This is a genomic window from Cupriavidus yeoncheonensis (assembly GCF_905397275.1).
GTDB classification, from domain to species: domain Bacteria; phylum Pseudomonadota; class Gammaproteobacteria; order Burkholderiales; family Burkholderiaceae; genus Cupriavidus; species Cupriavidus yeoncheonensis.
Window position 1 is genome coordinate 112,677 of sequence record NZ_CAJPUY010000003.1, and the last position, 57,671, is coordinate 170,347.

Below are 57,671 nucleotides of genomic sequence, written 5' to 3' on the forward strand. Positions count from 1 at the left end.
ACGGTGCCGGCTCGCGCGAACGTCTCCAGCCCGGTATAGGGGCCGGCGAAGCGGAAGTCCATGCTGCTGGCCACCACCGGCTCCGTCACGCGCACCACGCGCTGCGCGGCCGGCAATGGCTGCAGCCAGCCCGCCGGCGTGTCCTGCGCATCGATCACACCCGCATGGATCAGAAAGCGTGCGGCGCTGTCGCGCGCAACCGTGACGGCGGCGGCTTCCCAGTGCTGGCCGCATTCGATCAGCAGCGCATTGCGCGCGCTGGCCGGGTCGCCGAAGTCCGCGTAGTCGCGCATGCGGCGGCCTTCCGGATGGCCTTCGTCGACGATCACGTCCGCCGGCGCGCCAAGCTGGCGGGCCAGCGCGATGCCCTTGTCGAGCGGGCCGGAGACGATCAGCGGGTGGCTCTTCTCATGCATCGAGTGCAGATCGAGCAGCAGGTCCACGGTATCGATCACCGGCCGCATGGCGCGTGCGCGGCGCAGTTCGGACGAATCACGGCCGGCGTCATCCAGCACCGCAGCGGTCCAGACGCGGTTGAAGTCCTGGTCGACAAAGCGCGATGCATCCGGCCGCGCCGGATCAAAGCGCTGATAGGCGTCCACGTTGGCAAACGCCAGCGTCATGCGGCCACGCCGCGGCGTCACGCCGGCGTCGAGCAAGCCCTTGACGGTGATGGCACCGCACACCTCATTGCCGTGCGTGAGCGCATTGATCATCACGTGCGGGCCGGGTACGCCACTGTCGAACGTGAACACGTAAGGAATGCCGCAGTTGCCGTCGGCATACGGGCGGATATCCGGGAATTCGACCTCGACGGGGTAGGCGTCGAGGGTAAGGGGAGCTTGGGTCATGCTGAGATGTCCTGCTGGGTGCCGGCTTGTTCGCGGCTTGTTTGCGGCTTGTTCGCGGCTTATTCGTGGATGCCGGCGGTCTGAACGATGGTGCGGTAGCGGCCGGTCTCGCGCTTGATGAACGCGCCGAACTGGGCCGGGTTGGCCGGGGCCACTTCCACGCCGGCCTCGGCCAGCTTCTTCTTCACGTCAGGCATGGCGAGCACGGCCTGCATCTCGGTGTTGAGGCGGTCGATGACGGCGCGCGGCGTGCCGGCCGGGCCCATCAGGCCGAACCAGACGCCCATGTCCACGCCCTTGAGCGCCGGGGTTTCCGCCAGCGCCGGCACGTTCGGCGCCACGCCGGAACGCCTGGCCTCCGTCACGCCGTAGGCCTTCACGCGGCCGGCCTGGATATGCGGCAGCGCCGAGGACAGCACCATCACCGCCAGGTCGATCTGGCCGCCGAGCAGGTCGGTCGCCATGGCCGAGGCGCCCTTGTATGGTACGTGCGTGATGTTGACGTGGCCCTGCTGCTTGATCAGCTCGCCCGCCAGGTTCAGTGGCGTGCCCACGCCCGACGAGGCATACGACAGCTTGCCCGGCTGCTCTTTGGCCAGCGCCATCAGCTCCGCGGCGTTCTTCGCCGGCAGCGAAGTCTTGCCGACCAGCACCATCGGCTGCGTGCCGACGAAGGTGATCGGCGCCAGGTCCTTCTCGCCGTCGTAGCGCACGGCCGGATTGGTCAGGCGGGCAATGGACACTTCACTGCCCGAGCCCATCAGCAGCGTATAGCCGTCCGCCTCGGCCTTGACCACCTTGGACGCGCCGATGGTGCCGCCGGCGCCGCCCAGGTTCTCGATGACCACGCTCTGGCCCAGGCGCTTGCCCAGTTCGGGCGCGACCGTGCGCGCCACCAGGTCGACGCTGCCGCCGGCGGTGTAGCCGACCACCAGCGTGATCGGCTTGGCCGGCCAGCCGGACGCATGGGCGGCAAGCGCGGAGAAGGCGAGGGTGGCGGCGGCGGCCGCGCGCAGCAGGGTCTTCGTGGTCATGGCTCGGATCGGATAATTGGAATGGGGATGACGCTGGCCCGATGTTAGAGACGGTGCGCGGCGGCGGATTGCGGCTTTGGCAAGGGGGCTTGCCGTTTTGGCAATGCCTCAGCCCAATGCCTCAGCCCTGTGCGCCGCCAATGGCCGCATCCCAGAACGCCTCCGCCAGTGGCCGCATCGGCGCGCGCTGGCGGTACAGGCGGATCTCGAGTGCGAGGTCGGCCTCATCCGCGCCGCGGCCGGTGGTGGCGCGCACCAGGCGCCCGGCGTGGAGGTCGTCCGCAATCAGCCCCGCGGGCAGCCAGGCCAGGCCCATGCGCTGGCGCACCATCTCGTGCACGGACTCGGCGAAGTCGCTGACGGCGATCACGTCGAGGCGGCCGGCCAGCTTGCGGCGCGCGATCTCCTGGTTGACCATGCGGCCGAGCGTCAGGCTGTCGGCATAGGCGATCATCGGCGTGGGGGCCGTGCCGGCGCCGCTCTTGCCCGCATGGAGCCGAAACTGCGGCGCGCCGCGCGCGTCGGCGGCGCTCACGCATACCAGGCGCTCCACGCCCACCATGTGGAAGCGGTAGCGCGCATCGTCGAGCATGACGGGAATATCCGGCGGGCTGTAGCACAGCAGGAAATCGGCATCGCCCTCGGTGAACATCGCGAGCGCGTCGTGCATCGGGAAGGTGGACAGCCGTGTGCGGAAGCCGGCAGCGGCCTTGTCGTTGCGCAGCGTGTGGCGCAGGCCGGCGAGCCATGCCGGCACCATCGAGCGCGCGAGCGTCTTGCCCGTGGCAATGGTCAGCGTGCTGGCATCGGCACGATGCGCCGTGCGCAGCGCGAGGCGCGCGTCTTCCAGCGTCTGCAGGGCGCTTTGCGCGGCTTCCAGGAACTGGCGCCCCTCCGGGGTCAGCCGCACCGGGAACGCGCTGCGGTCGATCAGCGGCGCGCCGGCCCACACTTCCAGCGCCTGCATGCGCCGCCCGAACGCCGGCGGCGTCACGTTGCGCAGCTCGGCCGCGCGCGCGAGGCTGCCGGCCTGGGCGAGGCAGATGAAATCTTCGAGCCAGCGGATATGCATGGGGCTTGGGAGTTGGATCGGCGCCGACGGATGGGTGACACCACATTATCGGCACAATTGCGCCCCGACAAAAAAAACGGCGCACCGAAGTGCGCCGCTCATCAGCCAGCCGGGGCAAGCCTTACTGCGTGACGGTCCCCGCCGGTACGGCCGGGGCCGGTGCCTGCGCCACTTCGCCGGTCTCCTTCAGGCCCCCGCCAAGCGAGCGATACAGATCGATCGAGTTGTTCAGCCGCAGCTGCCGCGCCTGCACCAGCGCCTGCTCCGCGGTGAACAGCTGACGCTGTGCATCGAGCTCGTCCAGGTAGCTGGCCACGCCGCTGCGGAAACGCATGCGCGCCAGTTCATAGCGCGCCGCCTCGGCATTGCGTACCTGCTCCTGGCCCGATACCTGGTCTTCCAGCGTGCCACGCGCCACCAGCGCGTCGGCCACTTCCGCGAAGGCCGTCTGGATGGTCTTCTCGTAGTTGGCGACCTGGATGTTCTTGCGCACGTTGGCCAGGTCCAGGTTGGACTTGTTGCGGCCGTAGTCGAAGATCGGCAGCGTCAGCTGCGGCGCGAACGACCACGCCTTGGTGCCGGCATCGAACAGGTTCGAGAACGTCGGGCTGATGGTGCCGATGCTGGTGGTCAGCGTGATGCGCGGGAAGAACGCCGCGCGCGCCGCGCCGATGTTCGCGTTGGCGGACAGCAACTGCTGCTCGGCCTGGCGGATATCGGGACGCTGCTCCAGCATGTCCGAAGGCAGGCCTTCGGGGATGTCGCTGATGATGCGTTCATCCGACAGCCGCATCGGCTGCGGCAGGTTCTCGATGGCGCCAATGGGCTTGCCCACCAGCACTTCGAGCGCGTTCTGCGCCTGGGCGCGCTGGCGCGCCAGCTCCGCCGCCGCGACGCGTGCCTGTGCCACCAGCGACTCGTTGTCGCGCAGGTCCAGTGCCGATGTCGCGCCGACGTCGAAGCGCTGCTTGGCCAGCCCGTAGGTGCTCTCGCGTGCCTTGAGCGTATCGCGCGCAATCTCGTACTGCTCGGCGAAGGAGCGCTCGGACAGGTAGGCCTTGGCCACTTCCGACACCAGCGAGATATAGGCCGAACGGTGCGCCTCTTCGGTCGAGAAGTACTGTGCCAGCGCGGCGTTGGACAGGCTGCGCACGCGGCCGAAGAAGTCCAGTTCGTAGGCCGAGATGCCGAGGCTGGCCGAGTAGAGCTCCGATACCGCAGGCTGGCCCAGCACCGATACCCCCGTGGCGGCGTTGGTGCTGGCACGGGTATAGCCGGCGTTCGCATTCACCGTGGGCAGCAGGTCGGCACGCTGGATCTGGTACTGCGCGCGCGCTTCCTGGATGCGCAGCGCGGCCTGGCGCAGGTCGCGGTTGTTCTCCAGCGAGGTCGCGATCAGCACCTGCAGGCGCGGGTCGCGGAAGAACTCGCGCCAGCCGATGTCGGTGGCGCGGCGCGTCTCGCCGCTCTTCACTTCGGCGGTGGCATAGCCTTCCGGCGCGGCCGGGAAGCCGGCCGCCACCGGCGGCACCGGACGCTCATACTTCGGCGCCAGCGTGCAGCCCGTCAGAACGCCGGCCACCAGCAGCAGTGTGGTCAGTGTCTTGGTCATATCAGTTGTCCTCCTGCGCTGTGGTCAGGCGCGCACGTTCGAACTCGTGCTGGCGCTCGCTGCCCTTGAAGCGCTTGCGCACCACGACGAAGAAGACCGGCACCAGGAAGATCGCCAGCGCGGTGGCCGTGATCATCCCGCCCATCACGCCGGTACCGATGGCGCGCTGGCTGCCCGAGCCCGCGCCGGTGGCGATCGCCAGCGGCAGCACGCCCAGGATGAACGCCATCGACGTCATCAGGATCGGACGGAAACGCAGGTGCACCGCTTCCAGCGTGGCTTCGATCAGGCCCTTGCCCTGGGCCTGCAGGTCCTTGGCGAATTCCACGATCAGGATCGCGTTCTTCGCCGACAGGCCGATGGTGGCGATCAGGCCCACCTTGAAGTACACGTCGTTGGGCATGCCGCGCAGCGTCACGCCGAGCAGCGCGCCGAGCACGCCGAGCGGCACCACCAGCAGCACCGAGAACGGGATCGACCAGCTCTCGTACAGCGCGGCCAGGCACAGGAACACGATGATCAGCGACAGCGTGTAGAGCATCGGCTCCTGCGAGCCCGCAAGGCGCTCTTCGTACGACTGGCCCGACCACTCGTAGCCGAAGCCCGGCGGCAGCTTGGCGAAGGCATCCTCCATCGCACGCATGGCTTCACCGGTACTGTGGCCCGGCGCGGCCTGGCCCGCGATCTTCACCGCCGGCATGCCGTTGTAGCGCTCCAGGCGCGGCGAGCCCATGACCCACTTCGAGGTCGCGAACGCGGCAAACGCCACCATGTCGCCGTTGCTGTTGCGCACGCGCAGCTTGGTCAGGTCGTCGGGCAGGCGGCGGTCCGCGCCTTCTGCCTGCACGATCACCTTGCGCACGCGGCCTTCATAGATGAAGTCGTTGACGTAGTTGGAGCCGAACGCAATCGACAGCGTCGAGTTGATGTTCGCCACCGTCACGCCCAGCGCCTTGGCCTTCTCGCGGTCGATGTCGATCTGCAGCTGCGCCGCGTCTTCCTGGCCTTCGGGGCGCACGCCCACCAGCACCGGGTTCTTGGCCGCCATGCCGAGCATCATGTTGCGCGCTTCCATCAGCTTGGCGTGGCCCTGGCCCGAGCGGTCCTGCAGGCGGAAGTCGAAGCCCGAGGAGTTGCCCAGCTCGGAAATCGCCGGCGGGTTCAGCGGGAAGATGATGGCGTCCTTGATGAACGACAGTGCGCCGAATGCACGGCCCACCAGCGCCTGCGCGGTCTCGTTGGCGCCGGTGCGCTCCTTCCAGTCCTTCAGGCGCACGAACGCGATACCGCCGTTCTGGCCGCGGCCGAAGAACGAGAAGCCCGCCACCGTGATCATCTGGTCCACCACCTTGCTTTCCTTCTGCAGGTAGTAGTCCTCGATCTGCTTGAGCACGCCGATGGTACGGTCCTGCGTCGCGCCGTTGGGCAGCTGCACCACGGTGATCATGTAGCCCTGGTCTTCGTCAGGCAGGAACGACGAGGGCAGGCGCTTGAACAGCACCACCACGCCGACGATGATGACGGCATAGATGATCAGGTAGCGCCCGCTACGCGCGAGGATGCGGCCCACCACGCCCTGGTAGCTGGTGGAGGCACGCGCGAAGGTGCGGTTGAACCAGCCGAAGAAGCCCTTCTTCTCGTGGTGGTGGCCTGCCTCGACCGGCTTGAGCAGCGTTGCGCACAGGGCCGGCGTCAGCGTCAGCGCGAGCAGCGCCGAGAACGCCATCGACGCAATCAGCGACAGCGAGAACTGGCGGTAGATGTTGCCCACCGAACCCGAGAAGAACGCCATCGGGATGAACACGGCGGTCAGCACCAGCGTAATGCCGATGATGGCGCCCGTGATCTGGCCCATGGCCTTGCGCGTGGCCTGGCGTGGCGAGAGTCCTTCCTCGCTCATGATGCGCTCGACGTTTTCCACCACGACGATCGCATCGTCCACCAGGATGCCGATCGCCAGCACCATGCCGAACATGGTCAGCACGTTGATGGAGAAGCCGAACGCGAGCAGCGCGCCGAACGTACCCAGCAGCGCGATCGGCACCACCAGCGTGGGGATCAGCGTGGCGCGGAAGTTCTGCAGGAACAGGTACATCACCAGGAACACCAGCACCACGGCTTCGAGCAGGGTCTTGATCACTTCCTCGATCGAGATCTTGACGAAGGCCGACGTGTCGTAAGGCACGCTGTACTGGTAGTCCGCCGGGAAGTACTTGGACAGTTCTTCCATCTTGGCGCGCACCGCGGTGGCCGTGGCCAGCGCGTTGCCGGTCGGGGCCAGCTTGATGGCGATGGCCGCCGACGGCTTGCCGTTGGTGCGGGCGAGCGTCGAGTAATCGGCACCGCCCAGTTCCACGCGGCCCACGTCCTTGATGCGGACCGAGGAACCATCCGGGTTCGTGCGCAGCAGGATGTTGCCGAACTGCTCGGGCGTGGTCAGGCGGCTTTCGGTCGTGACGGTGGCGTTCAGCTCCGTGCCCTTGGGCGAGGGCGTGCCGCCGAGTTCGCCCACGGCGACCTGGATGTTCTGCTCCTGCACCGCGGCGGTGACGTCAAGCGGCGTCAGGTTGAAGCCGGTCAGCTTGGACGGGTCCAGCCACACGCGCATGGCGTATTCCGTGCCGAACAGGTCGGCCTGGCCCACGCCCGGCACGCGGCGGATCGAGTCGATCACCTGCGACGAGACGTAGTTGCCCAGCTGGATGGCATCGGCGGCGCCCGACTTGGACGACACCGTCAGGAACATCATGTAGTTGTTGCCCGCCTTGTCGACGCGCACGCCCTGCTGGCGCACTTCCGCCGGCAGGCGCGCCTCGACGCGCTTGAGGCGGTTCTGCACTTCGACCGAGTTCAGGTCGACGTTCGATCCCGGCGCGAACGCGATGGTGATCGATGCCAGGCCCGACGACTCGCTGGTCGACTGGTAGTACAGCAGGTTGGGCGCGCCGTTGAGCTCCTGCTCGATCACCGAGGTGACCGAATCCTCGAGCGTCCTGGCGGACGCGCCCGGGTAGGTGGCGGTGACCGAGATCGTCGGTGGTGCGATATTCGGGTACTGCGCGATCGGCAACTGCGCGATCGACAGCAGACCGCCCAGCACGATGATCAGCGCGAGCACCCACGCGAACACCGGCCGGTCGATGAAAAATTTGGCCATAAAACTGGCTCCCTCTGTCTGATGCGCTGGGTTTAGCCTTGCTTGGCGTCGGACTTGGCGTCAGCCTGGGCCTCTGCCTTGGCGCCGGCCTTGGTGTCCGCAGCCGGTTGCGGGTCCGAAGCCTGCGTGGACGCCGGCTTGGCTGCGCCATCCTGCTGGAACGGCACGGCCTTGGCCGGCGCGCCAACCTTGACCTTCTGCAGGCCTTCGACAATCACCTTCTCGCCGCCCTTGAGGCCTTCGGTCACGACCCAGCGGTCGCCGATCGCCTGCGGCGCCTTGACCGGCACCGCGGCCACCTTGCCGTCGTTGCCCACCACCAGCACGCTGGCGCCCTGGGCATTGCGGATCAGCGCGCGCTGCGGCACGGTCATGGCGTTCTCATCCACGCCCTGCTCGATCTTCACGCGCACGAAGGTGCCGGACAGCAGCTCGCGCTTCGGGTTGGCGAACTGCGCGCGCAGCGTGATGGCGCCGGTGGTCGGGTCCACGGTCATGTCCGAGAACAGCAGCTTGCCGGTCTGTTCGTACTCGCGGCCGTCCTCGACGTACAGGTGCACCTTGGCGCCGCCGTTCACGCCCTTGACCGCGCCGGACTCGATCGCGCGGCGCAGGCGCGTGACTTCGGCGGCCGGCTGGGTGAACGTCACCCAGATCGGGTCCACCTGCTCGACCACGGTCAGCTTGGTGGCTTCGCCCTTGCCGACCAGCGCGCCCTCGGTCACCAGGGCACGGCCGGCGCGCCCGCTGATCGGGGCGGTCACGGTGGTGTAGCCCAGGTTGATCTGCGCGGTGGTCAGCGCGGCCTTGGCCGAGGCGATATCGGCATTGGCCTGGCCCGCGGCGGCCACGGCGTCGTCATATTCCTGCTTGCTGACAGCGTTGGCGGCCACCAGCGGCTTGTAGCGCTCGGCCTTCTGGCGCGCCGACACGGCGTTGGCCTCGGCACGCTCCAGCGACGCCTTGGCCGAGGCCAGCTGGGCCTGGTACGGGGCGGGATCGATGCGGAACATGACCTGGCCCGCCTTCACTTCACCACCCTCGGTGTAGTTGCGCGACAGCACGATGCCTTCCACGCGCGCACGCACTTCCGCGGTGCGCACGCCTTCCAGGCGGCCCGGCAATTCATTGACGATGGCGACGGACGACGGCGTCACGGTGACTACGCCCACCTCCGGCGGGGGCATGGCGCCGCCTTCGGGCTTCTTCTCGCCACAAGCGGTCAGCGCCAGCGCCGACAACGCGGCAACGGCAACGCAATGGATACGTTGGGACTTCCTCATCGATAACCCCATGATGAAATTTTGAGATCTGCCGCGCCGGCCCGGCATGCCTGCCTGTCATCGGGGGCAACCGGGGCGCGATGCGGTCCGCTGCGTGCCCGGCAGCGGAGAAAGCGTGATGCTAGCCAAACGAAACGTCACGACAACGACGAAGCGACGAATGTGGCTTTTTGTTTGACGAATGGTATTGATGACCGACTGGTCAGTAAGAGGCGGCGGTGCGGCGTTACACACAAGCCAACGTGCTGGACCGGATGTCGGACAAGCGCGTATTATATATACATTCAAGCATGTATGTTAAGCCTGTGCAGCAAAGCGGGGTTTCAGGCGCTTCGCTTGCGCTTTTTGGCTGGATGTGTGCAACGAAACCGGAATTCGGGCGTTGAATCCATGCGCTGCGTTTCCGGACGCGTTAGGATGCGCGCCGGTCTTCGCTGCAGCTGAGTGCTTCAGGATTCCGGAAGTGATGATAACGACCCGCCGGTGGAGGACACCAGCACGCGCCGCTGCGCAAGCAGCAACGCCAGGGGGAGCAAAACGGACCGGCGCTGCATGCCGGCACCAGAGATAGAAATGGTCAGACGCACCAAGGAAGAGGCGCTTGAGACGCGCCACCGGATTCTCGACGCCGCCGAAGCCGTGTTCCACGCGCGCGGCGTGGCACGCCCGTCGCTGGCGGATATCGCCGAGGCTGCGGGCGTCACGCGCGGCGCGATCTACTGGCACTTCAAGAACAAGAGCGATGTGTTCGCCGCCATGTGCGACCGCGTCAACCTGCCGGTGGAAGCGCTGTGCGACCCCGAGCGCATCGCGCGCCAGGAGGATCCGCTCGGCGGCATCCGCGACATCTGCGCCTTTGTCATGCGCCAGACCGTGGTCAACCCGCGCTGGCGGCGCGTGTTCGAGATCATCTTCCACAAGTGCGAGATGGTGCAGGACAACGGCGCCATCTTCGAGCGCCAGCGCCAGTCGCACCAGGAAGGCATCGTCAAGATGCGCGAGCACCTGCGCCTGGCCCTGGAGCGCGGCCAGCTGCCGTCCGACCTGGACCTGGACCTGGCCGTGAATGCGTTCCATGCCGCGATCGGCGGCGTGCTCGCGCACTGGCTGTTCTCGCCGCAGGACTTCGACCTCGACGCCAACGCCGAGCGCCTGTCGGACGTCTTCATCGACACCCTCAGGTATTCGCCCGCGCTGCGCCAGGGCTATGTCCCGCGCCCGATGGCCGAACTGGACCGGGAACTGTCCACGCTGTGCGAAAAAGCCGGGCAGAACGGCGACTGCGCCCCCTGACCCCCTGCCCCCCTGAGCGGGATCAGCCGCGCATGGCCTCGCGCCAGCGCGCCAGGAAGGCGCGTTTGCGCAGCGTGTCCTGCGCCGCCAGCAGGCCCGGCCCCACGCTGATCGGCCTGAGCGCGTAGCCCAGCCGCTCCGACAGTGCCGCCGCCGTGTGCGGGCTGTCGGTATCGGTGCGCACCGTGTAGAGCTGCGAGGCGGACCTGCCGAGCACCGTCTGCCCTGCGCGCGAGAGCAGGAAATCCAGCCACAGCCGCGCCGCGTTCGGCCGCGGCGCGCGCCGGGCGATAAAGGCCACGCGCGACATCACCAGCGTGTAGTCGCGCGGCGCGATGACGTCGATGCCGGCGCCGCGCTCCATCAGCGACAGGGCGTACGAGCCAAGCAGGTTGTACCCGAGCACGTATTCGCCGCTGGCGATACGCTCGATCATGTCCGCCGTGGACATCGACAACCGTGCATGGGCTCGCCCGAGCGCCTGCGCCAGATACCAGAATTCGCTGCCCATGCGGGCATCCTGCTGCGCCAGCAGGTAGCCGACCCCGGACCGCTCCACATCGTAGGTGACGACCTTGCCGCGCCAGCGCGGCGCATGCTCCTGCAGCAGGCGCGCCAGGCCGCTGCGGCTGCCCGGCGGCTTCGTCCCGGCGAAGTGATTACGGTTGTAGACGATCACCGCGGGCTCGAACGTCGTGCCCCAGGCTTCGTCGCGCCACACCGCCCAGCCTGGCAGGCCGCTGCGTTCGGGCGACTGGTAGCGCTGCGCGTAGCCGTCATTGACCAGCTTGATCTGCAGGTCCATGGCGGTGCTCCACAGCACATCGGCATGAGCCGCGTCAGGTGCCGGCTGGGCCTGGCCGAGCGCCGCGCTCTCCGCCAGGAAGCGCTGGTGCAGGTCGATCGTGTTCAGGTCCGCGTAGCGCACGCGGATGCCCGGATAGCGCGCCTCGAACGCGCGGATCAGCGGCTGCGCCGCGTCGAGATCGGTCGAGGCATAGACATGGACCGCGCCCTCGCGCATGGCGCGCGCGACGGTGACCTCGTACTCGGACGGATAGCTTGCCGGTGGCGCGGGCATGGCGTCCTGCGCCAGCGTGCCGCCCGCGAGCGGGGCCAGCGCGGCACCGGCCAGCAGCTGGCGGCGCAGGGTCGAAGCCGGGCATTGCGCAACGGAAGATTCGGATGGCGGCGTCAGGCGCTGGGACAAGATGGTGCGGAGCGGCAAGAGGGGGCGACGGTGGACTGGCGGCGCTGCGCGCGCCAGTAACGGCAGGGCGGGGGTATTATAGGCGCCCGCGGCCTGTAGACCGCATGAACAGAACCTGCCGGAGGAGAACCAGCATGCGCATTCTGCTGGTGGAAGATGAAGTGGAGCTGGCGCGCTGGGTGGCCCGCGCGCTGGAGCAGGGCGGCTTCGTGATCGAGCACGTGGCCGACGGCCTGCAGGCCGAGGCACGGCTGGTGGCCGAGGAGTACGACGTCGTCGTGCTCGACCTGCGCCTGCCCGGCAAGGACGGCCTGGCCGTGCTCAAGGCCATGCGCGCGCGCGACGACCGCACCCCGGTGCTGATCCTCACCGCGCAGGACACGCTGGACGAACGCGTGCGCGGCCTGAACCTGGGCGCCGACGACTACCTGCCCAAGCCCTTCGCCATTGCCGAGCTGGAAGCCCGCATCCTGGCGCTGATCCGCCGCAGCCGCGGCCGCGCGCACCCGCGCCTGCAATGCGGCGCGCTGGTGTTCGACGGCGAGACCCGCGGCTTCACGCTCGGCGGCCAGCCGCTGGCGCTGACGCCGCGCGAATCGACGCTGCTCGGTGCGCTGCTCGCGCGCAGCGGCCAGCCGCTCACCAAGGCCCAGCTGCTCGACAAGGTGTTCTCGCTCGACGCCGACGTCAGCCCCGACGCCATCGAGGTGCTGGTCTACCGCCTGCGCAAGAAGCTGGCCGGGCACGGCGTCACCATCGTCACGCTGCGCGGCTTCGGCTATCTGCTCGAGCCCGAGACACCGGCCACCTGACATGTGGCCACGCATGCTGCGCCTGCGCGCGCGGCACCCGATCCTGCTGTGGCGGCGCGGCAGCCTGCGCCGCCAGCTGCTCCTGCTGCTGGTGCCGGCGCTGGCGGCCATGATGGCGATCGACACATGGCTCACCTACGGCACGCTGCGCGATGCCGCCAACACCGCCTACGACCGCTCGCTGTACGGCTCGATCCGCACCATCGACAACGCCATCGGCATGGCCGGCGAGAGCGTCCAGCTCACGCTGCCCGACGCCGCCATGGAGATGTTCGAATCCGCGGCGCAGACCCATGTGTACTACCGGGTCTCGCTCGAACGCGCGGGAACGATCGAAACCGTCACCGGCTACGACGACCTGCCGCTGCCCAAGGGCGCGCTCGCCAGCAACCAGCCGCGCTTCTACGACGATGACGACTACCGTGGCGAGCCCGTGCGCATCGCCGCCATGGCCCGCCCCGTGTACCGGCCAGACGCGCGCATGCGCGTCATCATCCAGGTCGCCGAGACCGCCGAGCCGCGCACCGCGCTGATCGGCAAGGTCTGGCGCAGCGCGCTCGCGCGCGACCTGCTGCTGATCGTGCTGAGCGCGGCGATCCTGGTCGGCGGCGTGACCTACGTGCTGCGCCCGCTGGGACGGGTACGCGACGACGTGGAAGCCCGCTCGCCCGATGACCTCACGCCGCTTGCGTTCAACCGCGTGCCGATCGAGGTGAGCCCGCTGGTCGATGCCGTGAACCTGCATGTGGCACGCTCCGAAGCGATGGCGCAGGCGCAGGCGCAGTTCATCGCCGACGCGGCGCACCAGTTGCGCACGCCGCTGGCCATCCTCAAGACGCAGGCGGAATTCGCGCAGCGGCAGCTCTGCGCGGGCGGCGACGACCCCGCGTCCCGGCAGGCCGCCGGCGAAGCGGTCGGCGGCATCGTCAAGCAACTGGAGCAGGCCGCGCGGCTGACCAATCAGCTGCTCGCGCTGGCGCGGGTACGGCAGCACCATGGCGAAGCCGCCGCGCAGGCGGTCGATTCCGTCGACGTTTTCGATGCCGTCGGCGTGGCCGAACAGGTCGCGCTGGACTACCTGCCGCTCGCGCGCGGCAAGCAGCAGGACTTCGGCTGGGAGCCGGCACCGGGCCTGAAACTGCCCGTGCGCGCCGATGCGGCGCTGCTGCGCGAGGCGCTGGCCAACCTGGTCCACAACGCGATCCAGTATTCGCCGCGCGGCAGCCGTATCACGCTGTCGGCGCAACGCATCGACCAGACCGCCTGCCTGATGGTCGAGGACGACGGCCCGGGCATTCCCGCCAACGAGCGCGAGAAGGTGTTCGCGCGCTTCTACCGGCGCGTGGGCAACACCGAACCGGGTTCCGGACTGGGGCTGGCGATCTCGCGGGAGATGGCGGCGCGGTTCGGCGGGACAGTGGAGCTGGCAGAGGGGTCGCAGGGGCAGGGCGTCAGGGCCCTGCTGAAGCTGCCCGTCAGCGAACAGGGCCAGTGACGGGCCCCTGTCCCCGGTCCGCGCCAGGCACGCCCCGTCAACCGAACAGCTCTTCGGCCACCGTGGGATGCAGCTGCAGCGTGGTCTCCAGGTGCGATTCGCGCACCCCGAGCCGCAGCGCCACCGCCATGGCCTGCGCGATCTCCGGTGCCGCGTTGTCCATCAGGTGTACGCCAAGCACGCGCCCGGTACGCGCGTTGAGCACGAGCTTGAACACCGACTGCAGCGAATTGCCGCCGAAGCGGTTTTCGAGCGAGACAAAGCGCTTGACCACGGTGCGGATGCGCTCGGGCTTGCCGGCCGCTTCGATGGCCTGGGCCTCGGTCAGCCCGACCGCGCCGATCGCCGGTTCGCAGAACACGGCGGTCGGCACGAAATCGAAGTCCGAGCGCTCGCCGCGGCGGCCGAACAGCCGGTCGGCGAGCCAGCGGCCCTGCGACGTTGCCACCGGCGTCAGGTGCAGGCCTTCGATCGCGTCGCCGATCGCGTAGATCGAACGCACCGAGCTGCGGAACTGCCGGTCCACCTTGATGCCGCCCTTGTCACCGAGCTTCACGCCGAGCGCATCGAGTCCGAGGCCGTCCACGTTGGACACGCGGCCGACTGCCACCAACGCCGCCTGCGCGCGCACGGATTCGGTCTGCCCCGGCTTGTTGCCGGGCCGATAGCAGATCTCCAGCGCGCCATTGGCCTGACTGATCAGGTTGACGCTGGCATTCAGGTGCAGCCGCACGCCCTTGGCTTCGAGCGCGCCCGCCAGTGCCTGGGCGATTTCCGCATCGAAATGCGGCAGCAGCCTGTCGCCGGCAACGATCAGTTCCACCTTGACCCCGTAGCGCGACAGGATCGAGGCCTGCTCCACGCCGATGTAGCCGCCGCCGATCACGGCGATCGATCCCGGCAAGGTCTGCCACGTGAAGACATCGTCGGAATTGCTGGCGAGTTCGCCGCCGGGAATGTCGAGCGCCTTCGGCCGCGCTCCCGTGGCGATCAGGATGCGCTTGGCGCGGATGACTTCATCGCCCACGCGCACTTCATCGGGCGCCGTGACGGTGGCGTCGCCGCGGATGATGTCGACACCCGCTTCGAGCAGGCGCTGCGCGTAGGCCACGTTCAGCCGCGCCACTTCCGCATTGACGCGCACGATCGCGTCGCGCCAGTCCTCATGCCCGCCCGTATGCGACAGGCAGCCGGACAGGATCGCGGCCCAGCTGGCGCCGTACGACAGCATCTTCTTGGGCACGCAACCGCGATTGACGCAGGTGCCGCCGATCTCGTCGCGCTCGATCAGCACGACGCTGGCCCCGTGCGACGCCGCGCGCCGCGCGCAGGCCACGCCGGCCGAGCCGCCGCCGATCACGACGAAGTCCGCCTTGCGCGCACGCGCGGCGCGGCCGTTCTTGCCGCGCGCGCGTGGCACGCGTTCCACCGCGGGTTCCGCACTGACTTGACGGGCCCGCCTTGGTCCATCGGTGGACGTGGTGGACGTGGCGGTTGTTGTCTGGCGCTTGCTCATCCATGCCTCCTGTCGCGGCTCGCGGCCGCATCGACAAACGATCGGACCGGCACCAGCAACGCGCTAGGCGCCGGACTTCAGTTCCGTATTCAGGATCGACGGCCACTCGCGCAGGAAAGTTTCCCCGTCGCGACGGCCGAGGTCATAGGCGTGCGTCATGGCGTCGGGCCGGGTGTAGTCCCAGCTAGAGATCGGCACGCGTTGCGAAGGCTGCAGGTACAGGCGGCGCTGGCCGCCGCTTTGCATCACGAAACGGCGCGGGCGCGGATACAGCCGCGTCACCAGCACCAGCACATTGCCCGGCGTGGCGTCGAGCGCGTCCACGGGCACGTTATCGACCAGGCCGCCATCGAGCACGGCACGGCCTTCGCGCCGCAGCACCGGCGTGAACGGCGGCGTGGAGGCCGACTGCAGCAGCAGGTCGGCAAGCTGCTCGGGCGAGCCGCAGTCCTGCGCGCGCACGAACTCGGGCCGGAAGCCCAGCTTGCGCCCGAGCCGCGGATGCAGCGTCTTGAGCACGTGCTTGTCGATGTTGTACGCCAGCAGCCCGGCCGCCACGGCCAGGCGCGGCCCGCTCCAGCGCGGGATATGCGCCACGCCGATGCGGATCTCCGGCGCCTGCTGCAGATGTGCAAGCCGCCCGTCGCCGAAGATCGACAGCAGCGCCGTGCGGTAGATGCCGTAGTGCGGGAACACGCGCTCGTTGCGCAGCAGGTTGCCCCAGTAGGCGTTGCGCTTGTTTCCCGACAGCACCTGGCGGTAGTAGGCCATGGTCTGTTGCGAGTCGTGCGCATAGACCATGCAGGCCGTGGCCGCGCCGGCGGAAATGGCGGCGATCACGCGCGGCCGCAAGTGAAGTTCCGGCGCCACGGTGTCCCACCAGCCCGCCTGCCACCAGCAGCGGTTGCCGCCGCCGGCGAAGACGATCTGGTCGAACGGTTGGCTCGTGCCGGCGGTCATGCTGCGTTCCGGAAATCGTTGCGCAAGGCCCGCGGCATCACAGCAGGGCGTAGGTCGTGGTGGCCTGCACGGCCAGCTTGCCATCGGTGCCGGTCAGCTCGATCTCGCCGAACACCACGGTCTTGCCGAGGCGCAGCACGTTGGCGCGCACGAGCACGTCACCGTCGATCACGGGGCGCATGAAATTGGTATTCAGGGTGACGGTGGTCATCGGCCGGAACGCGCCCAGCGCGCTGGCCACGGCGACGATCATCGCGGTGTCGGCAGCCGACATCAGCACCTGGCCGCACACCACTCCGCCCGCATGGCGGAACATTTCCTGGAACGGCAGCCGCAGCGTGATGCCGGCGTCATCGACGGCCTCGGCGCGCAGCCCGAGCTGGCGCACCCACGGCGCGAGCACGCGTTCCAGCATGGCATCGATCCCGGCAAGGGTCAGGCGGCGTTCGGCGGATTCGGACATGGCGATCCTGGTCTTGTTGTCCCGCGGGGATGTCGCCCGGTGGCCGCCCGGCTGGGCTGGCCGCTATTCCGTCTCCTCCGGCGCGACGCGATGTTTGAGCCAATGATACAGGGGGCCGGTGGCCAGCACCACGAAGGCCATCCGGATCACATGGAAGGCGGTCACCAGCGGCACGCCCAGCTCCAGCACCTTGGCGGTGATACACATCTCGGCAATGCCGCCCGGCGTGGTGCCCAGGATCATGGTCGCCGGGTGCGCCCCGGACAGGATCGAGATGATCCAGCCGAGCAGCGCCGACACCAGCAGCGCCGCGACCGTGTACAGCGCCACGCCCGACAGGAAGCGCGGCGCGGTATGCAGGAAGTCGCGCGAGAAACGCGCGCCAAGCGACACCCCGATCAGCAACTGGCCGGCCCGGCTCATCCACATCGGGATGGCCGACAGTTCGATGCCCGAAGCGGTCAGCACCGCCGCGGCAAGCAGCGTACCGATCACGAACGGGTTCGGCATATTGAACCGCCGCACCAGCAGCGCCACGCCGAGCGTGATGGCGATCAGCGCGAGAAGACCCGGCGCGCTCACCGTGCGCGGCCCCGGGATGTACGGATCGAGTCCGTGGATGCCGCCGTACTGAAAGATTGCCGGCACCGTCACCACCACCATCAGCACGCGCAGCGAATGCGCCGCCGCGACCTGGTCGATGCGCGCGCCATTGCGTTCGGCCAGATTGGCCATTTCCGATGCACCGCCGATGGCCGTGGAGAAGAACGCGGTCTTGAACGCGACGCCCGTGGTCCGGCGCAGCAGCAGCGCACCGGCCGCGCCCAGTACCAGCGCAAACAGGGAGGCGGCGACGATGTAGGGCAGGAACTCGAGCAGGCGGGCCACCACGTCCGGCGTGAAATACAGGCCCAGCGACGCACCGATCACCCACTGGCCGGCATTGCGCGCCTGCGCCGGCGAACGCAGGTCCGCGCCGGCCATGCGCGCGCTGGCCACGGCCAGCAGCGGCCCGATCATCCAGGGCAGCGGCGTGCGCAGCACCGTGCAGAGCAGGGCGGCGGCCAGGCCGAGCAGCAGCGTCAGCACGACCGGCAACCAGCGATGGGAGGAAAGACTCATGATGCAGCGGCCTGGCAGGGGGGCCGGCGCCTTGTTGTTGTGTTGCGGAAAGCATGAAGCCCGGCACGCGTGCGCCGGGCTTCGTTCATCTCATGGCAGCGGGTGCGTCATCACGCCGCATTGTCCGCCTGTTCATGCGCCGACGGGCGGTTGGCATGCCAGCGCAGCAGGCGCGGAATCACCACCACGGCCACCGTCATGGCCAGGATGGTGGCCGAGATCGGCTGCTTCACGAAGAGGCTCCAGTCACCCTGGCCGATCGACAGCGCATTGCGCAGCTGCTTTTCGGCAATCGGTCCGAGGATCAGGCCGACGATGACCGGCGCGGTCGGGAAGTCGAAGCGGCGCATCACCATGCCCAGCAGGCCGACCACGAACAGCAGCAGCAGGTCGAACCAGGACTGGCGGATGCCGTAGGCACCGAGTCCGGCAAAGATCAGGATGCCGCCGTACAGCAGCGGCGTCGGCACGCGCAGCATGCGCACCCACAGGCCGATCGCCGGCAGGTTCAGCACCAGCAGCATCACGTTGCCGATGTACAGCGACGCCAGCAGGCCCCACACCAGGTCGCCCGAGGTCTGGAACAGCATCGGGCCCGGCTGCAGGTTGTAGTTCTGGAACGCCGCGAGCAGGATCGCCGTGGTGTTCGAGGTCGGGATGCCGAGCGTCAGCAGCGGGGCCAGCGTGGCGGTCACGGCGGCGTTGTTGGCGGCCTCCGGGCCGGCCACGCCTTCGATCGCGCCGACCTTGCCGAACTCTTCCTTGTGGTTCGACAGCTTCTTCTCGGTGGCGTAGGACAGGAACGTCGGGATCTCGGCGCCGCCGGCCGGGATCAGGCCGAACGGGAATCCGATGATGGTGCCGCGGATCCATGCCGGCACCGAGCGCTTCCAGTCCGACTTGGTCATGTGGACCGAGCTGAGCTTGTTGAAGGTGCCCTCCGGCTGCGGGAAGAACGCGTTGAACAGCGCCTCGCCCACGGCGAACAGGCCCACGGCCACCACCACGATGTCGACGCCGTCGTACAGCTCCTGCACGTTCATCGAATAGCGGGTCTGGCCCGACAGCGAATCCATGCCGATCAGGCCGATGCCCAGGCCCAGGAACAGGCTGGTCATGCCGCGCAGCAGCGACGAGCCCAGCACGGCCGAGACCGTCGTGAACGCGAGCAGCATGATCATGAAGTACTCGCCCGGGCCGAACTCCAGCGCGACATCCGCCGCCACCGGCGCGAACATCGACAGCAGCACGGTGGCGATGGTGCCGGCCACGAACGAGCCGATCGCGGCCGTTGCCAGTGCCGGGCCCGCGCGGCCGTTCTTGGCCATCAGGTTGCCTTCCATGGCTGTGACCATGGTGGAAGACTCGCCCGGCGTGTTCATCAGGATCGAGGTGGTCGAGCCGCCGTACATCGCGCCGTAGTAGATGCCGGCGAACATGATCAGCGCAGCAGTGGGTTCGACCTTGGCGGTCAGCGGCAGCAGCATGGCCACCGTCAGCGCGGGGCCGATGCCGGGCAGCACGCCGATGGCGGTGCCAAGGAAGCAGCCCACCAGGGCCCACATCAGGTTGATCGGTGTGATGGCCACGGCAAAGCCGTGCATCAGCTGATTCAGGGTATCCATGCTTGACTCCTTGCTGGACTTGGCGGGCTCAGAAGCCGGCGATGGGAAGCAGCGGCAGGTTGATGCCGAGCAGGAACTCGAACAGCGCCCACATCGGCAACGTAATGCACAGGCCGATGATCGCGTCGCGCACGATGCGGCGGCTGCCGTAGCCGCGCGCCACGCAGATCATCAGCAGCGTGGACGACAGCACGAAGCCGAGCGTGCCGATCAGTGCCATGTTCAGCACCAGGCCCGCCGACACCCACAGGAAGCCCTTGAAGTTGTGCGGGGCATTGGGCAGTTCGGCGTCTTCTTCCGGCATGTTGCGGAAGCCGCCGCGCACGCCCTGCCAGGTCAGCAGCGCGCCGCACACGGCCAGGCCGATCGCCACCAGCGTGGGCGCGAAGCGCGGCGACAGGCCGGCATAGCCTTCTTCACCCGAAATGCCCGACAGGCCGAGGAAGAAGAACAGCGAGATCGCCAGCACGGCAATGCCGATGGCGAGATGCGAGGGTTTCATGGAGACTCCTTGGCCTTTGTCGCCAACCGGGAGGCTGGCGTCCGCGACGCTGGCTTATGGTTTCCTGCGCGGCCGCAGGGCCCGGCGACATGTAGTTTTGGTTTGGGTATCGCAGGTGGCAGACGCCGGGCCCCGCGCCGTTTTCCCGGCCACCGGCTACAGCAGTGGCGTCGGCAGGCACGACAGGTAACTCTTCAACACGGCTCGGACCCGCAGGGCTGCGGATCCGTACGGCAAGACGCTTGGATGCTTTTCTGCGGCTTACTTGGCCACGCCCAGTTCGCGCAGCGTGCCACCCAGGCGGGCCGATTCGCTGTCGACGAACTTGCCGAACTCGTCGCCGGTCAGCAGGAACGGCGTCCAGTCGTTCTTCTGCAGCGTTTCCTTCCAGGCCTTGCTCTCGGTCGCCTTGACCACGGCGTCGATCATGGCCTTGCGCTGTTCGGGCGTGGTGCCCGGTGCGCCGTAGACGCCGCGCCAGTTGTAGATCTCGACGTTCACGCCCTGCTCCTTGAGCGTCGGGATGTCAGCGGTGCGGTCCTTGGAAGTCACCGCCAGCGCGCGCATCTTGCCGCTCTTGATGAACGGCAGGAATTCCGACACGCCGGCAATGCCCACGGTCACGTGGCCACCGAGGATCGAGGCCGAGGCCTCGCCACCGCCCTGGAACGGCACGTAGTTGATCTTCTTCGGGTCGATGCCGATGTCCTTGGCGATCAGGCCGGCCAGGATGTGGTCGATCGAACCCTTCGAACCACCGCCCCAGCTCACGCTGCCCGGGTTGGCCTTGAGTTGCGTGGTCAGGTCCTTGATCGACTTGATCGGCGAGCTGGCCGGCACGGTGATGACCATGGTGTCGGCGAACAGGCGCGCGATCGGCGTGGCGTTCTTCAGCGTGACCGGCGGATGGTTGGTCTCGATGGCGCCGATCATCACCGCGCCGACGACCATCAGCGCGTTGGGGTTGGCCTTGTCGGTATTGACGAACTGGGTCAGGCCGATGGTGCCGCCGGCGCCGCCCTTGTTGTCATAGGTGGCCGTCTTGGCAACGCCCGAGGCGATCATCGCCGCTCCCAGGCCGCGGCCGGTCTGGTCGTAGCCGCCGCCCGGGTTGGCGCCGATCATGAACTTGACGTTGTCCATCGCAAAGGCCGGTGCGGCGGCGACGGTGGCCGCAACGGCGGCCGAGGCCATGACGACGTGGGCGAAACGGTGAATCGAGCGACGCATGACGGTCTCCTTCTCCTGGAATGTTCTTGCCGTATCTTCGGCTGGCCGTCATGGCATTGCATACGGGAATCGGGAAACGGGGACGCATACCGTCACGAGGGAACCGGTAGGTCGCTGTCTCCTGTCCGTTGCATGCGCTGCATGCCGGCATTGTTGTTTGACTTCTGCATGACCCGCTGACGGACCATGTGCCGGATTCTAGGCGCTGCAAACTGTCAAAAGGCTGTCAGATTGACAGCCATGGCATCGGGGTTTACGTGGATAGGCGGGTGGTCAGCGCGCGGCGGGCGCAGAGGCGGCGGCCGGCATGGCCTTGCCCGCCACGGCTGCGCGGCACGGATCATCGCGTTCCACCGGCGCCATGGTCACGACGCGGTCGAAGCCCGCCGGGTTGCCCTGGCCGCGCTCCAGGTAGCCCACGCTGACGGCGTTGCCGTCGCCGGCACCGAGCCAGCGCGGCACCCCGACATCGTTGCGGACATGACCATTGCCCGCGATCAGCACCGCGCCGCGCGTGGCGTACGGCCGCAGCGTGGCCGCCATCACGGCATCGCGCGCGGCCTGCGCGGCGAGCATGCCAGGCAGCATGGCCTTGGGGAAATTGCCGCAGTGGCCTTCGTCCAGCACCGCGGTCTGCGCCGCCACCAGGTCCGGCGGCAGCGTGCCTGCCAGCCCCAGTTGCGCGCGCTCCCTCGGCGTGAACAGGCCGTCCAGGCCCCCGCGCACGATCTTCGCCGCGTCCGCGCGCGACAGGTTCGCGGCCAGCAGCGGCAGGTCGTACTGCAGCGCCAGCGCCACCACCGGCCGGTACAGCGCCCACTGCCAGCCGCCGCCGCCGGCCTGCCGGATCACGTACTCGGCATCGGCCGGGCGTTCGCGGCGCGCGCGATCGATATCGGCCTGGCGTTCGCGGTCGAACTGCTCCATGGCAATGGCCGGGCGCCAGCCCTGCTCGACGGCACGCGTCAGCGCGGCAAGCCGCTGCTGCTGCCCCGCGGCATTGTCATGGACCTCGCCGAGCAGCACGTAGGACTTGCCGGCGAACGCCGCGCTGACCGCGTCGGGATCCGGCGACGGGGGCGTGGCGGCACAGCCGGCGGCAAGCAGAGCGGCCACGGCAATTCGGGGCAAGGTCATGCAGTGATCTCCTGGGGCTTGAGCAAGCCGGGCCGCCTGCGTGCCGTGCCGGGAGGCACGGCACCGCAACTCAATGCTCGTGCGCCACCTCGGCGTGCACCGTCTCGGGCAGGCGGTTGCCTTCCGAGTCGATCTGCAGCGGCCCGGTGCCCGAGAACCGGTCCAGCGCCAGGTAGATCACCGGCGTGATGAACAGCGTGATGACCTGCGAGAATAGCAGGCCGCCCACCACGGCCAGCCCGAGCGGCTGGCGCAGTTCGGCGCCCGCGCCGAGGCCCAGCGCCAGCGGCAGCGCGCCCATGACGGCGGCGAAGGTGGTCATCATGATCGGCCGGAAGCGCAGCAGGCACGCCTGGCGGATGGCCCGCGCGGGCGCCATGCCCTGCTCGCGCTGCGCCGCGAGCGCGAAGTCGATCATCATGATGGCGTTCTTCTTGACGATGCCGATCAGCATCAGCACGCCGATGGTCGCGATCAGCGACAGCTCCACGTCGAACAGGAACAGCGTCAGCAGCGCGCCGATGGCTGCCGACGGCAGCCCGGCCAGGATCGTCAGCGGGTGGATGTAGCTCTCGTACAGCACGCCCAGCAGCGTGTAGATGACCGCGATGGCCGCCACCAGCAGCACGATCTGCGTCGCCTGCGACGACTGGAACACCGCCGCGTCGCCACCCCAGCTCGTGAAGATGGAGGTCGGCATGGCGATCTCCTGGCGGTAGCGGTCGATCTTGGCCGAGGCCTCGCCCAGCGCCGCGCCGGGCGCCAGGTTGAACGACACCGTCACCGAAGGCAGCTGGCCCTGGTGGTTGACGGCAATCGGCCCGACCCGGCGCTCGGTCGTGGCGAACGCGGAGATCGGCACCATCTGGCCGGTCTTGCTGCGCACGTAGAGCTTGGTGAACGCGCTCTCGTCCTGGCGGTCGACATCGGCGGCCTGCAGGATCACGTAGTAGTTGTCGATCGGCGTATAGATCGTCGACACCTGGCGCTCACCGAACGCCGAGTACAGCGCCGTGCGTACGTCCTGCATCTGCACGCCGAGCGCGTTGGCCTTGTCGCGGTCGATCGAAAGCTGCGCCTCCAGGCCCGACTGCTGCGAGTCGCTGGTGACGTCGCGGAAGATCGAGTCCGCGCGCATCTTCGCCATGAGCTTGTCGCTGAACTCCTGGAGCTGGCCCGCCTTCACGCTCTGCAGCGTGTACTGGTAGCGGCTCTTGCTCTGGCGCCCGCCCAGGCGCAGGTTCTGCACCGGCGAGAAGTACACCGCCAGGCCCGGGATGCCGGCCACGTCCTTGCGCAGCGACTCCACCACCTTCGGCATCTTGGGCCGTTCGTCCAGCGGCTTGAGCTCGATGAACATGCGGCCGGTGTTGATCGCCGGCGACGGGCCGCCGCCGATCGAGACCACGATGCTCTTCACGGCGGGGTTGGCGCGCATGCGCTCGGCGGCATCGCGCAGCCGGTCGGCCATGGCGTCGAACGAGATGTCCTGCGGGCCTTCGGCGTTGACCTGGATCTGGCCGATGTCCTCCTCGGGGAAGAAGCCCTTGGGAATCTTGACGAACAGCACGGCGGTCAGCACGAAGGTCAGGCCGGCGGCGGCCAGCACCACGCGCCGGTGCGCCAGGCACCAGTCGAGGCCGTGCGCGTACTCGTGCAGCGTCCACTCGAACAGATTCTCGAACCACTGCGTCGAGCGCATGCCCAGCGTCTGCTTCTGCACCACCGCCGGCGCATGGTCGCCGCGGCCGGCGTGGTCGCCATAGGCGTGCTGCGATTCATCCACCGGCACGTTCTCCGCCGACAGGAAGCGCGCGCACAGCATCGGGATCAGCGTGAGCGACACCAGCGCCGACACCAGGATCGACAGCGACACCACCGCGGCGAACTCATGGAACAGCAGCCCGATCACGCCCGGCATGAAGAAGATCGGGATAAACACCGCCACCAGCGAGATCGAGATCGACAGGATGGTGAAGCCCATTTCGCGCGAGCCCACCAGCGCGGCCCTGAGCGGCGGCACGCCTTCCTCGATATGGCGCACGATGTTCTCGAGCATCACGATGGCGTCGTCCACCACCAGGCCCACGGCCAGCGTGATGGCCAGCAGCGACACGTTGTCCAGGCTGTAGCCGAAGGCCTTCATCAGCGCGACCGTGCCGATCAGCGAGATCGGCAGCGAGACGGTCGGGATCAGCGTGGCGGCGGCGCGGCGCAGGAACAGGAAGATCACCATCACCACCAGCGCGACCGTCAGCGCCAGCGTGAACTGCACGTCGTGGATCGACTCGCGGATCGAGTTGGAGCGGTCGTTGACCACCGACACGTTGACCGAGCCCGGCATCTGGGCCAGCAGGCGGGGCAGGGCGCCCTTGATCGCGTCGACCACGGCCACGGTGTTGGCGTCGGGCTGGCGCAGCACGGCCAGCACGATGGAGCGTTCGTTGTTGAGCCAGCTGCCGGTCTTGATGGTCTCGACGCTGTCCTCGACCTCGGCCACGTCGGTCAGGCGCACCAGCGCGCCGTTGGGCTGGCTGGCGACGATGATGTTGCGGAAGGCATCGGCGTTGGCGAGCTGGCGGTTGGCCTGGATCGTCAGCGTCTGGCGCGCGCTGTCGAGCGTGCCGACCGGCGTGTTGGCGTTGGCGCGGTTCAGCGCCGAGGCCAGTTCGTCGAGCGTCAGGCCGCGTGCGGCCAGCGCGTCCGGATGGGCGCGCACGCGCACGGCAAAGCGCTTCTGGCCGAACACCTGCACCTGCGCCACGCCGGGCAGCGTGGCCAGCGTCGGCGAGATCAGGTTGTCGCCAAAGGCGTTGAGCTCGGCCAGGCTCATTGCCGGCGAGTTGATCGCCAGCAGCAGCACCGGCGCATCGGCAGGATTGACCTTGCGGTACGACGGCGGCACCGTCATCTCGATCGGCAGCGAACGCTGCGCGCGGAACAGCGCCGCCTGCACGTCCACGGCCGCGGCATCGATATCACGGTCGCTGTTGAATTCGATCGTGATGCTCGAATTGCCGAGCGTGTTCGATGAACTGATCACCGTCACGCCCGGAATCGTCGCGAACTGCTTTTCCAGCTGCGTGGCCACCGAGGCGGCCATGGTTTCAGGGCTTGCCCCCGGCAGCGTCGCCGTGACCTGGATCACCGGCGAGTTGAAGCTGGGCAGCGCGGCGATCGGGATGGTCGGGTACAGCACGATGCCGGTGACGATGACCGCGATGCACAGCAGCACCGTCATCACCGGACGGCGGATACAAAGCTCGGACAGCGTCATGGCTCAGTGCCCCTGGGCGGCAGCGGGCGCGCTCGCCGGCGTACCGGCGGCAGCGGCGGCGGCGGATGCCGGTGCGACTTCACGCACCAGGGTGCCCGGGCGCAGGTTCTGCGTGCCTTCCACGACCACGCGCGTGCCGGGCGGCACGCCTTCGATCACGGCCGACGTGGCGGTGGTGGTCACCATCTTCACGGGCACGCGGGCGACCTTGCTGTCCGGCTGCACGGTGTAGACGAAGCGCCCTTCCGGCCCCGTCACCACCGCTTGCGGCGGCACCGACAGCGCATCCTTGAGCGTCTGCACCACCGCCCCGACGCTGGCGTAGGTGCCGGGCCACAGGCGCTGCTCGTCATTGTCGAACTGCGCCTTGACGCGGATGGTGCCGTACTGGGGATCGACCGTGTTGTCGATGAAGGTGATCCTGCCCGTGACCGGCGTCTTGCTGCCGTCGTTGGGCTGGGCCGTGACCTGCACCGGGCCCGAACGCAGCGCCTCGCGCAGCGCGGCGAGCTGGCGCTCGGGCAGGCTGAAGGTCACCGCGATCGGCTGGACCTGGGCGATGGTGACCATCGGCCCGGTGCTGTTGGGCAGCACCATCGAACCCGGGAAGACATTGATCACGCCGGTGCGCCCGCCGATGCTGGCGCGGATCACGCCGTAGCTGACCGCGACACGGCTGGCCTCGATCGCGGCCTGGTCGGCGCGGATGGTGGCCTCGAAGCCGTCCACCTTGGCCTGGGCCGTGTCGACCGCGCTCTTGGAAATGAAGTTGCGCTCCAGCAGTTCCTTGCTGCGCGCCAGGTTGCGGCGCGCGTCGGACAGGTCGGCCTGGTCGCGCAGCAACTGCGCCTGCGCCTTGGCGAGGTTCGCCTCGTCCATGCGCGTGTCGAGCGAGAACAGCAGGTCGCCGGGCTTGACGGTCTGGCCTTCCTTGATATGAACGACGCGCACGGTGCTCGAGACCTGCGGGCGGACTTCGACTGTGGATAACGCCGTCACATTGCCGTTGGCCGTGAACTGCAGCGGCACGTCGCCTTGCTGCACCAGCGCCGTAGCGACCGCCACCGGCGCAGGCCCCTTGGCGACAGGCTTGGGCGCCAGCCAGGTATGCCACGCCAGCCATCCCCCTCCGGCGAGCACCGCCACCGTGATCACCACGACCCATGGCGATACGCGGCCACGGCCGGTTCCGGCGGACGCACTCCAGTTGCTGTCGACAAACCCCTTGGGCTCGTCGATCCTGTCTGTCTTCATCTTGTGTGGACCCTCTAGGCTGCAGCGCGCCCTCCCCGGTGACGTCCCGCTTCTGTTCCTGCCGTGGCCGCCCGGTACGGGCAGCCCGGCGGCCGGGCGGGTACGTGTCGCGCAAAACCTCTACTAGTACAGCGGTTCGCCCGCCAGAGCCAGCGCGGAGTATTACAACGCGTTACGGCAGCAGTAACGGCGTGCTCCGGGCATGGCTTGACGGGCAACGAGGGTAGCGTGGCGGATGCGGGGCGATTGCTTGTATCGATAGACAAACATTATCAGAAAAGATGCCGCCGGCCATCGCGATGCCAGCGATTGATAGTGTCGATCGATAACTCCCGTGGCCCATGCTGCACGCGAATGGCGTCTCCGGCACGGATTTCGCCGGTCTGCACCACGCTCAGGTAAACGCCGGAATAGCCGCTCTCGACCATATCGCGCACGGCGTGGCGATAGCCCAGCACGGCGTTGAACTTGCACGAGGGCTGCCGCGGCGACGCCACGCGCAGCACCGCAGTGCCGATGCGCAGCACGTCGCCGACCCACAGCTCGGTCTCGTCCAGGCCTTCGATGGTCAGGTTCTCCCCCATGGCGCCGAACGCGAGGCCGCGGTGCGCCTCGGGCTGCGCGGCGGCGCGGCGGCGCGCGTTCCACCAGTCGTAGTGCTCGGACGGATAGGCGTACACGGCCTTGTCCAGGCCGCCGTGCACCGTCCGGTCCGCCTGCTCGTCGCCGGCCACGCCCAGCGGGCGCACCTGCACGCGCAGCGGGTGGACCAGTGTGCTGACCGGGTGCTTGCGGATGCCGGACATCACCACCGCCTCGGTGCCGGCACGGGCCACCACCAGCGGAATGGCCTTGCCGATGCTGATTGCCAGCACGCGTGCGCCGGTCAGGACTCCATTCGGTTCGCTCACGATGCCCCCGCTGCGGGAGTTGTGGATAACTCCGTGGATAACGCAGGGAACAGGTGGTGGACAGTGCGCTGGACAACACTGTGGAAAAGCTGTGGAGCGAGACCCGCCCTAGGCGGCTCCGGGCATGGCCGGGGGACTCTCAGGCTTGTTGCGCGGCCTGCCGCAGCGGCCACCGGCAACCGAGCGCGCGGGCCCGTTGCGAGATCACCAGCGCCGCCAGCATCAGCGCCGCGGCGCCCCAGTGCAGCGAGCCGGTGCCGGCCACCGTATAAAGGGCCGCGCCGGCCATGGCGCCGAACGCCTGGCCGAGGTAGATCGACGACGAATTGAGCGAGATCGACACCGAGGCGCGGTCCGGCGCAATCATCACCAGCCGCGCCTGCTGCGCGCTGTTGGTGGCGAAGCCGCCCACGCCCCACAGCATGAACAGCAGCACCAGCGGCACGGTGCCCAGCCCGGCCAGCGGCCACAGAACCATCGCCGTGATCGACGACAGCAGCGCGAACTGGACGATCCGGCTGGGCGTGACCCGGTCCATGCGCGAGGCGGCCATGGCATTGCCAAGCACGCCGCAGGCGCCATAGGCCAGGAACATCAGGCTCAGTGCGGCGCCCGTGATGCCGTGAACGTCGCGCATCAGGGGCGCAATGTAGGTGAACATCGTGAACATGCCGGCCGACTGGATCATGGTGGCGGCCACCACGAGCATGATCGGCCGGTGGCGCAGCACCGCGTCCCAGGCCTCGCGGCCCACGGCCGGCACGTAGAGCCCGCGCGGCAACGCGCGCCAGACCGCGGCCGATACCAGCAGCGCCAGCACGCCCACGACCGCCATGCTGACGCGCCAGCCGAGCGTGCTTGCAATCCAGGTGCCCAGCGGCACGCCGACCACGCTGGCGATGCTCCAGCCCAGGAACACGAAGCTGATGGCCCGGCCGCGCGTCTGCGCGTTGACCAGCAGCGGCAGGGTGGCGGCGGTCTGCGGGGTGTAGATGGCGGCACCGATCGCGGTCAGGAAGCGGATCGCCATCAGCGTGGCGAAGCTCGGCGCCAGCGCCGCCGCCAGGTGCATCAGCGCGTAGATCAGCAGCGAGCCGGACAGCAGCAGGCGGCGGTCGATGCGCGAACCCAGGGTGGCGAAGACCGGCGCTCCCACGCAGGTGGCCAGGGCGAACACCGAGATCAGCTGGCCGGCACTGGCGACACCCAGGCCGAAATCACTGGCAATGTCGTTCAGCATGCCGGTCACGATCATCGCGCCGGTGCCAATGATGAAATTGCCGACGCAGAGCGTCACGAGCCTGGGGTCCATGCCGGCCTTGGTGGAAGGGTGGCGCGCTGGCGCCTTGTTGTTGTCGGGCGTGCCGCCGGACGTTGCGGCCGGCGGTCAGGGAAGTCCCGAGTGTAGCGGCTTCGCGAAATTCGCGTCTGCGGGGGCCGAAGTGGCGGGGCGCCGGCTTTTGCCGGGCCGATTCGAAGCAGACTGCCCTCTCCCGCAAGCGGGAGCGGGCAGCAGACCGTGGGGGCCTGGATGGCTCAGCGCGACAGCACCGGCGTCAGCGCCTTCGGATTGACAATGCTGTCGTGCTGGCCCGCCAGCACATCCAGGATGTTCTGGAAGGCAATGCGGAAGTACGACTCATAGCTGTCGCGCTCCACGTAGCCCAGGTGCGGCGTGCAGATGCAGTTCTCCATGCGCAGCAGCGCGTGGCCCTGCAGGATGGGCTCGGACTCGAACACATCCACGGCCGCCATGCCCGGACGGCCGCGGTTCAGCGCCGCGACCAGCGCGTTCTCTTCCAGCAGTTCGGCGCGGCTGGTGTTGACGAACAGCGCCGTCGGCTTCATGCGAGTCAGGTCGGTCAGCTTGACGATGCCGCGGGTGTCGTCGTTCAGGCGCAGATGGAGCGAGAGCACATCGCTGTCGGCAAAGAACTGGTCCTTGGACTCCGCCACCGCCAGGCCGTCGGCGCGCGCGGCTTCCTGCGACGCCTCGCGCCCCCACACCAGCACGTTCATGCCGAAGGCGCGGCCGTAGCCGGCCAGCAGCCGGCCGATCTTGCCGTAGCCCCAGATGCCCAGGGTCTGGCCGCGCAGCACCTGGCCCAGGCCGAAGTTGGGCGGCATGGTGGTCGACTTCAGGCCCGACTGCTGCCAGGCACCATGCTTGAGGCTGGCCACATATTGCGGAATGCGGCGCTGGGCGGCCATGATCAGCGCCCAGGTCAGCTCGGCCGGCGCCACCGGCGAGCCCGCGCCTTCGAGCACCGCCACACCGCGGTCCGTGCACGCGTCGACATCGATATGCGTGTTCGGCGCAGCGCCAACGCGGCCGGTCTGGCTGATGATCTTCAGCTTGGGCAGCTTCTCCAGCAACTGGCGCGTGATGCGCGTGCGTTCGCGGATCAGCACGACCGCTTCTACGTCCGACAGGCGCGCAGCCAGCTGGCCCACGCCCTTGACGGTGTTGTTGAATACCTTGACGTCGTGCCCTTCCAGCAGGCTGAAGCAGGGCAGCTTGCGCACCGCGTCCTGGTAATCGTCGAGTACAGCAATCTTCATCGGTAACTCTTTTTGTCGGCTGGCATGGTGACCCGGGATTGGTGCGCGCGGCAACGGAGCGCGCGCGCCACCAGCGCTATTGTCGGGTATCCCGGGCCGGCACATTCCATGCGTGAATCCGGGTTCGGCAATGCTGCGCAGCAAAAAACAGCGGGGTGCAGCAGTGGTATCCTTGCCTGCTCCGGTGCCGCCTGGAATGGTCGGTCGAGCCTTGCTCCCGACACCTGGCGCCGTCGGACAAAGCCCGCATGGCCCCGTGCAGCTAGTCCCGCGCGGGCGAAGCGCAACTTTAGCGCAGGCGCAGGGACTGCTGCGACCCTTTGCGTTGCCGGGGCCGCAGAGGAGTTGTAACGGGATGTGACGACCGGTGTAAGTCGCTGAAGTGAGCCACGAATGTGGGTCAGATGTGAGCTGCGGCATACACCGGCCTGATTGGTCTCAGGTCGGGCTTTGAAAAGATTTCCCCCTTCCTTCCCTTTACGCACTTTGGAGTTGCAGTATGAACCACCCCTCGATGCAAGGCACGGCCGCGTTGAACGTGCCGGCCTGGGTCAAGAACCAGAAACTGGTGGCCTGGGTAGCCGAGATCGCCGCGCTGACCAAGCCGGAGCGCATTCACTGGTGCGACGGTTCGCAAGAAGAGTACGACCAACTCTGCGAGCAAATGGTCGCTGCCGGCACGCTCAAGCGCCTGAACCCGGCCAAACGCAAGAACTCGTTCCTGGCCCTGTCTGACCCGTCCGACGTGGCGCGTGTCGAAGACCGCACCTTCATCTGCGCGGACAAGAAGGAAGACGCCGGCCCCACCAACAACTGGATCGCCCCGGCCGAGATGCGCCAGACGCTCAACGGCCTGTTCGACGGCTGCATGCGCGGCCGCACGCTGTACGTGGTGCCGTTCTCGATGGGGCCGCTGGGCTCGCCGATCGCCCATATCGGCGTGGAACTGTCCGACTCCCCGTACGTGGCCGTCAATATGCGCATCATGACGCGCATGGGCAAGGCCGTATATGACGTACTGGGCACCGACGGCGACTTCGTGCCGTGCGTGCACACCGTCGGCAAGCCGCTCGCCGCCGGCGAGAAGGACGTGCCGTGGCCGTGCAACCCGACCAAGTACATCGTCCATTTCCCGCAGACGCGCGAGATCTGGTCGTTCGGCTCGGGCTACGGCGGCAACGCGCTGCTCGGCAAGAAGTGCTTCGCGCTGCGTATCGCCTCGACCATGGGCCGCGACGAAGGCTGGCTGGCCGAGCACATGCTGATCCTCGGCGTGACCTCGCCCGAGGGCAGGAAATACCACGTGGCCGCCGCCTTCCCGTCGGCCTGCGGCAAGACCAACTTCGCCATGCTGATCCCGCCGAAGGGCTTCGAGGGCTGGAAGGTCACCACCATCGGCGACGACATCGCCTGGATCAAGCCGGGCCAGGACGGCCGCCTCTACGCGATCAACCCGGAAGCCGGCTACTTCGGCGTGGCCCCGGGCACCAGCGAGAAGACCAACTTCAACGCCATGGCGACGCTGAAGGAAAACGTCATCTTCACCAACGTGGCGCTGACCGACGACGGCGACGTGTGGTGGGAAGGCATGACCAAGGAAGCGCCGGCGCACCTGGTCGACTGGCAAGGCAGGGACTGGACCCCGGAAATCGCCAAGGCCACCGGCGCCAAGGCCGCGCACCCGAACGCGCGTTTCACCGCCCCGGCGGCGCAATGCCCGTCGATCGACGAGAACTGGGACAACCCGGCCGGCGTACCCATTGATGCGTTCATCTTCGGCGGCCGCCGCTCGACCACCGTGCCGCTGGTGACCGAAGCGCGCAACTGGACCGAAGGCGTCTACATGGCCGCGACCATGGGCTCCGAAACCACCGCCGCGGCCGCTGGCCAGCAAGGCGTGGTGCGCCGCGACCCGTTCGCCATGCTGCCATTCTGCGGCTACAACATGAGCGACTACTTCGGCCACTGGCTCGACCTGGGCAAGAAGCTGGAAGCCGCCGGCGCCAAGCTGCCGAAGATCTATTGCGTGAACTGGTTCCGCAAGGACGCCGACGGCAGCTTCGTGTGGCCGGGCTTCGGCGAGAACATGCGCGTGCTGTCGTGGATGATCGACCGCGTCGAGGGCAAGGGCCAGGGCGCCGAGCACGTGTTCGGCACCAGCCCCCGTTATGAAGACCTGAACTGGAACGGCGTGGACTTCTCGCCGGCGCAGTTCGCGCAGGTCACGTCGATCGACACCGACGCCTGGAAGCAGGAGCTGGTGCTGCACGACGAGCTGTTCACGCAGCTGAAGCACAACCTGCCGCAGTCGCTGGCCGAAACGCGTTCGGCACTGGGCAAGCGCCTGGAAGGGTAAGCACCCGGCCAGCCCAGGCATTCCCTCTCCCCGCAACGGGAGAGGGCCGGGAGCGCGGCGAACCAGGCTGTGGATAACTTCCCGTTATCCCGGCTCGCCCTCTCCCCCCAACTGTTCCACCGCATACTTCACCAGCCCCGCCCGACCCTCGATCCCCAGCTTGCGCTTGAGGTTGAGCCGGTGGGTCTCCACCGTGCGCACCGACACACCGAGCTGCGCCGCAATCTCCTTGTTCGCCATGCCGCGCCCGATGCAGCCGAGGATGTCGCGTTCGCGCGGGGTCAGTGCGTCCAGCGGCCCCGCCGCGGGCATCTGTTCGGCCATGCCGCGCGCAATGCGGGCGCTGTAGAACACGCGCCCCGCCAGTACCGCCTGGATGGCGGCCATCAGCTCGTCCGCGGGCGCATCCTTCAGCACATAACCGCGCGCGCCCGCACGCACCGCCTGGCGCGCGTATTCGAGGTTGTCGTGCATGCTGACCACCAGCACGGCGATTTCCGGGTACTGCTCGTGCAGCGCGGCCGTCAGCGCAATGCCGCCCATGCCGCGCATGCCGATATCGGTGATGACAAGATCGGGGCGCTCGCCGGCGCGATCGAGCCAGGCCAGCGCCGCCTCGCCGCCGTCGGCCTCGCCCACCACGCGCAGGCCGGGCTGCAGCGCCAGGTGCATACGCATGCCGTCGCGCACCAGCGCGTGGTCGTCGATCAGCAGCACGCGCGCGGGCGTATCAGCGGCGTGGCCGGGATGGCCCGCGAGTTCGGCCAGTGCGGCCGGTGCGGTCGGTTCTGTCGGTTCGGGGATCTGGGTCATGACTGCGAAGGTTCCGCGGGAATGGAGGCGACGGGCCGCGCCGGTGCTTTCACGAGCGGCAGGGTGGCCACCAGCTCGGTGCCGCCGATGCCCGAAACAATGCCGAACTGCCCGCCCAGCGCTGCAATGCGCTCGCGCAGATTGCGCAGGCCGATGCCGCGCCGGGGATCGAGCTGCATGCGGGCCACGTCAAACCCGCTGCCATCGTCGCGTACGGTCAGGCGCGTCGCGTCCGGATCGAATGCCAGGGCCACGGTGACCTTGCGCGCGCCGGCATGGCGTTCGACATTGGTCAGCGCTTCCTGCGCGATCCGGTACAGCGCGGTGGCCTGTTCGTCGGGCAGTTCGCGCGGGGTGCCGGCCTGAGACACACCGATCTGCAGGTGGCTGCCGCCCTGCATCTCGCGCGCCAGGTGCTGCAGGGCGGCAAAGATGCCGAGGTCATCGAGCAGGGCGGGGCGCAGGTTGCGGGCCACGCGCCGTACCTCGTTGAACACCGTGTCGAGCCGGTTCAGCGCCATGCCCAGCACCGGCGCCACCGCCGCGCCTTCGGCAGGCGCCAGGCGCAAGCGGTTGGTGGCGGCTTCCAGCACCAGCTTGACTGAAACCAGCAACTGGCTGATGCCGTCATGGAGTTCGCGCGACAAGCGGGCACGCTCCTCTTCCTGCGACTGCACCACGCGCTGGGCGAGCTGGCGCAGCTTGGCATCGGCCTCGCGGTGCTCGCTGATATTGAGCGCCAGGCCGCTGGCCGCCACCAGCAGGATGCTGACCGCGGCGATCGCGCCGATCCACGCCATGGTCTCGCGGATATCGGTCGCGGCGCGCGCGTCGAGCTGGCGCAGCGTGCTTTCCACATCGTCCAGATAAATACCGGTGCCGAGCATCCAGCCCCACTCGGGCACGGCCACCACGTAGCCGAGCTTGGGCGCGAGCTGTTGGGACGACGGTTTCTTCCACAGGTAGCGGACCGAGCCGCCGCCGGCCTTGGCCGCCGCGATCAGCTTCTGGATGGTGAGCGCGCCCTGCGGATCGCGCAACATCCACAGGTCCTGCCCGACCAGCTCCGGCTGGCGCGGGTGCATCAGGTTGCGGCCCTGCAGGTCATACAGGAAGAAGTAGCCGTCGGGCCCGTAGTCGAGCCGCGCCAGCGCCTCCATGGCGGCCTGGCGCGTGGCGGCATCGGTGCGGCCCGAATGCACCATCGGCGCGATCGCGCTCTGCGCCAATTCTACGTAGTGGCGCAGTTCGGTTTCCTTGCTCTGGAGATAGGCGGACTCGACCAGCGTGCGCTCATGCTGGGCCAGCTGCGTCGCCTGGAAACGCACGGCAAGCGCGATGCCGAGCATGGCCACCGCGAGGGGCGCGACGGCGAGCAACAGGATCTTCTGGCGGAGTTTCATCTGGACCGGGGGTAAACACCGACGCCGCGCAAGCGGCATGCCGCCGTCGATCTGCGTAGTACCACGCAGAAGTGCTGCGTAGTTCCGCGCTTGTGCGGGGTATGGCGGGTGTCAATACTACACGCCGGATGCATGCAGCCCCAGTGGCCCGTGCTCAACGCAGTGGGTGAGCCGCGCAGACGCTGAACGGTGCACCGCCTGCCTGCCAGACGAGATCCGGAACCGACAAGGCAAAACCGGGCGCACGCGGCACGATCCAGGAGACGCCCATCGCCGCAGGATTGTCCGCATCCCGTGCACCCGCCGGCATACGCATGCCACCGCCCCTTGCCAGCCCCCGCCATTCGCCGCCGCAGGCTTTACCTACCCCGGTCTGAGGAGACCTCACTATGAATCGCATCGGAGAACACCTGGTGTGGCTGGCCGTCGCCATCCTTGGCGCGTTTGCCTTCGCCACGGTCGCGCTGTCGCGCGGCGAGGCTGTCAGTGCGCTGTGGATCGTGGTTGCCGCGCTCTGCATCTACCTGATCGCCTACCGCTACTACAGCCGCTTCATCGCCGACAAGGTGATGCAGCTGGACCCGAAACGCATGACCCCGGCCTGGCGCCACAACGATGGCCTGGACTACGTGCCGACCAACAAGGCGGTGCTGTTCGGCCACCACTTCGCCGCCATCGCCGGCGCCGGCCCGCTGGTCGGCCCCGTGCTGGCCGCGCAGATGGGTTATATGCCGGGCATGCTGTGGATCCTGGCCGGCGTGGTGTTCGCCGGTGCGGTGCAGGACTTCATGGTGCTGTTCATCTCCACGCGCCGCGACGGCCGCTCGCTGGGCGACCTGGTCAAGTCCGAGATGGGCACGGTGCCGGGCATGATCGCGCTGTTCGGCTGCTTCATGATCATGATCATCATCCTGGCGGTGCTGGCGCTGATCGTGGTGAAGGCGCTGGCCGGCTCGCCGTGGGGCACGTTCACGGTGGCGGTGACCATCCCCATCGCGCTGTTCATGGGCATCTACACGCGCTACATCCGCCCGGGCCGCATCGGTGAAGTGTCGGTGATCGGCTTCGTGCTGCTGATGCTCGCCATCATCGGCGGCCAGTACGTGCATGAAAGCGCCGTGCTGGCGCCGCTGTTCACATACGACGGCAAGGCACTGACCTGGATGCTGATCATCTACGGCTTCATCGCCGCCGTGCTGCCGGTGTGGCTGCTGCTGGCCCCGCGCGACTACCTGTCGACCTTCCTGAAGATCGGCACCATCATCGCGCTGGCCATCGGCATCCTGATCGTCGCGCCGGAACTGAAGATGCCGGCCTTCACGCAGTTCGCCAAGGGCGGCGGCCCGGTGTGGTCGGGCAATCTGTTCCCGTTCCTCTTCATCACCATCGCCTGCGGCGCGGTATCGGGCTTCCACGCGCTGATCTCGTCGGGCACCACGCCCAAGCTGCTGGAAAACGAGAGTCACGCGCGCTTCATCGGCTACGGCGCGATGCTGGCCGAGTCCTTCGTCGCCATCATGGCGCTGGTGGCAGCCTCGGTGATCGAGCCGGGCGTGTACTTCGCCATGAACAGCCCGGCCGCCGTGATCGGCACCACGCCGGAAGCCGTGGCCCAGGCCGTGTCGACCTGGGGTTTTGTCGTCACCCCCGACGTGCTGATCCAGACCGCCAAGGACGTTGGCGAGAACACCATCATCTCGCGCGCCGGCGGCGCGCCGACGCTGGCCGTGGGCATCGCCCACATCCTGCACCAGGTGGTGGGCGGCCAGGCCATGATGGCGTTCTGGTACCACTTCGCCATCCTGTTCGAGGCCCTGTTCATCCTGACCGCCGTCGACGCGGGCACCCGCGCCGGCCGCTTCATGCTGCAGGACCTGCTGGGCAGCTTCGTGCCGTCGCTCAAGCGCACCGACTCGCTGCCCGCCAACCTGATCGCCACCGCGCTGACCGTGGCGGCCTGGGGCTACTTCCTGTACCAGGGCGTGGTCGATCCGCTCGGCGGCATCAACACGCTGTGGCCGCTGTTCGGCATCTCCAACCAGATGCTGGCCGCGGTGGCACTGGTGCTCGGCACCTGCGTGCTGGTCAAGATGAAGCGCGGCCAGTACGCCTGGGTGACGCTGCTGCCGACCATCTGGCTGCTGATCTGCACGCTGACCGCCGGCTGGCAGAAGCTGTTCGATGCCGATCCGAAGGTCAGCTTCCTGACCCACGCCGGCAAGTTCAGCGCCGCCATCGCCGAAGGCAAGGTGCTGGCCCCGGCCAAGAGCATGGAGCAGATGCACCGCATCGTCTTCAATGACTACCTGGACGCCGGCCTGTGCGCGCTGTTCATGTTCGTGGTGCTGTCGATCGTGGTCTATGGCTTCAGGACCGCGATGCAGGCGCGTACCGCGAACCGCCCGACCGACAAGGAGACGCCGTTCGAGCCGCTGCCGGCGGCCGCCTCGGCACAGTCCTGATCCGCTGAAGCAAAAGGAGCCCGCCATGCTGGAACAACTGGGAACGATGGGACGTTATCTTGGGCAGTCGCTGCGGCTGATGGTTGGCCTGCCCGACTACCAGACTTATGTCGCCCACATGGAAAGCACCCACCCGGACCGCGCGCCCATGACTTACGAGGAATTCTTCCGCGAACGCCAGGAAGCGCGTTACGGCGGCGGGCAGGGCAAGTGCTGCTGAGCCGTACAGGCCGGAACTGACAGGACGGGCAACCTTCGGGTTGCCCGTTTTCTTTGCAGGCGTCGCAATCGTCATCGATACCCGTGTTGTCGCACAAATCAGACGTTTCAGCAGGGGGTTACATGGCTTTACACGTGGTTACAGCAAGGCCGGGGCTCGTTCTCTACACTTGCGGCACATCATGGCAAAGAGAGGAAATCACATGTTTCGCCATCCCGTTCGCAATATGACCCTGGCCATTGCCCTGGCGGCCTCTGCGCTGCCGGCATTCGCGAGCGATATGAACAACGCACTTGGCGGCGCCCTCGGCGGTGTCGCCGGCGCGGCAGTAGGCGGCGCACTGGGCGGCAGCACCGGCGCCGTGATCGGTGGCGCAGTGGGTGGCGGCGCCGGCGGCGCTGTGACGTCGAATCGTCGCGAGCGTACGGGCGCCATCATCGGCGGCGCGCTTGGCGGTGGTGCCGGCACGGCGGCGGGTAACGCCATGGGCGGCCGCACGGGCGGCCTGGTCGGCGCGGCCGTGGGCGGTGGCGCAGGCGCGGCGCTGGGTGGCAATGTCTCGCGCAGCAACTCATACGCCGATGAACACCGTGACTACCGCGGCGGCGGCGGCTACTACAAGCACAAGAAGCACAAGCACCACCATCACGACGACTGAGCCGGAGTTCAGCCGGGCAGGATGCAAAACGGGCCATGAAGGCCCGTTTTTTCTTTTGCGCGCTCTGGCATAATGCCTGTCAACAGATGCTGGTCTGATCGGGCGCAGAAACAAAGAAGCCCGCAACCAGTGCGGGCTTCTTCTCCAATAAATGCGGAGAGGTCTGTCAGACACTCTCCAAACGACCTGTGGAGACCAGGTTGAAGCCAAGGGGCCGGATAGGGGAGATACGGCCCCGGACCGCGGTTTGCAGGCCCTGATTACAGGGGCATGCGGTCGGAAGACAGATCGTACTTGGCGCCGTCGCTGTAGGTGTCGAACTTGCCGGCCTTGGCGCCATCGCTGTACACGTCGTACTTACCAGCCTTGGCACCGTCGCTGTATACGTCGTACTTGCCGGCCTTGGCACCGTCGGCGTACGGATCGAACTTGCCGGACTTGGCAAACACCGGAGCGGCGAATAGGGCTGCGGCGAGAGTGGCAACGGCAATCAGGGTATGGCGAGTGGTTTTCATGGCTCAGTATTTCTTCAGCTGTGATGCCTGATTCGACAGTCTGACTTGCTGCGATGCGGCATCCGATGGCTAGATATTAGGCGTTTCCCTGATATCAATAAATACCGCTTGCCACAATGATTAGTTTTGATTCCAACAATAAAGTCGTCTGAACGAGGAAAAATTCAGGGAAACGACGGGAGACTATGTCATGGATCGCCTGCAATCGATGCGCGTGTTTGCCAAAGTGGTGGAGCTGGGTAGCTTTGCTCGTGCGGCGCAGCAGTTGGAGATGTCCAATGCGGTCGTGACGCGCTATGTCGCGGACCTGGAAAGCCACCTGGGTACGCGGCTGCTGAACCGGACGACCCGCAGCCTGTCCCTGACCGACGCCGGGGAAACCTATCTGCAGCGTTGCCAGCAGATCCTCGAAGACGTGGAAGAAGCCGAAGGCGTGGTGACGGCGCGCAGCCAGTCACTATCCGGAACATTGCGCCTGGTGACACCAGTGATGTTCGGCCTGCACCTGCTGCCGAGCCTGATGGCCCGGTTCCAGCAGCAATACCCCGAAGTGGTGTTCGATGTGCTGCTGTCCGACCGCAACGTGGATATCGTCGAAGAGGGGCGCGACGTCGCAGTCATGCTGTCGGACCTGGGCCTGGGCTCGCATCTGGTGGCCCGGCCGCTGATCTCGGCCGAGATCGTGCTGTGCGCATCGCCCGAATATGTCCGCATGCACCCGCCGCTGCGCCATGCGCACGAGCTGACCAATCACCGCTGCATCGCGATGCGGCTGCCGAACGTGGAACACGAGTGGACGCTGCTCGGGCCCGAAGGCGAAGTGACGGTGCCGATCCGTCCGGGACTGCTGTGCAGCAACGCCGAACTCGCGCATCAGGCGGCGCTGGCGAATATGGGCGTGGCGATGCTTTCGTCCTACCTGGCCAAGCAGAATATCGAGTCCGGCAGCCTCGTGCACGTCCTGCCGCAATACCAGTTGCCACGACGCGATGTCAGCGTGGTCTACCCAAGCCGCAAGTTCCTGCCGACCAAGGTCCGGGCGTTCATTGACTTCCTGCTGGAAGAGGGCGTCCGGAACCGCGAGCAGATTTCATAAGCCAGGCAACAGGAGGCAGGCGCCGACGCGCCGTCGCCTCTTGCCGCTTCTAGACGCTCATTCCTCGGCTTCGACCGTGGCCTTGCCCGCGGCGCGGGTCTTCTTGGCCGCGACCGTCTTGGCGGGCGCCTTCTTGGCCGCGGTCTTGGTCGCTGCCGTCTTGGCGGCGGTCTTGGTGGCCGCAGCCTTCTTCGCCGGCGCCTTTGCCGGAGCGGCCTCGGTCTCGTCCCCCTTGGCGGCCGCGCGCGACGCGGTCTTGGCAGCCGTCTTGGCGCCCGCCTTGGGTTCGCGCACCTCGAACTCGAAGCCGATCTTGCCGTCGGGCTGCCTGACCAGGAAGGCCTTGAAGTTGCGGCCCGTGCGCGACGACTTGAAGCCCGTCAGCAGATCTGTGCGGCCATCGTTCAGCAGCTTGCCAACCTGCTCGCGGCTGATCTCCTGCTGCAGGATGATCTTGCCGGTGGTGAAGTCGCAGCTCTTCGGGCTGCCCACGCTGTTCTCGCACACGTACTTCATGCCGTGCTCGAACACCGCGCCACTGCACTTCGGGCAGGTGCCGACCGGCTCCTGGCCACTGAAATCGACCGGCTCGCCGTCGCCCTCGTCGTCGTTCTGGCCGAAATCGAATTCCATCTTGTAATGGCCTTCGTCGTCCTTGGCGATCTTGAGGATGGCGGCAAACGGCCGGCCCATCTTGCTGCGGAACCCCTGCAGCGGGCCGATTTCCCTCTTCAGCAGCAGTTCCTCGACCTCGTCGATCTCGAACTGGCGGCCACCGGGGATCTTGCTGATCGAGAATTCGCACGCGGTGCAGGCAAAGCGGCGGTAATTTTCCTTCACCTGGCCGCCGCACTGCGGGCACGGGGTGTCCAGCGTGGCGTAGTCGCCGGGAATGGTGTCGCTGTCGTATTCCTTGGCGCGCTTGACGATCTGCTGCGTCATCTGCGCGATCTCGAGCATGAACTCGTCGCGCTTCAGGCGACCGCGCTCAATCTGCGAGAGCTTGTGTTCCCACTCGCCGGTCAGCTCGGCCTGCGTCAGCTCCAGCACGCCCAGGCCGCGCAGCAGCGTCATCAGCTGGAACGCCTTGGCAGTCGGGATCAGCTCGCGGCCTTCACGCACCAGGTACTTTTCGGTCAGCAGGCCTTCGATGATGGCCGCGCGCGTGGCCGGCGTGCCCAGGCCCTTGCCGGCCATGGCTTCGCGCAGCGCGTCATCGTCCACGAGCTTGCCGGCGCCTTCCATGGCGGACAGCAGCGTGGCTTCGTTATAGCGCGCGGGCGGCTTGGTAGTCAGGCCCACGCTCTCGACCTTGTCGGTCTTGACCTTCTCGTCCCTGGCCACCGGCACCAGGTTGTTGGCGTCCTTGTCGCCCTGCGCCTCGCGGCCGTAGATCACGAGCCAGCCCGGGTTGACCAGCACCTTGCCTTCGGTCTTGAAGTGATGGCCAGCCACTACCGTGATGCGGGTCGTGACCTGGAACTCCGCCGCCGGGAAGAAGACCGCCAGGAATCGCCGCACCACCAGGTCGTACAGCTTCTGCTCCGGCTCCGACAGGTTCTTGGGCGCCTGCAGCGTCGGGATGATGGCGAAGTGGTCGCTGATCTTGCTGTTGTCGAAGATCTTCTTGTTCGGCTTGACCCAGCCCTGCGCCAGGATCTTCTTGGCGTGCGGCAGGTAGTTGGGCGAGCTGTCGGCCAGCATGTCCATGGTCTGCTTGACCGTGTCCAGGTAGTCCTCGGGCAGCGCGCGCGCGTCGGTACGCGGGTACGTCAGGACCTTGTGCTTTTCATACAGGGCCTGCGCCAGGCCGAGCGTATTCTTGGCCGAGAAGCCGAAGCGCGAGTTGGCCTCGCGCTGCAGCGTGGTCAGGTCAAACAGCGCCGGCGACTGCTGCGTCGACGGCTTGGATTCCTCGGTGACGGTGCCGGGCTTGTCGCGGCATGCGGCGACGATGCTCCTGGCCTCGGCCTCGCTCCACAGGCGCGAGTCGCGGGCTTCGGGATCGAACTCGTTCTTCTTGAACTTGGGATCGAACCAGCGGCCTTCGTACAGGCCGGCGGCGGCGATGAACTCGGCATGCACTTCCCAGTAGTCACGCGGGACGAAGTGCTTGATCTTCTCTTCGCGCTCGACCACGATCGACAGCGTCGGCGTCTGGACGCGGCCGACGGTGGTCAGGAAGAAGCCGCCGCCCTTGCTGTTGAAGGCGGTCATGGCACGCGTGCCATTGATGCCGACCAGCCAGTCGGCCTCGGAACGGCAGCGCGCGGCATCGGCCAGCGGCAGCATGTCCTGGTCTTCGCGCAGGCTGGCAAAGCCGTCGCGGATCGCCTGCGGCGTCATCGACTGCAGCCAGAGCCGGCGGATCGGCTGCTTGGCCTTGGCCTGCTGGGCGATCAGCCGGAAAATCAGTTCCCCCTCGCGTCCCGCGTCGCAGGCATTGATCAGGCCGGTGACATCCTTGCGCTTGATCAGGCGGTTGAGCACCTTCAGGCGCGACTCGGTCTTGGCGATCGGGCGCAGGTCGAAGTGGGGCGGGATCACCGGCAGGTTGGCGAAACTCCACTTGCCGCGCTTGACCTCGTATTCGTCGGGCGCGGCAATTTCCACCAGGTGGCCCACGGCAGACGACAGCACGAAGTCGTCACTTTCAAAGTACTCGTCGTGCTTGGTAAAGCCCCCGAGGGCACGGGCGATATCGGCCGCGACCGATGGCTTTTCCGCGATGATGAGGGCTTTTGACATTGAACGGGTCCTTGCGGGTTGCTTCCGGCAACGCGCGATTTGCACTGCAATATAAGTAGACATCGCCCCCGGGGGGCTTTGAGGCGCCAATCATAAGCGCGGTTTCAACGGCGGTGCAAGCCAGCCGCAGTGGCGTGAAATCCGCCGCTACGCCGCGCGCCGCCCCCCGGCAAGCAACCACTCCAGCACTTCCGGGACGTCCGCCTGCGCACCAGGCATGGCCGTGCCCCGTGCGAGCATCCGTTCCAGTACCTCGATATGCGGCAGCAGCGTGCCGTAGAACTGCGTCGGCCCCCCCGCCACCGGCTGGACCAGCAGCGTGGGGAAATTCTCAATATCGATATCGTCAAGCCGGTCCGCATGCGTCTCGATATCGATCCACACATAGCAGTCCTCCGGGTGGCGCGCGGCCAGTGCGGAGAACGCCTGCAGGTAATCCCGGCATGTCCCGCACCATTGCGCGCACAGGCAGGCGACCAGCCGGCCTTGCGGGCGGGCGGACAGCGCTGCGCCGATGGCGGCAACGTCACGTTCGGGAAAGTAAACGGTCATGGCAGTTCAAACATGAGCCTCTCGGGGCACCGGGGCCCGCCGATTGTATCGGCAATGGGTCCGGGGCCACTGGCGAAGTCTAGGACAGACTGCGGAAGAGGTTCCCCGGTAGACGCTCCGCGCGCCCTTCCAGTTCCAGCTCGAGCAGCCGCGTCGCCAGCATTTCCGGCGCCAGCCCGCTGCGCTCGCACAGCGTGTCGAGCGTGAGGGGTTCGTGGGTCAGCACGGCGAGCAGTGGATCATCAGTGACCTTGGACCTCATAGGTACTGAATTCGTCACTTTTTCCAACTGGACCGACAGGCCGAATTCTTCCATCACGTCCTCTGGCGATTCGACCAGCTTGGCCCCCTGGCGGATCAGAAAGTGGCAGCCGCGCGAAAGCGGCGCGTGGATGGACCCCGGAATGGCAAACACCTCCCGGCCCAGGTCGGCGGCGAGACGGGCGGTAATCAGCGAGCCCGACCGCGCCGCCGCCTCCACCACCAGCACGCCGCGCGCCAGGGCCGCGATCAGGCGGTTGCGCCGCGGGAAGTTGTCCTTGAACCCCTGCATGCCCAGCGGGAACTCGCTGACGATCGCGCCGTGTTCGGCGATGCGGTGTGCCAGTTTCAGGTGACGCGCAGGGTAGACCCGGTCGGCCCCGGTGCCGATCACCGCAACCGTACCGCCTTCTCCCGCCAGCCCGCCCTCATGGGCCGCCGCATCCACACCCAGCGCCAGCCCCGAGACCACCGTCTGGCCCGCCAGCGAGAAGGACCTGCCGAATGCCTCGGCGTCGGCCTTGCCCTGCGCCGTGGCTGCGCGCGCGCCGACGATGGCAAGCGCCGGCCGCGCCAGCGCGGCGGGGTCGCCCTTGATATACAGGAGCGGCGGGGGATCCGTCAGGTCGAGCAGGCGCACCGGGTAGCGCGGATCGACCAGCGTCAGCAGGTGGTTGCCGGGCTGCTCGAGCCACGCCAGGGTCTTGGCCAGCGCCTGGTTCAAGGTGGCGCCCGGCGCAGCCAGGACCGCGGCCGCGAGCTTGCGCGGCACCACCGACGACAGCGCTTCCACGCTTTGCGTGAATACCTGCTGCGGCAGGCCGAATGCCGCCAGCAGCAGGCGCACCGTCACCGGGCCGATGCCCGGCGCGCTGGCCAGTCGCAGCCACGCCAGCGTGTCGTCCGCGTCACGTGCCGCGTCCGGCCATGCGGCGGCCGGCGCCTGGCCGGCCATCAACGCGGGGAGATGACGCGGTCGCCGACCTCGATCACGTTCGAGGCGTCGGTCACCAGTGCATAGGACACGCCCTGGAACACGCGGAACACAAAGGCGAGCCCATAGCGCTCGTCCGGCAGCGCGATATGGCGATTGCCGTCGGTCCGGTCATTCACGACTTCGCCGGTGCGGGAGAGCGCCAGCACGTGGCCCGGCTCCAGTCCGACATTGGCGCCGACATTGAGCACCACGACCTGCTTGGCACCGCCGTATTGCACACCGCCGTAGACCTTGGCGACACGGCCGTCGACCTGCGTCTCCGGCGCGCGCGGCACGTAGCGCACGGCCTCGCGCATCGGCTGGGGCAACAGCAGCGTGCCCACGCCCATTTCCTGCTGCGCCTGCGTCACGCGCAGCGTGGACACCGCGTCGGGACCACCGGGCTCGCGGGTCAGGCGCGCATTGCCTTCATACTCGGCCTCATACCCGAGCACCTGCCCGGTGACCGGGTCGTAGACCGGTGTGACCGGCCGGAACGCCTGCCAGTCGCTGCCGACAGCAGCCGTGTCCGGCGCGATGCCGCGCGCGTAGGCGCTGTCGCCGCGGCCCAGGTAGACATGCGACTCGGGCACCGCGACGATGCGCGCCGACGTTGCCAGCGTGCCCTCGTCCACCACCAGCGGGCGGATCAGGAACGGCTCGATGTCCTTGGACGCGATACTGAGAATGGCGGCGCCTTCGGCGTCGCCACGCACGGCCGGCGTCAGCCTGACGGTGCCGTTGGCGCCCGGCGTGGTCGACAGCCAGGCCCGGCCATCGCGCTGGATCAGGTACAGGACCTGGCCGGGGTAGATAAGATGAGGATTGCGGACCTGCTGCCGGTTCATGCCCCATAGCTCGGGCCAGCGCCACGGCTGGCGCAGGTACTGCCCCGAGATGCCCCACAGCGTGTCGCCATTGCGGACCGTGTACTGCGACGGCGCATTGGGCGAGAGATCGGTGGCGGGAATCCCTTGCTGCGCCACACGCTGGGCTTCGGCGTGCTGGGCGGGTGAAACCGTGAGGTCTGCCGCCATGGCTGGAACACTTGCCGCGGCAGTGACGCCGGCAGCACTCAACATGGCGAGGGTGAACGCATGCAGCCTGCGGCCCGACGCCGCCTGGTGTTCTTTGGTAAGATCGCGCATTTTCGTGAGCCGGCTGGCAGAACAGCCGGATTGACCCTGGAGAGCGTGCCTGCTGCGGCGCGCCTTGAATTTTTGTACTAGCGCCCCGATTCTGCATGTAATCCCCCGCCGCCGCAACGCGGCCGGACAGCCCAGAGCAGCCGGCGTTGCGCCCTAGCATCATGGCAAAACTCGACATCCTGACCTATCCCGATCCCCGTCTGCACACCGTGGCGAAACCCGTCAAGGAAGTGGACGACCGCATCCGCCAGCTGGTGAAGGACATGGCGGAAACCATGTACGAGGCACCCGGCATCGGCCTGGCGGCCACGCAGGTCAACGTCCACGAGCAGGTGGTGGTGATCGACGTGTCGGAGACGCGCGATCAGCTCCAGGTCTTCATCAATCCCGAGATTGTCTGGGCCAGCGAGAACCACAAGATCTGGGAAGAGGGCTGCCTGTCGGTGCCCGAGGTCTATGACCGCGTGGAGCGCCCCGACCGCGTGCGTGTGCGCGCGCTCAACGAAAAGGGTGAAACCTTCGAGCTCGACGCCGATGACTTGCTGGCCGTCTGCATCCAGCACGAGATGGACCACCTGCACGGCAAGGTGTTCGTCGAATACCTGTCGCCGCTCAAGCAGAACCGAATCAGGTCCAAGCTGCACAAGCGCGAACGCGTGCGCATGTAACAGGCGCGCACGGCGCCAAGGCTGGGACCGCCGCGCCTTGTCTGCTATCGTTATGGCTTCCGAAGTCAAACACGTACCGGCCGCTATGCGGCCGGTTCTGTTTTCAGGTCCGCATGTTTTCAGGTCCACTTCAGGTCCACATCAGGGAGCCAGTCATGTCCGCAGCCAAGTCCCTGCGTGTCGCCTTTGCCGGCACGCCCGAATTCGCGCGTGTCGCGCTTGAAGCCATCCACGCCGCCGGTTTCCCGGTGGTCGCCCTGCTCAGCCAGCCGGACCGCCCGGCCGGCCGCGGCATGCAGTTGCAGGCGAGCCCCGTCAAGCAGTACGCCGTCGCCAACGGCCTTGAGCCGGTGCTGCAGCCACGCTCGCTGCGCCGCACCGGCAAGTACCCGGAAGAGGCCGCCGCTGCCGTCGACACGCTGGCGAAGATCGCGCCTGACGTGATGGTGGTGGCCGCCTATGGCCTGATCCTGCCGGCCGAAGTACTGGAACTGCCTAGGCTGGGCTGCCTGAACATCCACGCCTCGCTGCTGCCGCGCTGGCGCGGCGCCGCGCCGATCCACCGTGCGATCGAAGCCGGCGACGCCGAGACCGGCATCACGCTGATGCAGATGGACGAAGGCCTGGATACCGGCGCGATGCTGTCGCGCGAATCGGTGCCGATCGCCGCCGACGACAGCACCGGCACGCTGCATGACAAGCTGGCGTCGCTGGGCGGCCGCATGATCGTCGACGCACTGCGCAAGCTCGCCGCGGGCGAGACACTGCCCGCCACGCCGCAGCCCGATGCCGGCGTCACCTACGCCGAGAAGATCGGCAAGGACGAAGCCCCGCTGGACCTGCGCCGCCCGGCGGCCGAGCTGGCCAGCCAGGTCCGCGCGTTCAACCCGTTTCCGGGTGCCACGCTGCAGCTCGACAGCACTGTGATCAAGTGCTGGCAAGCGGTGCCGCTGTCCGCCGGCACGAGCCTGCCCCATCCGGCGGGCACGGTGCTGGCCGCTGACGCCAGCGGCGTGATCATCGCCTGTGGCAACGGCAGCGCGCTGCAGGTCACGGAACTGCAGAAGCCCGGCGGCCGCCGCCAGCCCGCGCAACAGTTCCTGCAGGGTACGCCGCTGCCGCCGGGAACGCGCTTCGCCATACCCGTGGAAGGCGCGGACAGCGCGGCCGGGGCATAATCGGGCATCCCCTGCGCGCCGGCCCGGTCCGGCAAGACCCATGCTCGGCATTACCGATCTTCCGTTCTTTGTCGGCGCGGTGTTCCTGCTCAACATCACGCCCGGCCCCGATACCGCCTATATCGTCGGGCGCAGCGTCGCCCAGGGCCGCGCCGCCGGCGTGATGTCGGCGCTGGGCGTCAGCGCCGGCTGCTGCGTCCACGCGCTGGCCACGGCCTTCGGCCTGACTGCGCTTCTGGCGGCGTCGCCAACGGCATTTACCGTCATCAAGTTCGCTGGTGCGGCCTATCTGGTCTGGCTGGGACTGCGGCTGATCTGGCGCCGACCCGAGGGTTCGGCAGATGCCGCCGGCACCCCGTCCGCGCGGCGCGGCCTGCGGGCGCTGTTCATGCAGGGATTCCTCACCAATGTGCTGAATCCGAAGGTGGTGCTGTTCTTCGTCTCGTTCTTCCCGCAGTTCGTCGACCCGCACGCGCCGCGCCAGGCGCTGGCTTTCCTGTTGCTCGGCGCGATCATGGTGCTGATGTCGACCCTGTGGAACACGCTGGTGGCGTGGCTGGCCGGGACGCTGACGCGCCGTGTCGGGCAGGCGCCACGCCTGAAGTGCTGGCTGGATCGCCTGGTGGGCACAGCCTTCATCGGCCTGGGCGCGCGGCTGGCCCTGGCCCAGCGCTGAATCTCCCCGGCGGCGCGAAGCCGTTGAATTTTCAGCGTTTCATCCCTATCTAATGTTCAGCGCGCCCCGCATCGGCGGCGGCGCGCGGAACGACTACACGGAGATCACGTCAATGTTCAACTGGGTCAAGACCTTCATGCTGATGGCCGCCATCACGGCGCTGTTCATCGTCATCGGCGGCATGATCGGCGGACGCAACGGCATGATGTTCGCGCTGCTGATGGCGCTGGGCATGAACTTCTTCTCCTACTGGTTCTCGGACAAGATGGTCCTGCGCATGTACAACGCGCAGGAAGTCGACGCCGGCAGCGCGCCGCAGTTCTACGGCATGGTGCAGGAACTGTCGCAGCGCGCCGGCTTGCCGATGCCGCGCGTCTACCTGATCAACGAGGACGCGCCCAATGCGTTCGCCACCGGCCGCAGCCCCGAACACGCGGCAGTCGCCGCTACCACCGGCATCCTGCGCGTGCTGTCCGAGCGCGAACTGCGCGGCGTCATGGCGCACGAACTGGCGCACGTGCGCCACCGCGACATCCTGACCTCGACCATCGCCGCGACCATGGCCGGTGCCATCTCGGCACTGGCGAACATGGCGATGTTCTTCGGCGGACGCGACGAGAACGGCAACCGCAGCAATCCGATCGCCAGCATTGCCGTGGCGATCCTGGCGCCGCTGGCCGCTTCGCTGATCCAGATGGCGATTTCCCGCGCGCGCGAATTCGAAGCCGACCGCGGCGGCGCGGAGATCAGCGGCGACCCGCAGGCGCTCGCCAGCGCGCTGGACAAGATCCACCGCTATGCGCAGGGCATCCCGTTCCAGGCCGCGGAAGAGCATCCGGCCACGGCGCAGATGATGATCATGAACCCGCTGTCGGGTGGCGGCATTGCCAACCTGTTCTCGACCCACCCGGCGACCGAGGAACGCATTGCGCGCCTGATGCAGATGGCCCAGACCGGTACCTACCCGGCCTGACGCCCGCCAGGCCGCGGCGCCCAAAACCGGGCGCCACGCCCCGCACAGGGTAAACTGCCCGCTGTCTTGCCTGCCAGGCCAGCGGGCTTTTTCTTGCCCGCGTGGCGCCGCGTGCGCCTGCCTGGCCTGGCCTGGCAGCCGTTGCCACGCCCTTTGTCCTATTGTCTTAAGCCTTACCTATATGCGCCTGCCCCACGAATCGCTTGCCTTCCAGATGCTCGGCGCCGCCATGGCCGTGCGTGCCGTCAACGAAGGCACGGCCCTGCCGCAGGCCATTGAAGATACTGCCACGCACCTGCGCCTGGACCGCGTGCGCGATGCCGCCACGCGTGGCGCCCTGCAGGACCTGGCCTACCGCACCATGCGCCAGTTCGGCACCGCGCGCGCGCTGGTGACGCAACTGGTCACGCGCCCGCCCGGTGCGCAGGTGGACTCCCTGCTGGCTGTCGCGCTGTCGCTGCTGCTCGAAGGCGAGGAGGGCGACACGGCCAAGGTGGGCCGCGGCGGCTACAGCGCGTTTACCGTGGTGGACCAGGCGGTCAGTGCCGCCGCCTCCGAACCCAAGACTGCGCACGCGCGCGGCCTCGTCAATGCCGTGCTGCGGCGTTTCCTGCGTGAACAGAAGGCGCTGCTGGCAGAAGTGAACCGCGATGAGCAAGCCCGCTGGAACCTGCCGGCATGGTGGCTGCGCATGCTGCGCGAGGCCTATCCCGACCAGTGGACAGCACTGGCGGAAAGCGCCAACGTGCGCCCGCCGATGACGCTGCGCGTCAACACGGCACGCATCCCGTTGCAGCAATACCTGACCGAGCTGGCCAATGCCGGCCTGGCGGGACAGGCCATCGGCGCCCAGGCCGTGCGCCTGGTGCGCGCATTCCCGGTGACGCAGATTCCGGGATTCGCGCAGGGCGACGTGTCGGTGCAGGATGCCGGCGCGCAACTGGCCGCGCCGCTGCTCGAAGTTGCCGACGGCATGCGCGTGCTGGATGCCTGCGCCGCACCGGGCGGCAAGACCGGCCACCTGCTGGAACTGGCCGACATCGACGTGACCGCGGTCGAAAGCGACGCCCAGCGCGCCGCCCGCATCGACGAGAACCTGTCCCGACTGGGCCAGCGCGCGCATATCGTGGTGGGCGACGCCAGCCGGCCCGGCGACTGGTGGGACGGACAGCCGTTCGATCGCATCCTGGCCGACGTGCCGTGCTCCGCTTCCGGCATCGTGCGCCGCCACCCCGATATCCGCTGGCTGCGCCGCGAAGCCGATATCGCCCGGCTTGTCAATGAACAACGACGCATCGTTTCGCAACTCTGGCCGCTGCTCAAGCCGGGCGGCATTCTGGTCTATGTCACCTGTTCTATTTTCCCAACGGAAGGGGAGGAGCAGGCGCGCTGGTTTGGTGCACAGTTGACAGATGCGATACGATTGGAAGCACCGGGACAGCTATTGCCCGGTTCACAAGCAACACAGCCCGCCGGCGACGACGATGCTGGCCGGGTCGGCCTGCCGTCTGATCATGATGGCTTCTTCTACGCCCGCTTCCAGAAAACCGCCTGATCTGATCCGATGGTGAGCACGCTGCGCTTGTCAGACTTCTGCGTCCCTGCAGACCGCGCGCGCGCGGTCGCCGGAGCGTGGTGCGGTGACACGGCCGGCCTGCTGCGGCGCGCATGCGCGGCGCTTGCATTGGTGCTGGCCTGCCTGCTGTGGGCTGGCGCCGTCGGGGCGCAAGCCATCGAAGCCACCGAGGCGCGCATCGAATACCAGGACAACGCCTTCGAACTGACCGCGAGCTTCGACTTCGACCTGCCGCCGGCGCTCGAAGATGCGCTGAACAAGGGCATCTCGCTGTATTTCATGGTCGAGTTCCAGCTCACCCGCCCGCGCTGGTACTGGTTCGACGAAAAGCCCGTCAATACCAGCCGTAGCATCCGGCTGTCCTACCAGCCGCTCACGCGCCAGTACCGCGTCTCCACGGGCGGCCTGCAGGTCCCGTTCGCGCGCCTGAAGAGCGCGCTGCAGTTCATCCAGCGCGTGCATGGCTGGCGCGTATTCGACCGTGGCGCGGTCAAGCCCGGCGAGTCCTATCATGCCGAAGTACGCATGAAGCTGGACCTGTCGCAACTGCCCAAGCCGTTCCAGATCAACGCGGTCAATACGCGCGAATGGAACCTGGCTTCGGACTGGCGCCGTTTCATCTACACCGTGCCCACTGACCTGAACGCGCCGCCGCCGGCGCCGCCACCCGCGCCCGTACCCGTACCCGTGCCAGCGCTGCCGGCCTCGCCGGCCATGCCGGCATCGCCTGCGCTACCCGCCTCGGCACCTGCCGCGGCGGCCGAAACGCGTGGCAGCCCGTTCGCCCAGACCGTGTCGACCGCACTCTCGCCCTTCGCGCTGGTGCAGTCAGTCCCCGGCCAGCCATGAACAGCAGCAGTCTCTGGGACAGCCGGTTCCGCCGCGTGCTTTACCGGGTGGTGGCCGGGATCATCGTATTCCTGGCGCTGGTGCTGGTGGGCCTGCTGGCCGGCGCTTCGGCCAACACGGAATTCTTCGACCGCTACTTCACGCTGCTGTTCAAGATCAACCTGGTCGTCGGCGCGCTGCTGGTGATCACGGTCGGCGCGCTGGCGTTGACGCTGTGGCTGCGCTATCGCCGCGGCAAGTTCGGCACGCGCCTGATGACCAAGCTCGCCGTGTTCTTCGGCGTGGTGGGCGTGCTGCCCGGCGTGCTGATCTACCTGGTGTCGCTGCAGTTCGTTTCGCGCAGCATCGAATCGTGGTTCGATGTGCGCGTGGAAACCGCGCTCGAAGCGGGCCTGAACCTGGGTCGCGCCACTATCGACAGCTCCCTGGCCGACCTGCAGGGCAAGGCGCGCCTGATGGCCGAACAGCTGAGCGGACCGTCCGGCATGGCCACCTCGCTGCAACTCAACCGCCTGCGCGAACAATACGGCGTACAGGAAGCCGCGATCTTCACCGGCAGCGGCCGCGTGCTGGCCACGGCTTCCAGCAGCTATGCCACGCTGGTCCCCGACCTGCCTTCTGGCGTGCTGGCCGAGCAGGCGCGCCTGGCGGGCGGCTACGCCGCGGTAGAAGGCGGGACGGATCCGTCCGTGGACGGCAACCGCACGGAGCGTATCGACAGCAGCCACCTGTACCGGCTGCGCGTGATCATCCCGCTCGGCACCGCGCCCGCCGGCGACACGGGCACGGCCGCAGCCGCGGCAAGCGCCCCGCGCGCCAGCGCCGCGCCGAAGGCGCGCTGGGCCGGCTCCGGCCTCTCGGTGGAACGCCGGCCCGAAGATTCGCCGTCGAGCGGGTTCGGCCTGGTGGGCGACACCGTGCGTGAAGAGCGTTACCTGCAGGTCGTGCATCCCGTGCCGGCCGTGCTCGCGCGCAACGCGGACGAGGTGCAGCGCGCCTACCAGGAATACCAGGAGAAGGCGCTGGGCCGCACCGGCCTGCGCAAGATGTACATCGGCACGCTGACGCTCACGCTGTTCCTCGCGGTGTTCATCGCGGTGATGCTCGCGCTGCTGCTCGGTGGCCAGCTCGCGCGCCCGCTGCTGATGCTGGTGCAGGGGACCAAGGAGGTGGCCGAAGGCGACCTCTCGCCCAAGCGCGAACTGAAGAGCCGCGATGAACTCGGCATGCTCACGCAGCAGTTCAACCAGATGACCCGCCAGCTCGCCGAAGCGCGCCTCGCGGTCGAGGAAAACCGCACCGCGCTGGAGCAATCGAAGGCCTATCTGGAAAGCGTGCTGCAGAACCTTACCGCCGGCGTGCTGGTGTTTGACCGGCGCTTCGTGCTGATCACCGCCAACCCCGGTGCCGAGCGCATCTTCCGCCAGCCGTTCGGCGCCGTGCTGGGGCTGCCGATGGAACATATCCCTGGCATGGGCCCGTTCGGCGAGATCGTGCGCCAGGCCTTTTCCGATCAGAGCACGCGCGAAGTGCTCGGAGGTGCCGAGCACTGGCAGAAGCAGATCGAACTGCCGCAAGGCCATGAAGAGCAGCCGCTGACGTTGCTGGTGCGCGGTGCGCGTCTGCCCGGCGCCGAACGCGACGAGCCCGGCTACGTGGTCGTGTTCGACGACATCTCCGACGTGATTTCGGTTCAGCGGTCGGTGGCGTGGGGCGAGGTGGCCCGGCGCCTTGCGCATGAGATCAAGAACCCGCTCACGCCGATCCAGCTCTCGGCGGAACGCCTGCAGATGAAGCTCTCGCCGAAGCTTGAAGACAAGGACGCGGAGGTCCTCAAGCGCGGTGCGGCCACCATCGTCAACCAGGTGGCCGCCATGAAGCGCATGGTCGACGACTTCCGCGACTATGCGCGCACGCCGCCCGCGGTGCTGCAGTCGCTGCAGATCAACGCGCTGGTCTCGGAGGTATTGCACCTGTATGGCATCGACGATCCTGCCGTGCATGAGCATCCGGTGATCCATGCGGCGCTGGACCCGGGTCTTCCCGAGATCAAGGGAGACCCGACGCAGCTGCGCCAGGTGATACACAACCTGTTGCAGAACTCGCAGGATGCCGCGACCGAGAACGTCGCGGCGGGTAGGGCTGCGCCCCGTATCGCTCTACACACCGAGACTGTAGAATACAAAGATTCTGCCGGCGAAAACCGCCAGGCAGTCAAGCTAACCATTGCGGATAATGGTCCCGGCTTTGCACCACGCATCCTGAGCCGTGCATTCGAGCCTTATGTGACCACCAAAGCCAAGGGCACGGGCCTCGGCCTGGCAATGGTAAAGAAGATCATTGACGAACACGGCGCGCGCATTGAACTGCGCAATCGAATGGACGGTGCCGAGATCGTCGGTGCACAGATCTCGATCCTGTTCGTTAAACTGGCATAGTCAACTTGGCGGTCCGTCACGGAACGCTATGGTGGGGTTAAGAGGGGAAGTATGGCAACCATCCTCGTAGTCGATGACGAAATGGGAATCCGGGAACTGCTCTCGGAAATCCTGAGTGACGAAGGCCATGTGGTCGAGGTGGCCGAAAACGCGCAGCAGGCACGCGAATACCGGGCGGGCACGACTCCTGACCTCGTACTGCTCGATATCTGGATGCCGGATACCGATGGCGTGACGCTGCTCAAGGAGTGGTCCGCGCAAGGCCAGCTGACGATGCCCGTGATCATGATGTCGGGCCATGCCACCATCGACACCGCGGTCGAGGCCACCAAGATCGGCGCGCTGAATTTCCTGGAAAAGCCGATCGCGCTGCAGAAGCTGCTGTCGGCGGTCGAGCAGGGCCTGGCCCGCGGCATCGAACGCCCGCGCGCGACGGCCGCCGCGGCGCCCGCACCCGCGGCGCCTGCCGTGGACGCTGCCTTGGCGCCTGCAGCCGCCGAGGCCAGCAGTGAAGCCGCGCCTAATGGCAGCAGCGCGGCCCGTCCGCCTGAAGCGGAAATGCATTTCTCGTTCGACATGCCGCTGCGCGAGGCGCGCGACCTGTTTGAGCGTGCCTACTTCGAGTACCACCTGGTGCGCGAACACGGCAGCATGACCCGCGTGGCGGAGAAGACCGGCCTGGAGCGCACGCACCTGTACCGCAAGCTCAAGCAGCTCGGCGTGGAACTGGGCCGCAACAAGCAGGAACCCGCTGAGCAGTGATGCAATGAACGCTTGACGGGCACCGGATCCATTGCTATAGTTTCGCTTCTTTGGCCCGGTAGCTCAGTCGGTAGAGCAGAGGATTGAAAATCCTTGTGTCGGCGGTTCGATTCCGTCCCAGGCCACCAGAACATCAGAAGCCCGACTCATCCGAGTCGGGCTTTTTGTTTTCGCGCCGCCGTTCCGGCACGCCGCCATCCGCCCGCTCGCCCCCTGATACAAAGCAGATCTAAAAAGTTTTGACTTCGCTGTCGATAGACATATCTTTACGATTGCCAGATGCCGAAGAGGTATCGGTATCGCGCACACAGAATGCGCGGCCGGTTCAGGCTGTTTCTACATGGGGGTCAATATGGATACGCTGTCCGAGGCAGGAATCGGCTGGCCGAAGGAAACCGATGTCGCCGAGCGCGGCATCTGGAAGAGCACCATGGCCGCGGCCAGCCACGCGCTGGGCGCGGCAAGGAATGTGCAGCAGGCCATGGCGCAGACCTTGAAGCTGCAGCAGAAGATCCGCGCATTGCGCGATGAACTGCACCACGCCGAGGCCGAGCGCGATGTCTACCGCGAACTGCACGCGCGCACGGTGGATGAACTTCACCAGGCTGTCGATCGGAGCCCCGCCGAGATGAAGCGGCTGCGCGCCGAGGCCGACGCCCTACAGATCCGCCACCGCGCCTACAAGCTGCTCGTGCAGCATTACATGCGCATCGGCACGCCCATCGATCCCACTGTGTTCGCTGAACAGCGCAGCCGCGTGCAGCAGCACATCCTGTTCCAGCGCCGTCGCGGCATTCCTGTCGCAAAGATCGGCGTGGAGGATATCGCCTTCCTGTTGCGCTGATCGGGGCCACTTTCGCGGCGGCTTTTTGCGGCCTTCCCCGGGCTCACGCTTTCGCCTGCAGCTGCGGTACAGCCGCCGCGTGCAGGCTGTCGTCGCTGACCACGCGGTTGCGGCCGTGCGTCTTGGCGTCATAGAGGCGCCGGTCCGCAATCGCGGCGAGGCCGTCGAGTGTCACCGGCGTGTCCGGCGGCACGTCGGCGGGGGCTTCGGCCACGCCGACGGAAATGGTGAAGCGGATGACGCGGTCCGACGCTTCGACGCCCGCTTCTACGCTTGCTTCTACGCCCGCTTCGGGATCGGCTTCGACCGCGCACGCGGCAATGGCGCCACGCAGGCGTTCGGCGCTCTGCGCGGCCTCGGCAAGGCTGGTGTTCGGCAGCAGTACTGCGAATTCCTCACCGCCCATCCGGGCCGGCAAATCCACTGAGCGCATCGTCGCGCGCAGGGTGCGGGCAAGCTGCACAAGTACCTTGTCGCCGCTCGCGTGACCCCAGCGGTCATTCACCTTCTTGAAGAAGTCAATATCGATCATCAGCAATGCCAGCGGCTGTCCTTCGCGCCTCTGGCGCTCCAGCGCGTACTGGGCCAGTTCGCGCATGCGGCGCCGGTTGGACAGGCCGGTCAAGGGGTCCTGCTGGGCGAGTTCCTGCAGCTTTTCACCGAGCGCGATGTAGTGGTCGAAGAGCTGCGTCACGACCTTGAGCGTGATCCAGAGCAGGAATGGCAACAGCGCCCAGATCACCAGCAGCGGCCGGCTCATGCGCGCCAGCATGCTTTCGTACAGCTCGCGCGCCGGCACGACATCGATCAGCACCCAGGGGCTTTGCGGCGCGCGATGGAACAGCAGGTAGTCGCCATCGCGCTGCATGATGCCGGACCCGCGCGTGAACAGGTCGGCGGGCACATGGTCGCGCCAGTTGCCCGGCACGGCATCGGGCCATTTCCTGACGGTCCTGACTGGTTCATCGCCTACCGCCAGTACATCGCCATGGACGTTCATCATGTAACGGACCGCGCCTGGCTCGCTCGCAGCACGCAGCAGCTCGTCAAGCCGGGTCTGCTCGACATCGATGGCCACCACGCCGCGGAACTGCCGCCCTGCATAGATCGGCACGCTGAGCGTGGTCATGCGCCGCTTGCTCTGGAAATCCGCATACAGCGGCGCCCAGTAGATTTCGCGTCCCGGGTTGAGTTCGGGGGTCTGGCTTCGGTAGTACGGCACGCTGTCGAAGCGTTGCAGCATGCGTGCGGCCATGGCCGGGTCGACGGGCGGATAGGCCACGAAAAAGCCGTTGCGGGAGATGAACAATGCGCTGCCCTGGATGTGGTCCGAACGCACGCCCAGGCCCAGCAGCTGGCTGATCATCCGTCCTACGTACAGGTCGGCCATCAGGTCCGCGTCGCGGCGCTCGAAGCTGTTCAAGCCTGTGAGCTGCGCGGGCCCGACGCCGATCAGCGGCGGATCTTCCAGCGGAAGTTTCATCTGCCAGACCGGCGCATTGCGCTGCGCGTAGGCCTGCTGCATCGCTGCGTCGGCGGCCACCGCGTCCGCGCTCGCCTGGATATCGAACAGCCGCTCCGCATAGCTGCCGACGTACGCCAGCCGTCGCCGCTCGGCATCGAGCACGGCTTCGACACCCAGCGCGCGCAGTTCCAGGCTGTGCTGCCGGTTCCGCAACTCGCGCTCGCGTACCAGGTACAGGTCGCGCAGCGCGACCACCAGCGTAAGCAGCAGTACCGCCGCAAAGCAGCCGACCACCACCCGATGGGGACGCATGACCGCAAGGCGGGGCAGCCAGCGCGGCTGCGGCAGCAAACGACGCCACATGGGCGGTCTCCAAGGTCTGGTGGCAGGGGCATGCCCCCGCTGGCCGGTCTGATGAAGCGCCAACAGCTTAGTTTAGGACGGCGCCGCGGCGCTTCTCACTCACGCACGCGCGCACGGCCCGCTGTGCAGTACCATGCCTGATCGGCACCTTTTGCCGCAATATCCGTCGGAAACTTTCATGTTCGACATCCAGAACTATTACAGCTTCCTGCTTGCGATCCTGGTGTTCCAGCTAATCCCCGGGCCGGGCACCATCGCCATCCTCAACGCCACCGCGCGCAACGGCGTTGCCG

46 protein-coding genes and 1 tRNA gene (2 of these 47 cut by a window edge) are annotated in these 57,671 nt (G+C 67.5%); 19 read left to right on the forward strand and 28 right to left on the reverse strand.

All coding sequences use genetic code 11. The features are described 5' to 3' along the window. The 6 genes from KHO22_RS04990 to KHO22_RS05015 form a co-directional block, all read right to left on the reverse strand. Window positions 1-851: the 5' portion of a M14 family metallopeptidase gene (locus KHO22_RS04990; protein WP_211945998.1), read on the reverse strand. It extends 124 nt beyond the left edge of the window; only the first 851 of its 975 coding nucleotides appear in the window; its start codon is at window positions 849-851; the stop codon falls past the left edge of the window. 59 nt (window positions 852-910) lie between these two features. Further along, the gene (locus tag KHO22_RS04995; RefSeq protein ID WP_211945999.1) at window positions 911-1,885 is read right to left on the reverse strand and encodes a Bug family tripartite tricarboxylate transporter substrate binding protein; all 975 of its coding nucleotides are present in this window, start codon (window positions 1,883-1,885) and stop codon (window positions 911-913) included. 121 nt (window positions 1,886-2,006) lie between these two features. Further along, on the reverse strand, window positions 2,007-2,957 hold the full coding sequence (locus tag KHO22_RS05000) for a LysR family transcriptional regulator (RefSeq protein ID WP_211946000.1): 951 nt from the start codon (window positions 2,955-2,957) through the stop codon (window positions 2,007-2,009). Window positions 2,958-3,078: 121 nt separating this feature from the next. Continuing rightward, window positions 3,079-4,569, reverse strand: coding sequence for an efflux transporter outer membrane subunit (locus KHO22_RS05005; protein ID WP_211946001.1), 1,491 nt, complete (start codon window positions 4,567-4,569; stop codon window positions 3,079-3,081). A gap of 1 nt (window position 4,570) precedes the next feature. Beyond that, the gene (locus KHO22_RS05010; RefSeq protein WP_211946002.1) at window positions 4,571-7,726 is read right to left on the reverse strand and encodes an efflux RND transporter permease subunit; all 3,156 of its coding nucleotides are present in this window, start codon (window positions 7,724-7,726) and stop codon (window positions 4,571-4,573) included. Between the two features lie 32 nt (window positions 7,727-7,758). Next, the gene (locus KHO22_RS05015) at window positions 7,759-9,009 is read right to left on the reverse strand and encodes an efflux RND transporter periplasmic adaptor subunit (RefSeq protein WP_211946003.1); all 1,251 of its coding nucleotides are present in this window, start codon (window positions 9,007-9,009) and stop codon (window positions 7,759-7,761) included. 573 nt (window positions 9,010-9,582) lie between these two features. Here KHO22_RS05015 and KHO22_RS05020 point away from each other — a divergent pair. Then, the gene (locus KHO22_RS05020; protein ID WP_211946004.1) at window positions 9,583-10,302 is read left to right on the forward strand and encodes a TetR family transcriptional regulator; all 720 of its coding nucleotides are present in this window, start codon (window positions 9,583-9,585) and stop codon (window positions 10,300-10,302) included. A 22-nt stretch (window positions 10,303-10,324) separates the two neighbouring features. On the opposite strand, the gene KHO22_RS05025 is transcribed toward KHO22_RS05020, so the two are convergent. Beyond that, window positions 10,325-11,383, reverse strand: a complete 1,059-nt coding sequence (locus KHO22_RS05025; RefSeq protein ID WP_230426750.1) for an ABC transporter substrate-binding protein — start codon at window positions 11,381-11,383, stop codon at window positions 10,325-10,327. A gap of 263 nt (window positions 11,384-11,646) precedes the next feature. Here KHO22_RS05025 and KHO22_RS05030 point away from each other — a divergent pair, with 263 nt between their 5' ends. Both KHO22_RS05030 and KHO22_RS05035 read left to right on the forward strand, forming a co-directional pair. Beyond that, window positions 11,647-12,324 (forward strand): response regulator, encoded by a 678-nt coding sequence (locus tag KHO22_RS05030; protein ID WP_211946005.1) that lies wholly within the window; start codon window positions 11,647-11,649, stop codon window positions 12,322-12,324. A gap of 1 nt (window position 12,325) precedes the next feature. Then, window positions 12,326-13,819, forward strand: a complete 1,494-nt coding sequence (locus KHO22_RS05035) for a sensor histidine kinase (protein ID WP_211946006.1) — start codon at window positions 12,326-12,328, stop codon at window positions 13,817-13,819. Between the two features lie 37 nt (window positions 13,820-13,856). Here the strand turns inward: KHO22_RS05035 and KHO22_RS05040 are convergent, their stop codons facing one another. From KHO22_RS05040 to KHO22_RS05100, 13 genes are all read right to left on the reverse strand, one after another. Continuing rightward, entirely contained in the window at window positions 13,857-15,335 is a 1,479-nt protein-coding gene (locus KHO22_RS05040; protein ID WP_211946007.1) for a dihydrolipoyl dehydrogenase family protein, read from the reverse strand. A 63-nt stretch (window positions 15,336-15,398) separates the two neighbouring features. After that, entirely contained in the window at window positions 15,399-16,295 is an 897-nt protein-coding gene (locus KHO22_RS05045) for a patatin-like phospholipase family protein (protein WP_211946008.1), read from the reverse strand. Window positions 16,296-16,332: 37 nt separating this feature from the next. Then, window positions 16,333-16,758, reverse strand: coding sequence for a PaaI family thioesterase (locus tag KHO22_RS05050; protein WP_211946009.1), 426 nt, complete (start codon window positions 16,756-16,758; stop codon window positions 16,333-16,335). Window positions 16,759-16,821: 63 nt separating this feature from the next. Next, window positions 16,822-17,880, reverse strand: a complete 1,059-nt coding sequence (locus tag KHO22_RS05055) for an AbrB family transcriptional regulator (protein ID WP_211946010.1) — start codon at window positions 17,878-17,880, stop codon at window positions 16,822-16,824. Window positions 17,881-17,990: 110 nt separating this feature from the next. Then, entirely contained in the window at window positions 17,991-19,505 is a 1,515-nt protein-coding gene (locus KHO22_RS05060; RefSeq protein WP_211946011.1) for a tripartite tricarboxylate transporter permease, read from the reverse strand. A 28-nt stretch (window positions 19,506-19,533) separates the two neighbouring features. Beyond that, entirely contained in the window at window positions 19,534-20,007 is a 474-nt protein-coding gene (locus KHO22_RS05065; RefSeq protein WP_211946012.1) for a tripartite tricarboxylate transporter TctB family protein, read from the reverse strand. A 261-nt stretch (window positions 20,008-20,268) separates the two neighbouring features. Next, window positions 20,269-21,237 carry a tripartite tricarboxylate transporter substrate binding protein gene (locus KHO22_RS05070; RefSeq protein WP_211946013.1) on the reverse strand — a complete coding sequence of 323 codons (969 nt, stop codon included), beginning with the start codon at window positions 21,235-21,237 and terminating at the stop codon, window positions 20,269-20,271. 273 nt (window positions 21,238-21,510) lie between these two features. Continuing rightward, entirely contained in the window at window positions 21,511-22,374 is an 864-nt protein-coding gene (locus KHO22_RS05075; RefSeq protein ID WP_211946014.1) for a ChaN family lipoprotein, read from the reverse strand. A gap of 70 nt (window positions 22,375-22,444) precedes the next feature. Continuing rightward, window positions 22,445-25,651 carry an efflux RND transporter permease subunit gene (locus tag KHO22_RS05080; protein WP_211946015.1) on the reverse strand — a complete coding sequence of 1,069 codons (3,207 nt, stop codon included), beginning with the start codon at window positions 25,649-25,651 and terminating at the stop codon, window positions 22,445-22,447. Window positions 25,652-25,654: 3 nt separating this feature from the next. Further along, on the reverse strand, window positions 25,655-26,905 hold the full coding sequence (locus KHO22_RS05085) for an efflux RND transporter periplasmic adaptor subunit (protein ID WP_211946016.1): 1,251 nt from the start codon (window positions 26,903-26,905) through the stop codon (window positions 25,655-25,657). A gap of 272 nt (window positions 26,906-27,177) precedes the next feature. Continuing rightward, window positions 27,178-27,816 (reverse strand): MOSC domain-containing protein, encoded by a 639-nt coding sequence (locus KHO22_RS05090; protein ID WP_211946017.1) that lies wholly within the window; start codon window positions 27,814-27,816, stop codon window positions 27,178-27,180. Window positions 27,817-27,955: 139 nt separating this feature from the next. Then, entirely contained in the window at window positions 27,956-29,128 is a 1,173-nt protein-coding gene (locus KHO22_RS05095; RefSeq protein WP_211946018.1) for an MFS transporter, read from the reverse strand. Between the two features lie 224 nt (window positions 29,129-29,352). Continuing rightward, the gene (locus KHO22_RS05100) at window positions 29,353-30,378 is read right to left on the reverse strand and encodes a D-2-hydroxyacid dehydrogenase family protein (protein WP_211946019.1); all 1,026 of its coding nucleotides are present in this window, start codon (window positions 30,376-30,378) and stop codon (window positions 29,353-29,355) included. Between the two features lie 499 nt (window positions 30,379-30,877). Between KHO22_RS05100 and KHO22_RS05105 the strand changes: the two genes are divergently transcribed. Continuing rightward, entirely contained in the window at window positions 30,878-32,734 is a 1,857-nt protein-coding gene (locus tag KHO22_RS05105) for a phosphoenolpyruvate carboxykinase (GTP) (protein WP_211946020.1), read from the forward strand. A gap of 84 nt (window positions 32,735-32,818) precedes the next feature. On the opposite strand, the gene KHO22_RS05110 is transcribed toward KHO22_RS05105, so the two are convergent. Both KHO22_RS05110 and KHO22_RS05115 read right to left on the reverse strand, forming a co-directional pair. Further along, window positions 32,819-33,547 carry a response regulator gene (locus tag KHO22_RS05110; protein ID WP_268914526.1) on the reverse strand — a complete coding sequence of 243 codons (729 nt, stop codon included), beginning with the start codon at window positions 33,545-33,547 and terminating at the stop codon, window positions 32,819-32,821. After that, the gene (locus KHO22_RS05115; protein ID WP_211946021.1) at window positions 33,544-34,950 is read right to left on the reverse strand and encodes a cache domain-containing protein; all 1,407 of its coding nucleotides are present in this window, start codon (window positions 34,948-34,950) and stop codon (window positions 33,544-33,546) included. The genes KHO22_RS05110 and KHO22_RS05115 overlap by 4 nt, the downstream gene beginning before the upstream one ends. 389 nt (window positions 34,951-35,339) lie before the next feature. Here KHO22_RS05115 and KHO22_RS05120 point away from each other — a divergent pair, with 389 nt between their 5' ends. From KHO22_RS05120 to KHO22_RS05130, 3 genes are all read left to right on the forward strand, one after another. Continuing rightward, window positions 35,340-37,412, forward strand: a complete 2,073-nt coding sequence (locus KHO22_RS05120) for a carbon starvation CstA family protein (RefSeq protein ID WP_211946022.1) — start codon at window positions 35,340-35,342, stop codon at window positions 37,410-37,412. Window positions 37,413-37,437: 25 nt separating this feature from the next. After that, complete coding sequence (locus tag KHO22_RS05125; RefSeq protein ID WP_211946023.1) at window positions 37,438-37,632, forward strand: YbdD/YjiX family protein; 195 nt, start codon at window positions 37,438-37,440, stop codon at window positions 37,630-37,632. Window positions 37,633-37,834: 202 nt separating this feature from the next. Beyond that, on the forward strand, window positions 37,835-38,290 hold the full coding sequence (locus KHO22_RS05130) for a hypothetical protein (protein WP_211946024.1): 456 nt from the start codon (window positions 37,835-37,837) through the stop codon (window positions 38,288-38,290). A gap of 260 nt (window positions 38,291-38,550) precedes the next feature. On the opposite strand, the gene KHO22_RS05135 is transcribed toward KHO22_RS05130, so the two are convergent. Next, window positions 38,551-38,805, reverse strand: a complete 255-nt coding sequence (locus KHO22_RS05135) for a hypothetical protein (protein WP_211946025.1) — start codon at window positions 38,803-38,805, stop codon at window positions 38,551-38,553. 190 nt (window positions 38,806-38,995) lie between these two features. Between KHO22_RS05135 and KHO22_RS05140 the strand changes: the two genes are divergently transcribed. Then, window positions 38,996-39,901, forward strand: coding sequence for a LysR family transcriptional regulator (locus KHO22_RS05140; RefSeq protein ID WP_211946026.1), 906 nt, complete (start codon window positions 38,996-38,998; stop codon window positions 39,899-39,901). A gap of 57 nt (window positions 39,902-39,958) precedes the next feature. Here KHO22_RS05140 and KHO22_RS05145 read toward each other — a convergent pair whose 3' ends face one another. The 4 genes from KHO22_RS05145 to KHO22_RS05160 all read right to left on the reverse strand — a co-directional run bounded on the left by KHO22_RS05145 (window position 39,959) and on the right by KHO22_RS05160 (window position 45,586). Beyond that, on the reverse strand, window positions 39,959-42,649 hold the full coding sequence (locus KHO22_RS05145) for a DNA topoisomerase III (RefSeq protein WP_211946027.1): 2,691 nt from the start codon (window positions 42,647-42,649) through the stop codon (window positions 39,959-39,961). 147 nt (window positions 42,650-42,796) lie between these two features. Then, on the reverse strand, window positions 42,797-43,201 hold the full coding sequence (locus KHO22_RS05150) for a thioredoxin family protein (protein WP_211946028.1): 405 nt from the start codon (window positions 43,199-43,201) through the stop codon (window positions 42,797-42,799). A 79-nt stretch (window positions 43,202-43,280) separates the two neighbouring features. Further along, window positions 43,281-44,417, reverse strand: coding sequence for a DNA-processing protein DprA (gene dprA / locus KHO22_RS05155; protein ID WP_211946029.1), 1,137 nt, complete (start codon window positions 44,415-44,417; stop codon window positions 43,281-43,283). Beyond that, window positions 44,417-45,586, reverse strand: coding sequence for a LysM peptidoglycan-binding domain-containing protein (locus tag KHO22_RS05160; protein WP_211946030.1), 1,170 nt, complete (start codon window positions 45,584-45,586; stop codon window positions 44,417-44,419). The genes dprA and KHO22_RS05160 overlap by 1 nt, the downstream gene beginning before the upstream one ends. A 161-nt stretch (window positions 45,587-45,747) precedes the next feature. Between KHO22_RS05160 and def the strand changes: the two genes are divergently transcribed. The 10 genes from def to KHO22_RS05210 all read left to right on the forward strand — a co-directional run bounded on the left by def (window position 45,748) and on the right by KHO22_RS05210 (window position 55,550). After that, the gene (gene def, locus KHO22_RS05165) at window positions 45,748-46,254 is read left to right on the forward strand and encodes a peptide deformylase (protein WP_211946031.1); all 507 of its coding nucleotides are present in this window, start codon (window positions 45,748-45,750) and stop codon (window positions 46,252-46,254) included. 155 nt (window positions 46,255-46,409) lie between these two features. Continuing rightward, entirely contained in the window at window positions 46,410-47,432 is a 1,023-nt protein-coding gene (fmt, locus tag KHO22_RS05170) for a methionyl-tRNA formyltransferase (RefSeq protein WP_211946032.1), read from the forward strand. A 40-nt stretch (window positions 47,433-47,472) separates the two neighbouring features. After that, on the forward strand, window positions 47,473-48,108 hold the full coding sequence (locus KHO22_RS05175; protein WP_211946033.1) for a LysE family translocator: 636 nt from the start codon (window positions 47,473-47,475) through the stop codon (window positions 48,106-48,108). A 112-nt stretch (window positions 48,109-48,220) separates the two neighbouring features. Next, window positions 48,221-49,081, forward strand: a complete 861-nt coding sequence (gene htpX / locus KHO22_RS05180; protein ID WP_211946034.1) for a zinc metalloprotease HtpX — start codon at window positions 48,221-48,223, stop codon at window positions 49,079-49,081. 181 nt (window positions 49,082-49,262) lie between these two features. Further along, entirely contained in the window at window positions 49,263-50,636 is a 1,374-nt protein-coding gene (gene rsmB / locus KHO22_RS05185) for a 16S rRNA (cytosine(967)-C(5))-methyltransferase RsmB (RefSeq protein WP_211946035.1), read from the forward strand. A 9-nt stretch (window positions 50,637-50,645) separates the two neighbouring features. Beyond that, on the forward strand, window positions 50,646-51,506 hold the full coding sequence (locus tag KHO22_RS05190) for a DUF4390 domain-containing protein (RefSeq protein WP_211946036.1): 861 nt from the start codon (window positions 50,646-50,648) through the stop codon (window positions 51,504-51,506). Continuing rightward, entirely contained in the window at window positions 51,503-53,944 is a 2,442-nt protein-coding gene (locus tag KHO22_RS05195; RefSeq protein ID WP_211946037.1) for a sensor histidine kinase, read from the forward strand. Before KHO22_RS05190 ends, KHO22_RS05195 begins: the two co-directional genes overlap by 4 nt. 51 nt (window positions 53,945-53,995) lie before the next feature. After that, window positions 53,996-54,706, forward strand: coding sequence for a response regulator (locus KHO22_RS05200; protein ID WP_211946038.1), 711 nt, complete (start codon window positions 53,996-53,998; stop codon window positions 54,704-54,706). Window positions 54,707-54,758: 52 nt separating this feature from the next. Next, window positions 54,759-54,834, forward strand: a tRNA-Phe gene (locus tag KHO22_RS05205). Window positions 54,835-55,058: 224 nt separating this feature from the next. Beyond that, window positions 55,059-55,550 (forward strand): hypothetical protein, encoded by a 492-nt coding sequence (locus tag KHO22_RS05210; RefSeq protein WP_211946039.1) that lies wholly within the window; start codon window positions 55,059-55,061, stop codon window positions 55,548-55,550. A 43-nt stretch (window positions 55,551-55,593) separates the two neighbouring features. Here the strand turns inward: KHO22_RS05210 and KHO22_RS05215 are convergent, their stop codons facing one another. After that, entirely contained in the window at window positions 55,594-57,378 is a 1,785-nt protein-coding gene (locus KHO22_RS05215; RefSeq protein WP_211946040.1) for a diguanylate cyclase, read from the reverse strand. A gap of 178 nt (window positions 57,379-57,556) precedes the next feature. On the opposite strand from KHO22_RS05215, the gene KHO22_RS05220 reads away from it, so the two are divergent. Beyond that, window positions 57,557-57,671, forward strand: partial view of a LysE family translocator gene (locus KHO22_RS05220; protein WP_211946041.1) — the 5' end (the start) only. 506 nt of this gene lie beyond the right edge of the window; 115 of the gene's 621 nt are visible here — the first part of the coding sequence; it begins with the start codon at window positions 57,557-57,559; its stop codon lies beyond the right edge, outside the window.

Bases quoted from the DNA above. Each gene is read 5' to 3' on its own strand.
- KHO22_RS04995 (WP_211945999.1), bottom strand. From the start codon at position 1,885: ATGACCACGAAGACCCTGCTGCGCGCGGCCGCCGCCGCCACCCTCGCC.
- KHO22_RS05000 (WP_211946000.1), bottom strand. From the start codon at position 2,957: ATGCATATCCGCTGGCTCGAAGATTTCATCTGCCTCGCCCAGGCCGGC.
- KHO22_RS05005 (WP_211946001.1), bottom strand. From the start codon at position 4,569: ATGACCAAGACACTGACCACACTGCTGCTGGTGGCCGGCGTTCTGACG.
- KHO22_RS05010 (WP_211946002.1), bottom strand. From the start codon at position 7,726: ATGGCCAAATTTTTCATCGACCGGCCGGTGTTCGCGTGGGTGCTCGCG.
- KHO22_RS05015 (WP_211946003.1), bottom strand. From the start codon at position 9,009: ATGAGGAAGTCCCAACGTATCCATTGCGTTGCCGTTGCCGCGTTGTCG.
- KHO22_RS05020 (WP_211946004.1), top strand. From the start codon at position 9,583: ATGGTCAGACGCACCAAGGAAGAGGCGCTTGAGACGCGCCACCGGATT.
- KHO22_RS05025 (WP_230426750.1), bottom strand. From the start codon at position 11,383: ATGCCCGCGCCACCGGCAAGCTATCCGTCCGAGTACGAGGTCACCGTC.
- KHO22_RS05030 (WP_211946005.1), top strand. From the start codon at position 11,647: ATGCGCATTCTGCTGGTGGAAGATGAAGTGGAGCTGGCGCGCTGGGTG.
- KHO22_RS05035 (WP_211946006.1), top strand. From the start codon at position 12,326: ATGTGGCCACGCATGCTGCGCCTGCGCGCGCGGCACCCGATCCTGCTG.
- KHO22_RS05040 (WP_211946007.1), bottom strand. From the start codon at position 15,335: ATGAGCAAGCGCCAGACAACAACCGCCACGTCCACCACGTCCACCGAT.
- KHO22_RS05045 (WP_211946008.1), bottom strand. From the start codon at position 16,295: ATGACCGCCGGCACGAGCCAACCGTTCGACCAGATCGTCTTCGCCGGC.
- KHO22_RS05050 (WP_211946009.1), bottom strand. From the start codon at position 16,758: ATGTCCGAATCCGCCGAACGCCGCCTGACCCTTGCCGGGATCGATGCC.
- KHO22_RS05055 (WP_211946010.1), bottom strand. From the start codon at position 17,880: ATGAGTCTTTCCTCCCATCGCTGGTTGCCGGTCGTGCTGACGCTGCTG.
- KHO22_RS05060 (WP_211946011.1), bottom strand. From the start codon at position 19,505: ATGGATACCCTGAATCAGCTGATGCACGGCTTTGCCGTGGCCATCACA.
- KHO22_RS05065 (WP_211946012.1), bottom strand. From the start codon at position 20,007: ATGAAACCCTCGCATCTCGCCATCGGCATTGCCGTGCTGGCGATCTCG.
- KHO22_RS05070 (WP_211946013.1), bottom strand. From the start codon at position 21,237: ATGCGTCGCTCGATTCACCGTTTCGCCCACGTCGTCATGGCCTCGGCC.
- KHO22_RS05075 (WP_211946014.1), bottom strand. From the start codon at position 22,374: ATGACCTTGCCCCGAATTGCCGTGGCCGCTCTGCTTGCCGCCGGCTGT.
- KHO22_RS05080 (WP_211946015.1), bottom strand. From the start codon at position 25,651: ATGACGCTGTCCGAGCTTTGTATCCGCCGTCCGGTGATGACGGTGCTG.
- KHO22_RS05085 (WP_211946016.1), bottom strand. From the start codon at position 26,905: ATGAAGACAGACAGGATCGACGAGCCCAAGGGGTTTGTCGACAGCAAC.
- KHO22_RS05095 (WP_211946018.1), bottom strand. From the start codon at position 29,128: ATGGACCCCAGGCTCGTGACGCTCTGCGTCGGCAATTTCATCATTGGC.
- KHO22_RS05100 (WP_211946019.1), bottom strand. From the start codon at position 30,378: ATGAAGATTGCTGTACTCGACGATTACCAGGACGCGGTGCGCAAGCTG.
- KHO22_RS05105 (WP_211946020.1), top strand. From the start codon at position 30,878: ATGAACCACCCCTCGATGCAAGGCACGGCCGCGTTGAACGTGCCGGCC.
- KHO22_RS05110 (WP_268914526.1), bottom strand. From the start codon at position 33,547: ATGACCCAGATCCCCGAACCGACAGAACCGACCGCACCGGCCGCACTG.
- KHO22_RS05115 (WP_211946021.1), bottom strand. From the start codon at position 34,950: ATGAAACTCCGCCAGAAGATCCTGTTGCTCGCCGTCGCGCCCCTCGCG.
- KHO22_RS05120 (WP_211946022.1), top strand. From the start codon at position 35,340: ATGAATCGCATCGGAGAACACCTGGTGTGGCTGGCCGTCGCCATCCTT.
- KHO22_RS05125 (WP_211946023.1), top strand. From the start codon at position 37,438: ATGCTGGAACAACTGGGAACGATGGGACGTTATCTTGGGCAGTCGCTG.
- KHO22_RS05130 (WP_211946024.1), top strand. From the start codon at position 37,835: ATGTTTCGCCATCCCGTTCGCAATATGACCCTGGCCATTGCCCTGGCG.
- KHO22_RS05135 (WP_211946025.1), bottom strand. From the start codon at position 38,805: ATGAAAACCACTCGCCATACCCTGATTGCCGTTGCCACTCTCGCCGCA.
- KHO22_RS05140 (WP_211946026.1), top strand. From the start codon at position 38,996: ATGGATCGCCTGCAATCGATGCGCGTGTTTGCCAAAGTGGTGGAGCTG.
- KHO22_RS05145 (WP_211946027.1), bottom strand. From the start codon at position 42,649: ATGTCAAAAGCCCTCATCATCGCGGAAAAGCCATCGGTCGCGGCCGAT.
- KHO22_RS05150 (WP_211946028.1), bottom strand. From the start codon at position 43,201: ATGACCGTTTACTTTCCCGAACGTGACGTTGCCGCCATCGGCGCAGCG.
- dprA (WP_211946029.1), bottom strand. From the start codon at position 44,417: ATGGCCGGCCAGGCGCCGGCCGCCGCATGGCCGGACGCGGCACGTGAC.
- KHO22_RS05160 (WP_211946030.1), bottom strand. From the start codon at position 45,586: ATGCGCGATCTTACCAAAGAACACCAGGCGGCGTCGGGCCGCAGGCTG.
- def (WP_211946031.1), top strand. From the start codon at position 45,748: ATGGCAAAACTCGACATCCTGACCTATCCCGATCCCCGTCTGCACACC.
- fmt (WP_211946032.1), top strand. From the start codon at position 46,410: ATGTCCGCAGCCAAGTCCCTGCGTGTCGCCTTTGCCGGCACGCCCGAA.
- KHO22_RS05175 (WP_211946033.1), top strand. From the start codon at position 47,473: ATGCTCGGCATTACCGATCTTCCGTTCTTTGTCGGCGCGGTGTTCCTG.
- htpX (WP_211946034.1), top strand. From the start codon at position 48,221: ATGTTCAACTGGGTCAAGACCTTCATGCTGATGGCCGCCATCACGGCG.
- rsmB (WP_211946035.1), top strand. From the start codon at position 49,263: ATGCGCCTGCCCCACGAATCGCTTGCCTTCCAGATGCTCGGCGCCGCC.
- KHO22_RS05190 (WP_211946036.1), top strand. From the start codon at position 50,646: ATGGTGAGCACGCTGCGCTTGTCAGACTTCTGCGTCCCTGCAGACCGC.
- KHO22_RS05195 (WP_211946037.1), top strand. From the start codon at position 51,503: ATGAACAGCAGCAGTCTCTGGGACAGCCGGTTCCGCCGCGTGCTTTAC.
- KHO22_RS05200 (WP_211946038.1), top strand. From the start codon at position 53,996: ATGGCAACCATCCTCGTAGTCGATGACGAAATGGGAATCCGGGAACTG.
- KHO22_RS05210 (WP_211946039.1), top strand. From the start codon at position 55,059: ATGGATACGCTGTCCGAGGCAGGAATCGGCTGGCCGAAGGAAACCGAT.
- KHO22_RS05215 (WP_211946040.1), bottom strand. From the start codon at position 57,378: ATGTGGCGTCGTTTGCTGCCGCAGCCGCGCTGGCTGCCCCGCCTTGCG.